Here is a 57671-nt window from a genome sequence, read left to right on the forward strand (position 1 = left end):
CAGCGCGGCCAGCAGCTTCTTGGTCTTGGATTGCATGGTTGTTACCACCTTAAAGTCTGTCTCGGAATATTGGTAATCCGGGCTGATGTAATCCTGCCGGATTGACGTCGGATGCCGCCTAAAGGCGCCATGTTTGCGCGTCAAGACCCGGGATATTACTCCTTTGTATCAGGCGGCTACTCGAACGCCATTCAACAAAAGCCTACAAACCGCCCATTTTTTTGTAAAAAACGTGTGGTTACTAGCAAAAACCCTAACGCTGGCCGAATGTTATTCGGCAGGCGTAAGTGTCCTACGTTCTGGCCGATAACGCTACGCCCAGGTATTGGTCGTAGGCGCTTTCGGTCAGGCGGAACCATGGCATTTCGCTGTCGCGAAAACCCATGTAACTATCATGCATCGCCTTGAATCTGGGGTCTTTGGCGCCCAAGTCCTTGTAGAGTTGCTGCGTGGCCTCGAACGCCAGGTCCATGATGGACCGCGGGAATGTACGGATTTGCGTGCCGTTTGCCGTCAATTGGGCCAGAGCGGCCGCGTTGCGGGCATCGTAGCGGGCGATGGCGGCGGCATGCGCGGCCTGTGCGGCGGCATCCACCACGGCCTGGTAGTTCTTGGGCAGCGCGTTCCAGGCCTCGTCGTTGATATACAGCGACAGCTGCTCGCCAGGCGCCCACCAGCCGGGTGCGTAGTAATACTTAGCAACCTTATTAAGACCGAGCTTGTCGTCATCGTAGGGACCCGCGCCCGCCACCGCCTGCAGGCCGTCTTTCTCGAAGGCTTCGGCCAGCTTGGCGGGATCGGCCTGCTGCGGCGCCACGCCCAGCTTGGCCAGCACGTCGCCGGCCAGGCCGCCGACGCGCATTTTCAGGTCTTTCAGGTCGCCGGCGCGCTTGATTTCCTTGGTGTACCACCCGCCCATCTGGGCGCCGGTGTTGCCCAGCGGAAAGTTGATGATTTTTTCAGGCTTGAAGAGTTCGCGGGTCAGCCTCAGGCCGCCGCCTTCGCTCATCCAGGCGTTCATCTGCCTGGCGTTCAGGCCGAAGGGCACGCCAGCGTCGAAGCAGAAGACGGGGTTTTTGGCGTAGTAGGCGCGGGACGAGGCATGGCCGCATTCCACCTTCTTGGTGGAGACCGCTTCCATCAGGTCCGCGGCGGGCACGATCTCGCCCTCGGGGAAATGGCGGATGTTGAACTTTCCGCCCGTGGCTTCGGAGACGAACTTGCAGAAGCTTTCGCCGGCGCCGATGCGCAGATCCAGGGCGCTGGGGAAGCCGGAAGACAGGCGCCAGCTCAATGAGGGCATGTCCTGCGCGAACGCGGGCGCGCTGACGGCGGCTCCGGTGGCGACAGCGCCGAGACCGGCGTGCTTCAAGAACGAACGTCGTTGCATCTCTTTGCTCCTTTACCGCAACACCTGGGACATCACGCAATACCCGCTGGATATTACACGCCGATATGGGCCGACATTAACAGGACAGCGGGTAAAGGTTTGCAAATAGAGGGTGACGCGGGTCCGCGAATGGGCAGCGCGCAGGGGCTGCAAAGCAGTGCAAGGACCGGGGGCCGTGCAAGTCCGCGGCGGCCATGATGTGGCCGCCGCTCTAGCGACGTCAGATTCCGGCGATCGCCATCTGCTCGATCAGGATCGAGCCAGTGGTCTTGGTGCCGCGCGAAATCGTGTCGGCGCCGACCGCCACGATCTGCTTGAACATGTCGGCGAGATTGCCGGCGATGGTGATTTCCTGCACCGCGTGCTGGATCTGGCCGTTTTCCACCCAGTAGCCGAACGCGCCGCGCGAGTAGTCGCCGGTGACGTAGTTCACGCCCTGGCCGATCAGTTCGGTGACGAGAAAGCCCGTGCCCATCTTCTTGAGCATGGCTTCGAAGTCGTCGCCGCGGCGGGTCTGGGTGGAACTGAACACCAGGTTATGCGAACCGCCGGCGTTGCCGGTGGTCGTCATGCCCAGTTTGCGGGCGGTGTAGGACGACAGGAAATAGCCTTCCAGCACCCCGGCCGACACCACGCTGCGGCGGCGGGTGCGCACGCCTTCGTCGTCGAAGGGCGAGCTGCCCATGGCGCCGCGGATGTGCGGGTCTTCGGTCAGGTTGATGTGCTCGGGGAAGACGGGCTTGCCCAGCGCGTCCAGCAGGAAGCTGGCCTTGCGGTACAGCGCGCCGCCATTGGCAGCCTGGGTCAAGGCGCCCACCAGCCCCAGCGCCAGGGGCGCTTCGAACAGGACGGGGAACTTGCCGGTGCGGATGCGGCGGGCCGACAGCCGCGACAACGTGCGCTCGGCGGCGTAGCGGCCGATGGCCTCCGGCGAGGCCAGCTTGGCAGGATCGCGTTCGGAGCTGTACCAGTAGTCGCGCTGCATGCCATTGCCGCGTCCGGCGATGGGCGCGACCGACAGGCTGTGGCGCGAGTACGGATAGCCGCCCAGGAAGCCGCGCGTGTTGCCCATCACGAACTGACCTTCGTAGGTGCCCACGGTGGCGCCATCGGTATTGGTGATGCGCGGATCGACCTCGCGGGCGGCGCGCTCGGCGCGCAGCGCCAGCTCGGCGGCCTCTTCGGTGGACACGCCCCAGGCGCGGTGCAGGTCCAGGTCGGGGAATTCGGTGGCCAGCTGATCGGAGTCGGGCAGGCCGGCGGCCGGATCGGCGGCGGTGTGGCGCGCAATGTGCCAGGCGGCTTCGACTGTCTGGCGCAGCGCCGCTTCGGAAAAGTCGGACGTGGAGGCCGAACCGCGGCTCTGGCCGGCGTAGACCGTCAGGTCCAGCGAACGGTCGCGGGTCTGTTCGACGGTTTCGATGTCGTTCTTGCGTACGGAGACCGACAGGCCCAGGCTTTCCGAGACTTCCGCCGCTGCGTCGGAGGCGCCGATCTGGCGCGCATAGGCGAGGGTTTGTTCGACGAGTTCAGAAAAACGCGCGTGATTCGCCGCCAGCGGCAAGGATGAGGAGGTTTTAACCATTGCTGTCCAATTTGCAGAGACGGTTATCATAGCCAAGTCTGTCATTGCGCAGTTTTCCATGAATTCCCATATTGAAGAAGAATCCGTCGACGACGGTTACGACGAGAACGGCTACGACCGTCCCAGCAAGTCGCAGGTCAAGCGCGAAATGCACGCCTTGCTGGACCTGGGCAAGCAGCTGATCGAACTGTCCCCCGAACGCCTCAAGCAATTGCCACTGGCGGAGCGCCTCTATGAAGCGATCCGCACCGCGCAGCGCACCACCGGGCGCGAGGGCAAGCGGCGCCAGGTTCACTTCGTGGGCAAGCTGATGCGCGACGCGCCCGCCGACGAGATCCGCGCCCAGCTCGACGTCTGGGAAAACGGCTCGCGCGAGGAAACCGCCGCCATGCACCGGCTGGAGACCTTGCGCGACCGCCTGCTGGACGACGACGAGGCCCTGACCCGGCTGCTCAATAACAATCCGCAGGCCGACGTGCAACAGCTGCGCGCGCTGATCCGCGCCGCCCGCAAGGAAAAGCTGGCCAACGCCGCCCTGCTGCAAGGCCAGGAGCCGCAGAAGAAGCACTACCGCGCGCTGTTCCAGGCCCTGAAGACCCTTACCCTCTGATTTTCACCGTCCGCCGTCCATGAACGCTCCGACCGACCTGCTCGATTGCATCGAGATCGAAACCGCCCCCAATCCCACGCACGCCGTGATCTGGCTGCACGGCCTGGGCGCCGACGGCAACGACTTCGCGCCCATCGTGCCGGAGCTGGACCTGCCGGCCGGCGCGTCGGTGCGCTTCGTATTCCCCAACGCGCCGGTGCAACGCGTGACGATCAATAACGGCATGGCGATGCGCTCCTGGTACGACATCCTGGTCATGGACCTGGTGCGCGTCGAGGACGCCAGCGGCATCCGCGCCTCCGAGGCTGCGATCCACAAGCTGATCGCGCGCGAAAACGCGCGCGGCATCCCGACCTCGAAGATCGTGCTGGCGGGCTTTTCGCAGGGCTGCGCCATGACCCTGCACACCGGCATCCGCCTGCCGGAAAAGCTGGCGGGCATGATGGGCCTGTCGGGCTATCTGCCGCTGCTGGACACGGCCGAGGCCGAACGCCACAGCGCCAATCACGACACGCCCATCTTCCTGGCCCACGGCCAGTACGACCCGGTGGTGTCGCTGCCGCGCGCCCAGGCCTCGCTGGCCGAACTGCAGCGCCTGGGTTACGACGTGCAATGGCACACCTACCCCATGCCGCACTCGGTCTGCGCCGAGGAAGTGGCGGATATCTCCAAGTTCCTGAATCAAGTCCTGGTCTGAGGACCATGCAGGGCCGCGCCCGGCGGCCCTGATCGCGGCAGATAGGCGCCCGGCGCCCCTGCCCGCCCACTTGCAGGCCCTGGCGGCCTGCGATTTCATTTTGTATACCAAGTGGTATCCCAGCCTGGAATTTTCATAGGCTGGCTTTCTTGCGTCCATAGAGAAAAACGCCAACTGCAAAAAGCTTGTCGCCTATTTGTATTGAATATAGTATTCGATCCAAGCCTTACCGGCCCGAGCAAGCAGTTCGGGCTTCCCTGTTGTTGTTGTCGATCCATCCCATTGGCCGTGTCGCGCCGGGTTTCGGCGTGGCATTCAAGACGCAGGAGAAAGTCCCGTGAAATCCTTGCCATCGCCCCGTCTGGCGGTTGCGGCGCTGCTCGCGCTGTTCGCCCCCCTGGCCGTCCAGGCCGAAGCCCTCAATCCCCCCGTGAAGGTCCGCTACGAAGAAGTGGTGCGGTCCATTCTTTACGTGCCCAAGTACGTGGCCCTGTCGCAGGGCTACTTCAAGGACGCCGGCCTGGACGTATCCATGAAGACCTCGCAAGGCACCGACAAGGGCATGACCGCCCTGCTGTCCGGCAGCGCCGACATCGTGCTGATCGGGCCCGAAGCGTCCATCTACGTCCACAACAGCGAATCCCCGGTCAAGCCCAAGATCTTCGCCGGGCTGACCGCCACCGACGGCTTCTTCCTCTTGGCACGCAAGCCGGTAGAGAAGTTCGACTGGTCCATGCTCAAGGGCAAGGAAGTGATCGGCTTTCGCCCCGGCTCCAATCCCATCGTGTTCCTGGAAACGGCGCTGCGCAAGCATGGCGTGGATCCGCAAAAGGACGTGAAGCTGCTGAACAATATCGGCATTCCCGCGCGCGCGGGCGCCTGGATGGCCGGCCAGGGCGAATACGGCATCTTTCTTGAACCCGAGGCCGGCGAACTGGTGCGCAACGGCAAGGGCTACATCGTCGCCTCGGTGGGCCACGAAGTCGGCCAGGTGGACTACACCGTTTTCACCGCCACCGACAAGTACATCCGCGACAACCCCAAGGTCATCCAGGCCTGGACCGACGTGGTGGCGCGCGCCGAAAAATACGTGAAGGACACGCCCGCGGCCACGCTGACGCCGCAGATCATGACTTACTTCCCCGGCATGGACCAGGCCGCGGTGACCGAGGCCATCGAGCGCTACAAGAAGTACCAGATATGGAAGACCACGCCGCTGGTGACGGCCGAAGCCATGAACCAGTTGCAGGACATGCTGATCGCCAGCGCGGTCATGAAGGACAACGCCCGCGTGAAGTACGAGGATGTGGTGGTGACCGACTTCGCGAAGAAGGCCCAATGATGGGCGCCGTTATCCACAACCTGAAGCCGGACACCGCCACGGCGAAGATCGAACTGCGCGAGGTCTGTCTTTCCTATTTCACCCAGGAAGGCGAGACGGAGGCGCTGTCGAATGTGTCGTTCACGCTGGCGGCGGGCGAATTCGTCAGCCTGATCGGGCAAAGCGGCTGCGGCAAGAGCACCCTGCTGTCGCTGATCGCCGGCCTGATTCCGCCGACCTCGGGCGCCGTGATGATAGACGGCCAGGCCGTGACCAAGCCCAATCCGCGCATCGGCTACATGCTGCAGCAGGACTACCTGTTCGAGTGGCGCACCATCCTGGACAACGTCATGCTGGGCGCGGAGATCCAGGGCCGGCGCGATGCGCGCAGCGAGGCGCGCGCCGTGCATCTGCTGGAGAAATGCGGACTGGGCGCGTTCCTGTCGCACACGCCGCGCCAATTGTCGGGCGGCATGCGGCAGCGCGCCGCGCTGGCCCGCACCCTGGTCACCGAGCCGGACGTGATCCTGCTGGACGAGCCTTTCTCGGCGCTGGATTCGCAGACCCGGCTGGCAATCTCCGACGAAGTGGTGGACATCCTGAGGCGCGAAGGCAAGACCGTGGTGCTGGTCACCCACGACATCGGCGAAGCCATCGCCATGACCGACCGTGTGATCGTGCTGTCGCGCCGTCCCGGCCGCCTGAAGAGCCAGTACCGCATCCATTACGGCGACGGCCAGGCGCGGCCGACGCCATTCCAGGCGCGCTCGCGGCCGGAATTCAATACCTACTTCAAACAGCTGTGGGACGAGCTCGATGTCCACGTGGAGGGTTGACCCATGAACGCGCCCGTCGCCAACACCGTTCCGCTGCGCGCCGTGCGCGCGCCCAGCGAGAAGTACCTGAACTACCTCCGGCGCGACCGCGCCCGCCGCCGGCATATCCGCGTCGCGCAGGCGCTGCTCTTGGCCGTGTTCCTGTGCGCCTGGGAAATCCTGCCGCGCATGCACATTCTCAACCCGCTCCTGACCAGCTACCCCAGCGCGCTGTGGCCGACGTTCATCGAACTCTGGAACAACGGCAACCTGGGCAAGCACATCATGACCACGCTGAGCGCCACGCTGGTGGGCTTCGGCCTGAGCATGGCGATCGGCATCGTGGTGGCGGCGGCGCTGTGGTGGTCGGACTTCCTGTACAAGGTGCTGGACCCCTTCCTGGTGGTGGCCAATGCCATGCCCAAGATCGCCTTCGTGCCGATCTTCTACCTGTGGCTGGGGTCGGACTACGCGGTATACGGCATGGCCGTGGCGATCGCGGTGTTCGTGACCATCATGGTGGTGTATGCGGGCTTTCGCGGCATCGACCTGAACAAGGTGAAGCTGGCCCACACCTTCGGCGCCAGCCGCTGGCAGGTACTGACCAAGGTGGTGCTGCCGGGCAGCGTGCCCACGTTGATCGCGGCGGTGAAGATGAACATCGGCCTGGCGCTGGTTGGGGTGATCGTGGGCGAGTTCCAGTCGGCGGATTCCGGCCTGGGCTTTCTCATCATGAACGGCAGCCAGGTGTTCAAGCTGAACATCGTCATGACCGCCATCGCCATCCTGGCCGTGATCTCCAGCGTGATGTACCTGATCGTCTACCGCATCGAAGCCGCCATCGCGCGGCGCTACGGATAAGGAGCCGCCATGGAATTCCCGCAATGGGTGCAGGACCGCGTGATCGCCCGCCAGGGCCGCCTGCATCCCTATGACGAACTGCCCGCCGCGCGCCTCGCGGTGGTGGTGGTGGACATGCAGCAGTACTTCACGCTGCCCGGCTATCAGGGCGAATGCGCGCCGGCGCGCGAGATCATCGCCCCCATCAACCGCCTGTGCGACGCGGTGCGCGCCGCCGGCGGCACCATCGTGTGGGTGCAGACCGCTTCTGACAGCGCCGACTCGTTCTGGTCGCACCATCACGGCGTGATGTTGACGCCGGAGCGCAGCGCCAGGCGCCTGGAAACACTGCGCCGCGATGCTCCCGGATATGCCTTGCATCAGGACCTGCATGCGCACGACGCCGACCTGCGCGTGACCAAGCGCTTCTACAGCGCGATGGCGCCGGGCTCTTCCGAACTGGAGCCGCTGTTGCGCGGGCGCGGCGTGGACACGCTGCTGATCGCTGGCACGGTCACCAACGTGTGCTGCGAATCCACCGCCCGCGACGCGATGATGCGGGACTTCCGCACCATCATGGTGGACGACGCGCTGGCCGCCGTCACGCCCGCCGAGCACGAGCATGCGCTGCACGGCTGGATGCTGTTCTTCGGCGACGTGCTGTCGGTGGACGAATCGATCGCGCGGCTCAAGCCCGCCCAGGCGGCCAGAAAGACCGCCTGAACGGGCCTGGGATCAGGACAGGTTCAACCAGACCCGGCGCATCGTCGGGTCTTCCGGATCCGCGTCGTTGGTGAAGCCCAGGCTGGTCATCAGCGACAACATGGGCCGGTTGGTCGACAACACCAGGCCGTCGATGTATTCCAGCCCCTGTTCGCGCGCCGCGTCGATCAGCGCCGACATCAGCTGGCGGCCCAGACCGCGGCGTTGCCAGTCGTCGCCGATCACCAGCGCGTACTCCGCCCCCCTGCCGTCAGGATTGCGCAGGTAGTGCGCGAAGCCCACGAGGACCTCGCGCGGATGCCCGCGGTTGGCCGGGTTGGGCACCTGCGTGGCGGCCACGAGCGCCAGCTCGCGGTGGTAGTCCACCTGCGTGTAGCGCGACACCATGCGCGGGGTCAGCTCGCGCATCATGGACACGAAGCGCATGTAGCGCGAACGCTCCGACAGGCCGCGGATGAATTCCTGCAGCGGCTCGCCGTCCTCGGGACGGATGGGACGCAGCACCCAGGGGATGCCGTCGGCGAAGCGGCGCACCTGGACCAGCCGGGCCGGATACGGGTGGATCGCCATATGCGGGTAACCCGCGGTCTGCGGCGTTGCGCAACCGGGCTTCTCGGTCAGCGTCATGCGCAGCCCGCCGGCGCGCAGATGGGTTTCGCCGGCGTATAGCGGATCGATGTCCAGGGATTCGATATCCGGCAATTCCGACACCAGTTCGGACACCAGCACCACCGCCTGTTGCAGCGCCTCGGCGGCCATGTGGCCGATGCGCGGCGCCAGCACCCGGCGCCACAAGCGGCTGCGTTCGATCAGCTGGCGGGCCAGGAAGCCGTTGAGCGGCGGCAGGTCGACGCCGCGGTCGGATTGAGACAGCACCGCGTCCGGGCCGCCCGCGCCGAAGCGGATGACGGGGCCGAACTGCGGGTCGCGCCGCACCCGGATCGCCATCGGGCGGGACTCCGGCTCGGCCGCCGCCACGTCCATCGGCGTGTCGCGCAGCGGCACGTAGAACAGGGCCAGCAAGCTGCGGATTTCAGAGGTATTCAGTTCGCGCCGGCATTCGGCGCGCACGCGCGCCAGGATCTCGCGCGCGGCGCCCAGGTCCGGCACATGGCTGGCCGGCTCCGGCGGCTGTGTCTGCAACAGCAGTTGCTGGTTGTAGTGATGCGTCGCCAGCACGCCGAAGGCATCGGCGGCCGATTCCGGCGTGCGGAAAGCCGAGGTGCCCGCGTCGTCAAGCATGCGCCGCAGCGGCCGCATGCCGGCATCGCCCATGAAACAGGTGACGACCGGCTTTTTCGCCTTGGGTGCGATCTGCGCCAGCTCGCGCGCCACCGCCGGCATGTCGGCCAGCGCGTCGGGTGCCAGCAGCACCAGCACGCCGTCCACGCCGGCATCGTCGAGCACCGCGTCCAGCATGGCGCGGATGCGTTCGGGCGTCAGCGGCGTGAAGGTGATGACGGGATTGGCGGTGGCCGCGTCCGGCTCCAGCATGGCCGCCAGCGTCCGCTGGGTCGCGGGCGCGAGTTCGGCGCGCAGCACGGCGGCGTCGGGGCCGATCAGGTCCATGGCCAGCTGGGGCGGCCCGCTGCCGTTGGAGATCAGCGCCACGCGCCGGCCCTTGGGACGGCGCGTGTAGCCCAGCACCTTGACGGCCGAGAACAGCTGCACGAAATAGCGTACCCGCACCGCGCCCGCGCGGCGCAGCGCGGCGTCGAAGATGGCATCGGCGCTGTCGGTGTCCGCGCGGCCAGCCTTCAGCACGATCACGGGCTTGATCGAAGCCGCGGCGCGCAAGGTGCTCATGAATTCGCGGGCAGGGCCCACGTCTTCCAGATAGAGCACGATGCTGTCCGTGCGCGGATCGCTGGCCAGGTAGTCCAGCACCTTGGACAGGCCCACCACCGCCTCGTCGCCCAGCGACACGGCGGTGGAAAAGCCGATGTGCACATCTTCGGCCCAGTCCATGACCGCGGCCATGATGGAGCGCGACTGCGCCAACAGCGCCACGCGGCCGGCGCGCGCCAGCACCGGGTGCTGGCTCAGGTTCAGGCCGGCGTGCGGCCGCTGGGCGCCGAAAGAGCGCGGACCCAGCAATTCGCAGCGGTTTTCCTCGGCCCAGGCGCGGCACAGCGCCAGCGTGCCGCGCGGATACGGGTCGGGCAGTTCATGCGGCAACAGGATCACCGAGCGCGGCGCCAGCGGCGACAGCCTGCGCAGCGTTTCCGGCAGGACGGCGGGAGAAACGCAAACCAGGGCCAGATCAGGCCGTTCGCCCTGAGCCAGGCCCTGCAACGTGTCCGGCAGGTCCGGCGCGGCGCCGACTTCGCAAGCCACCACTGTGGTCTTGCCCTTGAGCGCGGGCGGCAACGAGGCCGCCGCCGGCAGCGGCCGGTCGGCGACGATCACCAGCGAGGCGGGCTCGAACATCGGAGCGAGAGCATGTCGCAACATGGTGTTAGCAGGCCCTAATCTAAAATACCCCTCATCGTAACAAGACAACCCCGCCCTACGTTTGACATGGGCCCAGCCTGACGCCGATTTGTGGCGCCGCAGCCGCTATCATTGCCACCTATGACTTCCAACGCCTCTACCCCCATTCGTACCCGTTTCGCGCCCTCGCCCACGGGTTTCCTGCATCTGGGCGGCGCCCGCACGGCGCTGTTCTCCTGGGCCTTCGCGCGCCACCACCAAGGCACCTTCGTGCTGCGCATCGAAGACACGGACGTCGAACGCTCCACGCCGGAAGCGGTGCAGGCCATCCTGGACAGCATGGACTGGCTGGGCATGCAGCCCGATGAAGGCCCCTTCTACCAGATGCAGCGCATGGACCGCTACCGCGAGGTGGTCGCGCAGATGCTGGCCGCCGGCACCGCATACCACTGCTACAGCTCGCCCGAGGAAGTGGAAGCCATGCGCGAAGCCGCCCGCGCCCGCGGCGACAAGCCGCGCTACGACGGCACCTGGCGTCCCGAACCCGGCAAGACCCTGCCGGCCATCCCGGAAGGCCGCAAGCCCGTGGTGCGCTTCAAGAACCCGCAGGAAGGCGCGACCTCCTGGAACGACATGGTCAAGGGCACGATCAGCTTCGACAACACCGAACTCGACGACCTGATCATCGCGCGCCCGGACGGCACGCCCACCTACAACTTCTGCGTCGTGGTCGACGACTGGGACATGGGCATCACCCACGTGCTGCGCGGCGACGACCACGTCAATAACACCCCGCGCCAGATCAACATCCTGCGCGCGCTGGGTGCCACGCTGCCCGAATACGGCCACGTGCCCATGATCCTGGGTCCGGACGGCGAAAAGCTGTCCAAGCGCCACGGCGCCGTCAACGTCATGGAGTACGACAACGAAGGCTATCTGCCGGAAGCCATGGTCAACTACCTGGCGCGCCTGGGCTGGAGCCACGGCGACGACGAACTCTTCTCGCGCGACCAGCTGGTGTCGTGGTTCGACACCAAGCACCTGTCCAAGTCGGCCTCGCAGTGGGATCCGAAGAAGCTGAACTGGGTCAACGCCCACTACATCAAGCAGATGGACAACGCCGAACTGGCCGAGCGCGTGGCGCCGCGCGTGGCGAACCGCGGCGGCCATCCGGAAAAGATCGACCTGCCGGGCGTCATGGGCCTCTTGAAGGACCGCGCTGAAACGCTGGAGCAACTGGCCGACGGCGCCATGCTGTTCTGCGCCGAGTTCAAGGGCGCGCCCGCCGAGCTGGCCGAGCAACACCTGACCGCCCCCGCGCGCGAAGCGCTGGCCGACTTCGCCCAGCGCGCCCAGGACGCGGACTGGACCCGCGAAGCCCTGTCCGCCCTGATCAAGGCCGTGCTGGCCGATCGCGGCATGAAGATGCCGCAACTGGCCATTCCCCTGCGCGTCGCCGTCACCGGCCAGACCCAGACCCCGGCCGTGGACGCCGTGCTGGCCCTGCTGGGCAAGCAGACGGTGCTCAAGCGCCTGGCTGCGATCTAAGCGCCTGTCCCAAAAACACCGCGGGCCTTGCTCATCCTGGAATGAGCAAGGCCCGCGGTGTTTCAGCCGTTCCTTCAGGCTTGCTGGATGGCCGCGCGCGCCTTCAATGCGCGCGCGAAGAACGCGCCCAGCAAGGGCAACAGCGCCGCCGAGCCGCCAAACAACGCGGCAGGCCCGATCTCATCGACCACCGCGCCCGCCAAGGCCACGCCCGCCGCCTGGCCCATGAACAGGCAGGACGCGAACCACGCGACGGCCGTGCCGCGCGCCGACGGCACCATCTGCGTCGCATTCGTCTGCAACGTGGCATGCAGCAGGTAGTAGCCGAAACCCGCCAGCACGCTGGCCAGCAAGCTCCACATCCAAACCGGACCTAGCAAATACGACAGGAACGCCACGCCCAGCACCAGTCCGCCGGCGATCGCCAGCCCGCGTTCGCCCAGGCGTTTCAGGATGCGGCCCGCCACCACCGTATAAAGCAAGCCGCCCACGGCATACACGGCCACCAGCGCGCCCGCGGCGGTCAGAGAGATACCGAAGCGTTCATGCAGGTAGGAAGGCGCAAAGGCCAGGGCGCCGAACACCAGCAGGCCTTCGACGAATACCGTCGCCAGCACGATGCGCGCCCAGGGCGTACTCAACACCAGCCGCGCCTGCGCCACGAAGCCCTGGCGCACCGCGCCGGGATCCACCTGGCCCAGGCCCGAGACCTGCTGGCGCCGCACTTCCAGCAACAGCAGCACGCCCACTATCAGATAGCCGCAGACCAGCGCGGCGAACGCCCAGCGCCAGCCCACGGTGTCGGCAAACAGGCCGCCAGCCAGTTGGCCGGCCGACATGCCGAGGATGGTGCCGGTCAGGAAACGCGCCAGGGTGGCCTGGCGGCGTTCGTAGGGCACGTTGTCGCCGATCCAGGCCATCGACAACGGCACGATGCCCGCCCCCGCGGCGCCGGAGAGGACGCGGCAGAACACCAGCACGTCCAGCGACCCGGCAACCACGGCGCCGGCGCTGCCCAGCGCGCAGGCAAAGGTCGCGATGCTGACGACGCGGTACTTGCCGTAGCGGTCGCCCAGGGGCCCGAAGAACATCTGCAACACGCCGTAGGCCACGGCGAACGCGGTCACGGCGCGCGCGGCCTGGCCTGTAGTGGTGCCGAATTCCGCCGCCAGCTGCGGCAACATGGGATCACAAATGCGGAAGGCGCTGGCGCTGACGAAAGCGGCCAGGGCAAGCAGCGCGATGGCGCGCGCTTCGGAGGACAAGGCAGGCATGGATGACCGGCTGCGGGCGATGGGTGAAGACCGCACCTTACCGCAGCCCGGCCATCTTGGCTTTGCCGCGGGGCGGAATGTCCGTCCCGCGCAACGCTCAATAAGGCAGGCGGTAGCCCGTGGGCATGCGGCGCGCGGTCATGACCTGGCCGCCGTTTTTCAGCTCGCGCATCGTCAGGCGGGTCTTCTCGACCTTTTCGACGCGGTAGCGGTTCAGGTAGATCGGATCGTTGGCGTCCACCAGTTCGCCAGCGGACTTGGTGGTCTGCATCGTGTAGATGCCGTCCGCCACGCTCCAGCAGCCGGTCTCGCGCAACGCGGGACGCGTCTTGCGGCCGATCTTCAGCAGGGATTCATAGGCCATGGTGCCATCGGCGGACAGCACGATCAGCGATTGCAGATCGCCGCTGACATCGCGCGGGCGGCTGTTCGACAGCCAGGTGCCTATCATGGGATCGCCGGCCTTGGCGGGCACGCAGGCCACCGGCTTGGGCGGTTCCGCGGGCTGGGCCTCGGTGATGGTGGCGGGCTTTCTGGCGGCGCAGCCGGCCAGGATCAGAACGGCGCAGGCGACGCCCGCCGTACGCAAATACACACTGCTCATGACTTCCTCAACACGTCTGTCGACGCGCCGCACCGAGCACCCCGGCGCGTCCCTCGCGCAGCAAACATCACGCACTCTAAAGAGCCGTTTGCGAAGAATCAACGGCGATCCGCGACCAGTGCAATTGCGCAACAGTAGGCCCCGGAATTGGCCTGTTTTATGGCCGCAAATCGCAAAAATGCGTTGGTTTCAAGCGACAGTGCGGCCGCGTTTCGCGGCCTTCGCGCGCAGCATTTCCTCCATGCGCGCGGCAGCCGGAGACAGGCTGCGGCCGGCCAGCCGGGTGATGCCCAGTTCACGCTCGATGCGCGGGGCGGATAGCGGCACGAAGGCCAGTCCGCGCGAGTCCGGCGGCACGCCCAGCCGCGCCAGCACCGTGACGCCGACGCCGCGTTCCAGCATGGCCAGAAGCGACATCATGTTGGACACGAAGACCTGCCGGTCCAGCATGAAGGCCGCCTGCGGATAGCCGGCAAGCTGGCGATGGGCGATGGTGCCGACCAGAGGCAGGTCCTCGATCTCGCGCCAGGTCACCGATTTGCGCCTGGCCAGCGGATGGCCGCGATGGCAGACCAGGCCGAAGGCGTCACGCAGCAAAGGCTCGAACGACAGTCGCCGGTCCTGCGACACCGGACTGCACACGCCCAGCTCCGCCTCCCCTGCCAGCACCATGCGCTCCACGCCTTCCGAGTTGTCGTCGAACAGGCGCAACGCCACCGCCGGATAGCGTTCGCGGTACGTCGCCACCAGTTCCGGCAACCAGTGCGTGGCCACGGTGGCGACGGACGCCATGGTCAAGGTGCCGGCCTCGTTGCTTGCCAGCCCCGACAGCGCGCCCGCCACGCGGTCGTGGTGCTGCACCAGTTCACGCGCCAGCGGCAGGCAATCCTGCCCGAATCGCGTAAGCGTGCCACGGTTGCCCGGCTCGAACAGCGGCTGCCCCAGGCGCTGCTCCATCTCGCGGATGGACAGCGACAACGCCGGCTGTGAGCGGAAGGCCCGCGCCGCGGCCGCGCGGAAGCTGCGCAGCTCAGCCACCAGCAGGAAGTGGCGGTAGTGCGTGATGGAAATCTCGGGCAAGGGGCGCATGGCTGGCCTCGATTAGTGAAACTTATCCAATCATATGAAAAATAAAGTTTTCTGATAGTTCGGCCGCACCTAAGATGGCCGCACCATGAATGCCGACTCGCTGCTCCCGCCTCTTTCCACCCGCGCCGACCCGCTGGATTTCAACCGCGTCGACCAATTGCCCGCGCATCCCGCCGGCCAGGGCCGCCTGATAGTCGGCGCCGATCCTCGGGACGACAGGCCAGGCCTGCTGTTCGTGCCCGGCGCTTACCACGGCGCCTGGTGCTATGCGCACTATCTGGATTTCTTCGCCCGCGCCGGCCTCGCCTGCGCGGCGCTGGATCTGCGCGGCCACGGCGCCCTGCCCCAGGACGCGGCGTTTGCGTCGGTTGGCATCGCCGACCTGGGCCAGGATGTCGTCAGCGCGCTGGACGCGCTGGCTCGTCCCACGGTCGTCATCGGCCACAGCATGGGCGCGCTGCCCGCGCTGCTGGGCGCCAGCCAGCGGACGGTGGCGGGCGTGGTCCTGCTGGCGCCGTCGCCGCCCGGCGACCTGCCCGGCGCGCAAGCGCTGCCCCCTGTCCCCGAAGGCCTGCCGCGCAGCGCGCCGAACGACGCCGAAATCCGCGCGCGCTTTCTGGCGACCTCGCCAGACCGCAACGTCGCCTCGGTATCGCGGCGCCTGTGCCCCGAAAGTCCGGAAGTGCTCAACGACCGTTATCTGCTGCGCGTGCCCGTCGACGCCGCCGCCATCCACGCTCCCGGCCTGTGCCTGGAAGCCGGCCTGGACACGCATGACCGCCATCCGCCAGGCCAGGATCTGGCGATCGCGCGCCGCTTCGGTTTTTCCCACGCCGAGCTTGCCGGCCAACCGCATTGCATGATGTACGCGGACCAATGGCAAGTCAGCGCCGCCGCCATCCTGGATTGGCACCACAGCCAATTCGGTTGATCGCCCCCCCAATACCAACGACAACAACGACAACGACGCGCAATCGCGCCATCAGGAGACAAGCATGTCCATTCCCCGTTCCCTCCGTCCGGCCCTGATCGGCGCCAGCCTGCTGCTGGCCGCGGCCTCGCACGCCGCCGGCTGGCCCGAGAAACCCGTGACCCTCATCGTGCCGTCCGCCGCCGGCGGCGCGGCCGACCTCACCGCGCGCACCCTGGCGCAATACCTGGGCGAAAAGACCGGCCAGACCGTGGTGGTCGAGGACCGTCCCGGCGCCGGCGGCATCGTCGGCACCAACGCCGCAAAGAACGCCGCGGCGGACGGCTACACCTTCCTGCTGTCCACCAACTCCACCCACTCGGCCAACCAGTTCCTCTACAAGAGTCTGCCCTACGACGCGCAGAAGGACTTCCGCCAGGTCGGCATGCTGGGCACCTTCGGCACGGTCGGCGTGGTGTCGCCCGACAGCCCGTACCGCACGGTGCCCGACCTGGTCGCCTATGCCAAGCAGCATCCCGGACAGGTCTTCTTCGGCTACTACAGCTCGTCCTCGCAAGTGCCGTCCGAACTGTTGAAGCAGCGCGCCGGCATCGAGATCACCGGCGCGGCCTACAAGAACATCACGCAGATCATCACCGACCTGCGCGGCAAGCAGATCAACTTCGCCTTCGTCGACTACCTGACCGCGATGGGCCAGATCGACGGCAAGGGGCTCATCCCCATCGCCGTCACCGGCGCCCAGCCGCATGCGGCCTGGCCCAGCGTGCCGACCATGGCCACCTACTATCCGGATTTCGTCGTTGCCGGCTGGCTCGGCCTGTCGGCCCCGGCAGGCACGCCGCAGGACATCGTGGAAAAGATGAACGCCCACATGCAGGCGGCGGTGAAGGACGAAGCGACTGCGAAGAAGCTGCGCGCCCTGGGCCTGACGCCGGAATCGATGGACGTGGCGCGCTTCGATGCCTTTGTGAAGGAAGACACCGCGCGCTGGAAGGAATGGATCCGGATCTCGGGCATCCAACCCCAATAAATTCGCGGCCCTCCCTATATCTATATATAGAGGGCCCGTTTTATCTACAGCGGCAGGCGCTGCTCGTGCTTGATTTCGCGCAGCGCGACGATGGTGCGCGTCTGCCGTATGCCCGGCATGTTGAACAGGAACCGGTGCAGGAAACGGTCATAGGCCTCCGGGCTTTCGACCAGGATCTTCAGCAGGAAGTCCGAATCCCCCGTCACCGCGTAGCACTCCAGGATTTCGGGCGCGTCGCGCACCGAGCGCTCGAAGTTTTCGACCGTATTGGCGGAGTGCCGTTCCAGGCTGATCTGCGCGAACATGCAGCCCAGCCCCACCTTGCTGCGGTCCACCTGGGCGCTATAGCCCTGGATCACCCCGCTGGCCTCCATCGCCTTCACCCGCCGCCACACCGGCGCGGCCGACAGCCCCACCTTCTCTGAAAGCTGCTGCGCCGAGGCCCGGCCGTCCTCCTGCAAGGCCTTGAGGATGCCGATATCGGTCTTGTCCATCGCTTAGTCTCCTGGTTTTTATCGAACACGAAACGTTCATTGCGAATTATAGGGATAGCACGATCCAAAAACGCAATAAACCTGATGGCTCGCGAACCTATCATGGTGCCGAAACCAGGAGTATTCACCATGGACGGTACCCCCGCCGCCGAACCCCAGCTGGACCTCGAGTACCAGCTCGCCGACAACCTCACCCGCAGCTCCGGCCGCATCTTCATGACCGGCACCCAGGCGCTGGTGCGCATCATGCTCACCCAAGCCCGGATGGACCGCGAACGCGGCCTGAACACGGCCGGCTTCGTCTCGGGCTACCGCGGCTCGCCGCTGGGCGGCGTGGACATGGCCATGTGGAAGGCGCAAAAGGCGCTGGACGCCAACCAGATCACCTTCCTGCCCGCCATCAACGAAGACATGGCGGCCACCGCGGTCATGGGCACCCAGCAGGCCGGCGTGCGCGCCGACCGCAACGTCGATGGCGTCTATGCCATGTGGTACGGCAAGGGCCCCGGCGTGGATCGCGCCGGCGACGCGCTGCATCATGGCAACGCCGCGGGCGCATCGCGCAACGGCGGCGTGCTGGTGGTGGTGGGCGACGACCACACCGCCGTCTCGTCCTCCATCCCGCACTCCAGCGAGGCCTCGCTGATCGGCTGGCAGATGCCCATCGTGCATCCCGCCTCCATCGACGAATACGAAACCTTCGCGCTGTGGGGCTGGGCCCTGTCGCGCTACTCGGGCACCTGGGTCGCCTTCAAGGCCGTGTCCGAAACCATCGAATGCGGGCATTCCTTCGTTCCCGCCCCTGCCCAGCGCTACGACATGCCGGCGGATCCGGACATGCCGCCCGAATCGCTGGAATATTCCGCGCGCGACTTCCTGTCGCTGGCGATCGAAACGCGCATGAACCTGCGCATGAAGGCCGTGGCCGCATTCGCGCGCCGCCACAGCATCGATCGCCTGACCTGTCCGGCGCCCAAGGCCACTGTCGGCATCGTCACGGTGGGCAAGGCGCACCTGGACACCATGGAAGCGCTGTCGCGCCTGGGCGTGGACACCGTCACCGCCAACGCGCCGGTGCGCATCTACAAGCCCGGCCTGACCTGGCCGCTGGATAGCGAACGTCTGCTGGAATTCGCGCGCGGCCTCTCGCACATCCTGGTGATCGAGGAAAAGGGCGCCGTGGTCGAAAGCCAGATCAAGGACCTGCTGTTCAACCTGCCGGACCGCCCCACCGTCATCGGCAAGAAAGGCTTCGACGGCGAAGCGCTGGTGCCCTCGGCCGGCCAGTTGCGCCCTTCCCTGCTGGCGCAGCCGCTGGCCAGCTGGCTCAGCCGCGCCGCCGGCCTGCCGCTGGCGGCGGACCTGTCCGCATTCGCGTGCCAGGCGCCGTTGTCCAACGATGCCGACGGCATGCGCCGCCGCCCCTATTTCTGTTCGGGCTGCCCGCACAGCACCTCGACCAAGGTGCCCGAAGGCAGCCAGGCGCTGTCGGGCGTGGGCTGCCACTACATGGCCGCCTGGATGGACCGCGACACCGGCGGCCTGACGCAGATGGGCGGCGAAGGCGTGGACTGGATCGGCCTGTCGCGCTACACCAAGATGCCGCACATCTTCCAGAACATGGGAGAAGGCACCTATTACCACTCCGGCTATCTCGCCATCCGCCAGGCCGTGGCCGCCAAGGCCAACATCACCTACAAGATCCTGTTCAACGACGCCACGGCCATGACGGGCGGCCAACCCATCGACGGCCCGATCTCGGTGCCCAGCATCTGCCAGCAACTGCGCGGCGAGAACGTGGCCCGCATCGTCGTCACCACCGACGAACCCGAAAAGTACCAAGGCGTGGACCTGGGCGCCGGCATCAAGGTGCACCACCGCCGCGAACTGGACGCGCTGCAGCGCGAGCTGCGCGAGATCCCCGGCGTGACCGTGCTGATCCATGACCAGACCTGCGCCGCTGAAAAGCGCCGCCGCCGCAAGAAGAACCAATTTCCCGACCCGGCGCGCCGCATGCTGATCAACAGCGCCGTCTGCGAAGGCTGCGGCGACTGCGGCGTGCAATCGAACTGCCTGTCGGTGGTGCCGCTGGAAACGCCCTATGGCCGCAAGCGCGCCATCGACCAGTCCAGCTGCAACAAGGACTATTCCTGCGCCGAAGGCTTCTGCCCCAGCTTCGTCTCCGTGATGGGCGGCAAGCCCAAGAAGAGCGCGGCGCCCAAGGCCGACCAGGAACGCCTGCAAAAATTGATCGCGCAATTGCCCCTGCCGGCCATGCCCGCGCTGGACCATCCCTATCGCCTGCTGGTCGCCGGCATGGGCGGCACCGGCGTCATCACCATCGGCGCCATCGTGTCGATGGCGGCGCATCTGGAAGGCCTGTCCGCCGCGGTGCTGGACCTGACCGGCCTGGCGCAGAAAGGCGGCACGGTCGTCAGCCACATCCGCCTGGCGCCTGCCGGCGCGCCTGCCGGCCCGGTACGCCTGGACTGGCAGCAGGCCGACGCCGCGATCCTGTGCGACCCGGTCGCATCCGTGGCGCCGGACTCGCTGGGCGCGCTGCGCCGCGGCCACACCCAGGTCACGGTCAACAGCTACGTGGCCCCGGTCTCCGACTTCACCCGCAACCCGGACGCGGCCATGCGGCCCGAAGCGCTGCTGGCCAAGATCCGCCACGCCGCGGGCGAATCCAACACCGTCGCGATCGACGCGCACGAGGCCGCGCTGGCGCTGTTCGGCGACAGCATCCTGTCCAATATGTTCATGCTGGGCTATGCCTGGCAGCGCGGCGGCGTGCCGCTGTCGCAGGCCGCCATCAACCGCGCCATCGAACTCAACGGCGTGGCCGTGGCCGCCAACCGGGCTGCCTTCGACAGCGGCCGTCTGGCAGCGCACCAGCCCGACGCGCTGGAAGGCGCGTTGCGCCCGCGCGCCCAGGTCGTGCAACTGCACGTGCCCGAATCGTTCGAACGCGCCGTCGCCCGCCGCATCGAAGACCTGACCGCCTATCAAAACGCCGACTACGCCCGCCAGTTCCAGGACGTGGTCGAGGCCGTCGCGGCGCGCGAACGCGAATTGGCGCCCGACGCCAAGACGCCGCGCCTGGCGCTCGCTGTCGCGCGCGGCCTCTTCAAGCTCATGGCCTACAAGGACGAGTACGAAGTCGCGCGGCTCTACACGGGCGCCTCCTTCCAGGCGCAGTTGCAGGGCCAGTTCGAAGGCGACTACAGCCTGCGCTTTCACATGGCCCCGCCCATCTTCGCCCGCAAGGACCCGCGCACCGGCGTGCCGCGCAAGATGACGCTGGGCCCGCGCACCATGACCGCGCTGAAAATGCTGACGCGCCTGAAGGGCCTGCGCGGCACCTGGTTCGATCCCTTCGGCCACACCGCCGAACGCAAGATGGAACGGGCGCTGGTGCGCGAGTACCGCCAGACCATAGACCAGTTGCTCGCAGGGTTGACCCGCGACAAGCTGGCTCAAGCGGCTACAATCGCCGGCCTTGCAGAAACCATCCGCGGCTTCGGTCACGTGAAGGCTGCAAACGTCGAGAAGTATCGGACGGAGTTGGGCCGCTTGATGCAAACCTATACGGCGCCTGCCCCGCGCGATATGCCCCTGCGGAAGACCGCATAAACATTCGCTCCGAGCGGCACCTTCCTGGGCGCGCCTTGCTGGGCGCGCCTAGTGCATTTGGTAACAACCTTTTGTGAACTTCGTCTTATTTTTTTCTTGTCCCTGTCGTACTCGATCACTAGAATTAGTGTCCAACGAGGGGTGCTACACTATATGTTGTGGTCGCTTAAGAGCTGATTCCCGTCGGCCACGCCTTTTGGACTAAGCCGTCCTAGCGTTACGACCCCCTCAAAAGATCCGATTTTGTACCTGACATGACGCCGTCATGTCGCTATCTACGCGCTTTTCGCACAGGAGCTTCCATGCAGACTACGATCGCCTCTGTGACCCGGCCCTCGGCCGTGCCGCCCTCCCAAACCGATTCCCCTGCCGACCCCAATGGCGGGCAATGGGCCAGCTACAACATCATTCGCCGCAATGGCTCGGTGGTCGGGTTCGAACCCAACAAGATCGCCATCGCCATGACCAAGGCCTTCCTGGCCGTCAACGGCGGCCAGGGCGCGGCCTCCGCGCGCGTGCGTGAGCTGGTCGAGAACCTGACCGGCCAGGCCGTCAACGCGCTGGTGCGCAACCGCCCCAACGGCGGCACCTTCCATATTGAAGACATCCAGGACCAGGTCGAACTGGCCCTGATGCGCTCGGGCGAACACGACGTCGCCCGCGCCTACGTGCTATACCGCGAAAAGCGCACGCAGGAACGCGCTGCCGCCGCTGCCGCCGCCGCCGACAACCAGGAAAAGGCCGCCGCCCCGCAGGAACACGTGTTGAACGTGACCGACGCCGGCGTGCGCCGCCCGCTGGATCTGGCTGAGCTGCGCGCCACCATCGAAGCCGCCGGCGAAGGCCTGGCCGAATTCATCGACACGGAAGCGATCCTGAAGGAAACGGTCAAGAACCTCTACGACGGCATCCCCGTCGACGAAGTGTTCAAGTCCGCCATCCTGTCCGCGCGCGCGCTGGTCGAAAAGGACCCGGCCTACAGCCAGGTCACCGCCCGTCTGCTGCTGCACACGATCCGCAAGGAAGTGCTGGGCGAAGAAGTCTCGCAGGACGGCATGGCCGCCCGCTACGCCGAATACTTCCCCACCTTCATCGCCCGCGGCATCGAAGGCGGCCTGCTGTCGCCCGATCTGGCCAGCTATGACCTGACCAAGCTGGGCCACGCCCTGAACGCCAAGCGCGACCTGCAATTCGGCTACCTCGGCCTGCAGACCTTGTACGACCGCTACTTCCTGCACATCCGCGGCACGCGCATCGAACTGCCGCAGGTGTTCTTCATGCGCGTGGCCATGGGTCTGGCGCTGCGCGAGACCGACCGCGAAGCCCGCGCCATCGAGTTCTACGAGATCCTGTCCTCGTTCGACTTCATGAGCTCGACGCCGACGCTGTTCAACTCGGGCACGCTGCACTCGCAGCTGTCGTCGTGCTACCTGACCACCGTCTCCGACGACCTGGAAGGCATCTACGACGCCATCAAGGAAAACGCACTGCTGGCCAAGTACGCCGGCGGCCTGGGCAACGACTGGACCCCGGTGCGCGCGCTGCGCAGCCACATCAAGGGCACCAACGGCGAAAGCCAGGGCGTCGTGCCGTTCCTGAAGGTCGTCAACGACACCGCCGTCGCGGTCAACCAGGGCGGCAAGCGCAAGGGCGCTGTCTGCACGTACCTGGAATCGTGGCACCTGGACATCGAAGAATTCCTGGAACTGCGCAAGAACACCGGCGACGAGCGCCGCCGCACGCACGACATGAACACGGCGAACTGGATTCCCGACCTGTTCATGAAGCGCGTCATGGAAGGCGGCGAGTGGACGCTGTTCTCGCCGTCCGACTGCCCCGACCTGCACGACAAGTACGGCCGCGCCTTTGAAGAAGCCTACGTGGGCTACGAAGCGCGCGTTGCCAGCGGCGAGCTCAAGCTCTTCAAGAAGATGCCGGCGCTGAACCTGTGGCGCAAGATGCTGTCGATGCTGTTCGAAACCGGCCACCCCTGGATCACGTTCAAGGATCCTTGCAACATCCGTTCGCCGCAGCAGCACGTCGGCGTCGTGCACAGCTCGAACCTGTGCACCGAGATCACGCTGAACACCAACGAATCCGAAATCGCGGTGTGCAACCTGGGTTCCGTGAACCTGGTCGCGCACATGAAGCCGGCTGCCGGCGGCGGTTTCGAACTCGACCACGACAAGATCAAGCGCACGGTCAGCATCGCCATGCGCATGCTCGACAACGTGATCGACATCAACTACTACGCCGTCGACAAGGCCCGCAATTCCAACGCGCGCCATCGTCCGGTGGGCATGGGCATCATGGGCTTCCAGGACTGCCTGCAGATGATGCGCGTGCCTTACGCATCGCAGTCGGCCGTCGAGTTCGCCGACCGTTCGATGGAAGCCGTGTGCTATCACGCGTACTGGGCCTCGAGCCTGCTCGCTGAAGAGCGCGGCCGTTATCAATCGTATGAAGGCTCGCTGTGGTCGCGCGGCATCTTGCCGCAAGACACGTTGAAGATGCTGCGCGATGAACGCGGTGGTCACGTTGAAGTTGATGAGTCGAGCACGCTCGATTGGGATACGTTGCGCGCGCGCATCAAACAACATGGCATGCGCAACTCCAATTGCATCGCAATCGCCCCAACCGCGACTATTTCCAATATCATTGGTGTATCTGCGTGCATCGAACCCACTTTCCAGAACTTGTACGTCAAATCGAATCTCTCCGGCGAGTTCACGGTCGTTAACGATTACCTCGTGCGTGACCTGAAGAAACTCGGTCTCTGGGACGAAGTCATGGTCGCCGACCTCAAGTACTTCGACGGCAGCCTGTCCCGCATCGATCGCGTACCTTCCGAACTCCGCGACCTCTACGCCACCGCGTTCGAAGTCGAACCGAGCTGGCTGGTTGAATGCGCGTCGCGCCGCCAGAAGTGGATCGATCAAGCACAGTCGCTGAACATCTACATGTCGGGCGCGTCGGGCAAGAAGCTGGACGACACCTACAAGCTGGCCTGGAAGCGCGGCCTGAAGACGACCTACTACCTGCGTACGCTTGGCGCCACCAGCGCCGAGAAGTCCACGGGACGCGGCGGCGAATTGAACGCCGTCTCGGCGGGCGCACCGTCCGCTGGTCCTGCTGTCGCTGCTGCACCTGTTTTGCCGGAACCCGAAGTTCTCGGGGCGGTTTGCACCATGCGGCCGGGCGACCCCGGCTTCGAAGAGTGCGAAGCCTGCCAATAACCGCCTCCGGAGAATGAATCATGATTAATTGGGAAGACGACACCATCGCCACGCAACCTGCACAATCGCCCGCACCCGCGGCGGGCGGGCAGGCTGCGCCCGCAGTCCGGGCGGCGACCGGTGTTTTCGGCGACACCGCCATGCCGACGCCTGCCGCGCCTGAACACGCGGCTGGCCTGGCCGCCAGCGGCTCCGCCACCTCGCAACGCGTGAAGGTTGCCGACAAGCGCATCATCAACGGCCAGACCGACGTCAATCAGCTCGTGCCCTTCAAGTACAAGTGGGCATGGGAGAAGTACCTGGCGACTTGCGCCAACCACTGGATGCCGCAAGAGATCAACATGTCGCGCGACATCGCCCTCTGGAAGAACCCGAACGGGCTCACCGAGGACGAGCGCCGCATCGTCAAGCGCAACCTGGGTTTCTTCGTCACCGCCGACTCGCTGGCCGCGAACAACATCGTGCTGGGCACCTACCGCCACATCACGGCGCCCGAGTGCCGCCAGTTCCTGCTGCGCCAGGCGTTTGAAGAAGCGATCCACACGCACGCCTATCAATACATCGTCGAAAGCCTGGACCTGGACGAAGCGGAGATCTTCAACGCTTACAACGAAGTGCCGTCCATCCGCGCCAAGGACGAGTTCCTGATCCCGTTCATCGACGCGATCGCGGACCCCAACTTCAAGACGGGCACCCCCGAAGCCGACCAGACGCTGCTGAAGTCGCTGATCGTCTTCGCTTGCCTGATGGAAGGCCTGTTCTTCTACGTTGGCTTCACGCAGATCCTGGCGCTGGGCCGCCAGAACAAGATGACCGGCGCCGCCGAGCAGTACATGTACATCCTGCGCGATGAATCCATGCACTGCAATTTCGGCATCGACCTGATCAACACCGTCAAACTGGAAAATCCGCATCTGTGGACGCCGGAATTCCGCGAAGAAATTCGAGAACTCTTCCGCAAAGCGGTCGAACTCGAATACGCTTACGCCGAAGACACGATGCCGCGCGGCGTGTTGGGCTTGAACGCACCTATGTTCAAATCCTACCTGCGCTTCATCGCCAACCGTCGTTGCCAGCAAATCGGTATCGAACCGCTGTACCCGCAGGAAGAAAATCCCTTCCCGTGGATGGCGGAAATGATCGATCTTAAAAAGGAACGCAACTTTTTTGAAACTCGCGTGATCGAATACCAAACCGGTGGCACGCTGAGCTGGGAGTAAAAGCAGTACGTCATCAGGCCCGGCGCGGGCACGCTCCAGACGCAAGGAGCGTTGCGTTCGCGACAGGCTTGATGATGTTCTCCCTGGTCAGGGTGTTTTGCCGCCGGGCCGCCCCAAGGCAAAACGCGCCCCCTCGGGGGGCAGCAAGCCGAAGGCGCGGCGTGGGGGCAATCGAACACACGTAGAACAAGCGGTCGGCGGCCTGTGATCAGGTCGTCTACCGGCGCCATTTGAAATGGCTCGCGCCAAAGGAGCGGGGGCCATATCAAATGGCTGTGCCGAATTCATTAGCGCAAACCGTAGTAGCTGTTGCTCGCACAGAACAGCGGCTTGCGCCGATGAATAGCCCGGGCACGATGCGCCTTGTTGGCGGATCGGGGCACGGGTTTAAGTTCTGGGACCCCTGAACCTAAGGAGCATGACCATGGCAACAGCCAAGAAAGCCGTAAAGAAAGCGGTGAAGAAGCCCGCCGCCAAGAAGGCAGTAGCGAAGAAGGCCGCACCGGCCAAGAAAGCTGCCGTCAAGAAGGTAGCCGTCAAGAAAGTCGCTGCCAAGAAGCCGGCAGTGAAGAAGGTTGCCGCCAAGAAGCCGGCAGTCAAGAAGGTCGCCGCCAAGAAAGCGGTAGCCAAGAAGGCCGTCGCCAAGAAGGCAGTCGCCAAGAAAGCGGTAGCCAAGAAGGTTGTCGCCAAGAAGGCCGTGGCCAAGAAAGCTGTCGCCAAGAAGGCGGTTGCCAAGAAAGCCGTAGCCAAGAAGGTCGTCGCCAAGAAGGCCGTCGCCAAGAAAGCGGTAGCCAAGAAGGCCGTCGCCAAAAAGGCTCCTGCTGCCAAGAAGGCGGTTGCCAAGAAGGCCGTAGCCAAGAAGGCGCCTGCCGCCAAGAAGGCTGTTGCCAAGAAGGCCCCCGCTGCCAAGAAGGCTCCTGCTGCAGCCAAGCCTGCTGCTGCCAAGAAGCCTGCTGCCGCCAAGAAGCCCGCTGCGAAGAAAGCCGCTCCGAAGAAGCCCGCAACGCCGCCGTCCACGGCTGCTGCTCCGGGCGCGAAGACCGCGCTGAACCCCGCCGCGTCGTGGCCGTTCCCGACGGGTGGCCGTCCTTAATCCGGACGGTTCGAAGCACTAGCTTCGCAGAGCCGCCTGGCTTAAGCCGGGCGGCTTTTTCGTGCCCGCGCGGCCCGGCATCGGCCAGCATCCTCCAGAACGGCGAGCGCGCGCGGCCTGCAGGCGATTTTTCGCCTGGGCATGCGACAATTGACTCCTCTTTTTCAGGGTGACCGTGTCCATGCTCGATGAAATCTTGCGTTTCCTTCTCGAAATCGTGTTCACGCTGTTTGGCGCGGCGCTGATTGCGCGCGCCTGGATGCACGCGATACGGCTGCACCCCTTCAACCCGTTGTCGCGCTTCATCTACCAAGTCACCAACTGGCTGGTGATGCCGCTGCGCAAGATCATTCCCGCCGGCAACAAGATCGACTGGACCAGCCTCGTCGCCGTGTGGTTGTCCGCGTTGGTCTATCTGGTGCTGATCTGGCTGGTGGTGATCGGTGCGCTGATTCCGCTGGATTACCTGCCCAGGGTCATGGGCTCGGCGCTGATCATGGCCGTCAAATGGGCGCTGAACCTGGTGGTATGGCTGACGCTGATCCAGGCCGTGCTGTCGTGGGTGAATCCGATGGCGCCCATGATGCCGCTGCTGCAGGCGCTGACCGCGCCCATGCTGGACCCCATCCGCCGCCTGCTGCCGCGCACCGCGATCGACTTTTCGCCGCTGGTGCTGCTGATCGTCGCGCAGGTGCTGTTGATGGTGCTGTCCAACATCAGCCAGCGCATGGTGGGTCTGTAAAGCGGCGGGGCCACGCCCCGCCGGCCCTTACGCCGGAATACCGGCGTAGATCTCGACCAGCTTCTTGCGGTCGATCTTGTGATTGTTCGACATCGGTAGCGCCGCGCAGGCCACCAGCTCGGACGGCACCATGTAAGGCGGCAGGCGCTGCGCCAGCCGCTCTTTCCAGCCCGCCAGCGCCTCAGGCGCCAAAATGCGCGGCGCCTGCTCCTCCACCCCCGCCACGAATCCGATCAAGCGCACCGCCGTGCCGTCGGGCCTGCGCAGCACTGCGCAGGCGCCGCCCTCCACGCCCGGCAGGCCATGCAGCGCCTCGTCGATCTCGGCAAGCTCGATGCGATAGCCGTTCAACTTGATCTGGTCGTCCATGCGGCCGCGGCAGAACAGCAGGCCGTCGCTCTCCATCTGGCCCAGGTCGCCCGTGCGGAAGGCGCGGCGGCCGTCGGCGTAGGTGTAGAGCTTGGCTTCGTTCAGGTCCGGGCGATTCAGATAACCGCGCATGACGTGGTCGCCCACGATGCAGATCTCGCCTTCGTCCACGATCAGCACGCTATCCGGCTTGGCATGCCCCACGGGCAGCGGGTCGTGCGCGGCCAGGACGGCGTCCGTGACTTCGATCCAGGTGGTCGCCACGGTGGCTTCCGTGGGGCCGTAGGTATTGAGGATGACGGCGTCCGGGAAACGCTGGCGCAGCTTCTTGGCCAGCGCCGCGGGCAGCGGCTCGCCGCAAAACAGGAAGGTGCGCAACCCAGGCAATGCAGCCGGCGAGAAATCGCGGTTGGCCAGTTGCTGATGCGCGAACGACGGCGTGGACACCCAGACCGTCACACCGTGCTCCGCCAGGCGGGCCATCCAGGCAGCAGGCGCGGCAATCTGTTCGCGTGCATTCAGCACGCAGCAACCGCCCGCGGCCAAGGTGGCGAACACTTCGTACATGGACAGGTCAAAGCTGAATGGCGCCTGGTTCATGAACACGGGCGCTTCGCCCAGACCGAAGCTGCCCAGCATCCAGTCGCCCAGCAGGCCCACGCTTTCGCGGCCGATCTGCACGCCCTTCGGGTCACCCGTGCTGCCGGACGTGAACATGACGTAGGCCAGGCCGCGCTCGGCCAGCATGGCGCCCTCGCCCGACGTGAAGCTGCCGCTGGCGGCATCGAACACGGCGGCGGCGCGCACGATCTCGACGATGCGGCGCAAACGCTCTTGCGGATAGATGGTATCCACCGGCACGAACGGCGCCCCGATCAGCAAGGCGCCGACCATGGCGACGAAGAATGCAGCTTCCTTGTGACCATAGATGGCCACCGGCACGTCCGGCGCCACGCCCTGCCTGCGCGCCTCGTCGGCCCAGGCACCTGCCTCGGCGCGCAATTGCGACCAGCTCAGGCTGCGGTCGGCGGCGACGACCGCAGGCGCATCGGGCGCATATCCGGTATCTGTGAACTGGAAAGACTTCAGATCGAAACGCATGCCGAAACTCCCGGCGTCAGATGGGACTGCGGCCGCTGAACACGTACAGCGCCAGCGCAGCAAGAATCAGGGTGAGCACGCGCCCGAGAAAGCGCATGACGGGCTGCGCCAGCGCAGCCTGCAAGGCCGGGCGGGTGCGCGCCGCGTTGATCAGCAGGTTGTGGCCCACCGAGTACGCGCCGAACATCAGGCCGCTGACGATGTAGTGCAGCGACAGGCCATTCCAGACGCCCATGGCCAGCAAGGTCGCGAAGATGCCGATGTTCTGCGCCGCCATGCGGTGGCGTCCAAAGAACTTGGTCTTGCTCAGCGCCTTGTAGATGGGCATGAACACCACGTCGCGCAACCACTCCGACAGGCTGATGTGCCAGCGGCGCCAGAAATCCTGCGGGTTCAGTGTGGCCAGCGGATTGCGGAAGTTGATCGGCAACGTGAAGCCGAACAGCATGCCGATACCGATCGCCATGGTGGAATAGCCGGCGAAGTCGAAGAACAGATAGGCGCTGTAGAGCGTAGCGTTGAGCGCCACGCCAGTGAACGAATAGTCATGCGCGTCCAGCGTCGCAAGGCCGTAGCGCCAGATCAGTTCGGCCACGCCGAACTTCTGGATTACGCCCAGCATGATGAGCTCCAGGCCGCTGAGCCAGGTGTTCAGGTTCACGCCTTCGTAGCCGCGCTTCAGGTCCGCCTGGAAATTACGCCAGCGGTACATGGGACCGGCCAGCAACGTCAGCGGGAAAAACAGGTAGATGAAGTAGTCCAGCGGCGACACGCGTTCGTTGCGCTGCGCGAACAGCAGCACGTCGATGGCGCGGAACGTGGCGAAGGACAGCCCCAGCATGGCACCCAGGTGCGACACGCCCGTCTTCACCAGCAGCAGCGGCGTCATGGTGATGATCACGGCCAGCCAGGTGGGGATGTAGTTGCGCCGCACCGCCCACAGCGCGGTGCCGGAAATGGCCAGCAAGGCGATGGGTTGATACGGGCGCGCCCAGAACACCGCCATCCACACGCCCAGGCAGATCACGCCGATGATGTGGCGGTAGCCGATACGGAACGGCATGCCGAAGGAACGGTAGGCCAACAGGCCCAGGCCGCCGCACAAGGCGCCGCCGAAAAAGCTCAAGCTTGCGAACAATTCCATGGCGGGCTCAGAACTGTTGGTATTGGAATTCGACCTTGATCGGCCCGCCGCTGCCCGTGGTGGGCTGCGCCTGCAGCACGAACACCAGGATCACGCCGATATACAGGCATAGGTGCCAGAGAAATCGGCGGCCCCAGGCGACGGCCGCCTTGCGGGTTTCCTGCCCTTCAACAGCGCGGCCGGCCTCGGGCGCGGCCGCGGGAAGAATCTTGCTCATCGGGAAAAGTACTCCGCAATGCCTTGATCGGCCATGGCCCAGCCAAGTTCGGCGAGGTGCATGTCGTCGCGCAGCATGCCCGGTTCAAAGGGGATGCTGTAGAGATCCAGGCAGCCCATCTGGTAGCGCTCGCACATACCCGTGATGGCGGCCACCACCGGGTCGAAGCGTTCCACGTCCAGGATGAGCTTGGGATTGAAGGGCTGGATGACGAAGTAGGCGTGGACCTTGCGCTTCTGCAGCAAGGCCATCACGCGCGACAGGTCGCCGAGTTCCGTGCGGGTGATCGGATCGATGTCGGCGAACTCGTTGCGGGCTGGCGAATACAGCGCCGCCAGGTACTGCTTGTAGTAATCGTCGCGCACGTCGTAGGGGTTATGGCCGCCCAGGTCCTGTTCGACCACGCGCGCCTGATGCGTCAGCCGGCCCCACTGGCCCTGGTCCAGGCGTGCGGCCGACGGCCACGACACGTAGCGGTGCGCCGGCACGGATAGCTTGGTGCGCGGACGATCGGGTGCAGGTTCCTTGCGCGCATGCCACCACAGCGCCAGCTTGTCCTTCAGCTCGGCAACCTGGCCATTGGCGATGAGCCACAGCAGGCCCCAGTTGGCGTTGTCGCTGATCCAGTTCTGCATCTGTTCGCGCGTGTTGGGCTGGTCCCAGAGCCGGTCCCAGACCGGTCCCGTGACGTGCTCCGCGAACGCGCTGCGCGGCAACTGCCCGCCCGAGGCAAACCAGGCCGGCGACAGCATGATCACCAACCGTGTATTGGGCGTGAGCGAATCCGCCACCGACTCCAGCACGCTGACGATGCCATAGGACTGGAACATGGCGTGGCCATAGGCCAGCGTCGGCACTTTCAGCTCTTCGGGGAAGAAGCGGTAAGGCACGAAGCGCAGGTCGTGGCTGGACAGTTCGGACGAGCCGAGCACGACCAGCGTGCCATCGCTCAGGGCGTTGCCCAGGCGGTTCAGGTTGACGTGCTGCGTACCCCAGTCCGGCCCCAGGTTGGGCAGGTAGTTGCTCTTGGCGGAGCCCGCGGCCGAGGGCGCCGACATGGGATTCACGACGCGGCTGAGCAGATCGTCCGCGCCGCAATACGTACCCACCGCCAGAGCCACCGCCGTCGCGGCTGCCGCGACGTGAGACAACAGCCGGGTATTACGAAGTATGGGCAGCGACATAGCCGGCAAGCGTGCGGACCGACTGTAGGTGCTCCGCGATCTCGGGAGCCGGAATGCTGCAGCCGTACTCCGACTCGACCGCCAGCGTGATGTCCACGGCGGCGAGCGAATCGACCAGGCCTGTGGCAATCAACTGCGTATCGGGGGTGACTTTCTTCATGACGATCGACTCGACGATCTCGCCGATCTTGGTGTGGAGTTCTTGCTCGGTATGCATAGATAGTGCGGCGTTACAGGCCTGATCGGCCAACAATCCCCCGCCCCGGGATTCAGGACGACGAGATTACAGAGAAACTGCTGAAACCAGGCTGAATATCCAGCCCCCCCGGCAATCGACGTTCCGATGCACTCAGTTACATGATTTTCGCAATGCGACGTCGATCGCAGGCGCAATCATGGCACCACGTTCGTCAAATCGCCATGACGCTTTTGGAGGAAATCGCGAGAAAACGCTGGCAAACGTAACGTTCGCGGGTAAGTCCCTGGGCGCCGCGTTGCGGCCGAGCGACAGATTTTTACGCTTATCCAGCTTTTGCCGCCTTGCCCCCCTTTTCGCCCCATGCACCGGCAATAAAAAAGCCCCCTGACGGGGGCTTTTGCGTGGCCGCGCCGCAAGCGGCGCTGGACTGGTCATTACATCGGCGTAACGCGGGTCGGGCCGGAGCCGCTGATCACCTGCACGCGCTGTCCCACGCTGATGGGCACATCGGCTTCCTGCGCGACCACGCGGGTTTCGCCGTTGTCCAGGCGCACGGTGATTTCGTAGCCGGAATTCTTGCCGGTCTGGTTCTCGATGGCGTTACCCGCCAGCGCGCCCAGGATGACACCGCCCACAGTGGCGATGGTGCGGCCGGTGCCGCCGCCGATGGCGTTACCCGCCACGCCGCCCAGCGCGCCGCCGGCCACCATGCCGACGCCGCTGGACTTGTCGTTCTGGATCACGATAGGACGCACGCCGGTGACCGTGCCAGTACGGACGATCTGCTCGCGCTGCGCCTGGTCATAGCTGTAGACGCCGCTGGACGCGCTGCGGTTGGCGCAGCCGCCCAGGACCGCCATCGAGGTCACGACGGCGGCGATCGCCAGCCAGCGCCCCGCGCGCGGCGTCACCAGGGAAAAAGTTTTGCTTTGATTCATTTGGACTCCTCGATCGGCCGTTGCCGACGATGTACTCATCATACCCTGGCCCCGAATTGGGGCCAGCGATGCTGCAACACACTGAAACGCACCGCCAGAAGCTGAAAAACACAGCCGCAAAAGACGCCGGAACCCGGCGTCTTCAGCCCTCGCCAACGCTTCGACCGCAGCGCAACTGCAGGGTTCCCGAGGGGTTTAGAGCGGCAGATGAATACCGTAGGTCGCGTGCAGCACGGCGTCGATCTCGGCGCGCGATGGCGCATGGTTTTGCGGGCCGCGCGAAGCGATCTTGATGGCGCCCATGACGTTGCCCAGACGGCAGCTGTCTTCCCAGTTCCAGCCGCTGGTCAGGCCGTAAAGCAGGCCGCCGCGCTGCGCGTCGCCGCAGCCGGTCGGGTCGACCACCTGGGCCGCGCGCACCGGCGGAATCTGGATGGTCTTGCCTTCGGTCAGCAACGTGGCGCCTTCCGCGCCGCGCGTCACCACCACGGCCTGCAAGCTACGGGCGATGTCGTCCATGCTGCGGCCCGTGCGCTGTTCCACCACGCCGGCTTCATAGTCGTTCACCGTCAGCGCCTGCGCCAGCTTGAGCATGCGCTCCAGGTCCGCCCCATCGAACAGCGGCATGGCCTGGCCCAGGTCGAAAATGAACGGAATGCCGCGCTTATGCAGGCGCTCGGCATGGGCGAACATGCCTTCCTTGGCGTCGGGCGCAACGATGGCCCAGGCCGCGTCGGCGTCGCTCAGATCATTTTCCGCCGCGTGCGACATGGCGCCCGGGTGGAAGGCAGTGATCTGGTTGTCGTCCAGATCGGTGGTGATGAAGCACTGCGCGGTGAACGTCTCCGGAATCACCTTCACTCGGCTGACGTCGATGCCCAGGCCAGCCATGCGCTCCATGTACTCGCCCGCGTCTTCACCCACGGTCGCGACAGGCACTGGCTTGCCGCCCAGCAGGTTCATGTTGTAGGCGATGTTGCCCGAGCAGCCGCCGTATTCCTTGCGCATGCTGGGCACCAGGAACGACACGCTCAGCGACTGGATGCGGTCGGCCAGAATGTGTTCCTTGAAACGTCCTTCAAACACCGCGATGGTGTCGAACGCCATCGAACCGCAAACCAGAACTGGGGTAGCCATGCGAGTCATCCCTTAAGGAAAGAATTTATTGATTTGAAAGCCATTGACCTGGACGCCAGTCACTTCAATCGGCACGGAAATCTTCAATTCGCCCTGAGGCGCGAAAGGACCGCGCAGTTGCTCGGGCGTCAGATAATCTTCGGGCTTGAGCGCGCGGCGCACCACCACCGTGTCCGACAGGTCGTTCAGGTCCAGCATCAGGGCGGGCCAGTGCTGCGGCTTGTCGTGACGGTTGCGCATCACCACCGTCAGCACCAGGCGGCTGCGGCCGTCATCGATCGCTGCCGCGCCGGTCGGCGGCTGCAGCGACGAGGAAGTGATGTGTATGAGTTCCAGGCGACGCGCGTACCCCACGGTGCAGCCCAGCGGCTGGCACGCCATCTCCAGCGCCGGCCGCAGAATGGGCACGGAATTGGCGATATCGGTGCGGTACACGTATGCCAGTTGCAGGCCCAGCGCGATCAGGCCGATCAGGCAGGCGTAGCCCCATAGCTTGCGCAGCAGGCCTTGCCGCTCCTCGCGGTCCTGGTCGAGGAATTCGGGCGGCGCGCGGCCCACGTCGGTGGCGCTGGAATAACGCGTGCGGGTGTCGCCCAGCACGGGCTCGCCAGCGTCTTCGCGATCGGGGCCGTGATCGTCGCGGTAGTGTTCCCGGTAATCGTCGGGGTCGTCGTCGCGATGCTCGTCGGCGTACTCGTTGTCGTACTCGTCGTCGCGCGCTTCGTCACGCACGTCGGCGCGAGCGCGCCCTATGGTGAAGGACGGCTCCGCATGCTGGCCGCGCACGGCCGTGTCGGCATGATGCCCCGCCCTCGAAGCCGCGGGCGCAGTCCAGCGCAGCGGATCCTCGTCATCGCCTACGTCGTCGTCGGCCAGGTCGTCCGATTCATGACGGCTTGCATCTTCCTCGCCTGGGATCGATTCGGCGCGCCGGCGGATATCGTCGCGGCCGCGCAGCACGGCAGGCGGCACCGCGGGCGGACTGTAGGGCGCCGCCACGGGTGCGCGCGGCGGTTCGGGCTCGTCGTCCCAGGGCGCGATCTGTGAAAAATCCACCGCGGGCGCGGGACGCTCCGGCGGCGGTGCGGCGGGAGGCAGAGGCGCAATGGGGGCAACCGGCACCTGCGGCGCAACGGGCGTCGCCGGCGTCGCCAGGACTGGTGCGGCCTGGCTGGCGGCGGGCGTCACCGGCATCGGCATCGGCGGTGCGGCCGGCGGCACGGATTGCGGCGCCGCGCCCGCGGCCGGCAGCAGGCAGGCGCGCCCGTCAAACACGGTCGAGCAGGCGCCGCAGCGCACCAGGCCATTACGGACCCGCAGCTGGTCAGGCACCACCTTGAAGGTGGTGCCGCACTGCGGGCAACGGGTGGTCAGGGCCATGGCGCGATCCAGCGGTGGCAGCGCTCAGGCCTTCTGGCCGTGCAAGCACACCCAGCCGTCGCGCGCGCGCCAGACCGACATGGCGATCCAGGGCGCGTAGGCGGCGGCCACTTCCTCGGCCTGCCGTTCCAGCACGCCGGACAAGACCAGATGGCCGCCCGCGGCAACGCGTCCGGCCAGCATGGGCGCCAGCACCTTCAGGGGGTTGGACAGGATGTTGGCGACCACCACTTCGAACGTGCCATCCGCCAGCCCGTCAGGCAGCATGGCCCGCAGCTCGACGTGGTTGACCTCGGCATTGAAGATGGTGCTCTGCACTGCCTGGGCGTCGATATCCACCGCCTGAGTCGGACCCGCGCCCAGCTTGCGCGCGGCGATCGCCAGGATGCCCGAGCCGCAGCCGTAGTCCAGCAGCGTGGCGCCGGCCGGCAACTCGGCTTCCAGCCAGGCCAGGCACAGATGCGTCGTGGGATGGCTGCCGGTGCCGAAGGCCAGGCCCGGATCCAGCTCGATGTGGATTGCGCCTTCCTGGGTGGCGGCGTCCGGCTCGAAGGCCGGCACATCGGGATTGTCGCGGTGCCAGCTGGGCACGATCCACAGGCGTTCGGCGATATGGATGGGGCCGAACTGCGACTGTGTCAGGCGCACCCAGTCGGCGTCGGGCACGTCACGCAGGCTCCAGCCCTCGAACACGGCGGGATCGAGTTCGCCCGCGGCGGCGGCTTCTTCCATGATCTGCGCGGGATCGGCTCCGTCGGGCAGCAGGGCGACGACGCGGTTGCGGTCCCAGGCCTGCACGTCGGGCTCGGTGCCCGGTTCGCCGAACAAGGGACGCTCGTCGTCGGTGCCCAGGTCGGCATCTTCGACGGATACCGACAGCACGCCAGCTTCCAGCAGGGCATCCGAGAGGGCTTCGGCCTGCGCCTCCAGGCAATGGAGCACGAGTTCACGCATGATGATTCTTCCATCTGGTCAACGGGCCGCGGCTTGCGCCGCGGCCCGTTGACCGTAAAACAAAACAGGAGCGGCCCGGGAGCGGAAAGCCCCCGGATCGCGGTCAGGGACGCTGAGCCAACTTGTGTTCCAGGTAATGGATGCTGGTGCCGCCTTCGATGAAGCGGGCGTCCTGCAGCATTTCGCGATGCAGCGGGATGTTGGTGGAAATGCCTTCCACCACCATTTCCGACAGCGCGGTGCGCATGCGGGCCAGTGCCTGGTCGCGCGTGTCGCCGTAGGTGATGACCTTGGCGATCATCGAGTCGTAGTTCGGCGGCACGAAATAACCGTTGAACGCATGCGAATCGATACGCACGCCCGGGCCGCCCGGCGTGTGCCAGTTGGTGATGCGGCCGGGGCTGGGCACGAAGCGGAACGGATCTTCCGCGTTGATGCGGCATTCGATCGCGTGGCCCTTGAAGGTGATGTCGCGCTGGCGCAGCGTGAACTTTTCGCCGGCGGCGATCAGGATCTGCTGCTGGACCAGGTCCACGCCGGTGATCAGCTCGGTAACCGGGTGTTCGACCTGGATGCGGGTGTTCATTTCGATGAAATAGAACTCGCCGTTTTCATACAGGAACTCGAACGTGCCCGCGCCGCGGTAGCCCATCTTGCGGCAGGCATCGGCGCAACGGTCGCCGATGCGCTCGATCAGGCGGCGCGCGATGCCGGGCGCCGGCGCTTCCTCGATGACCTTCTGGTGACGGCGCTGCATGGAGCAGTCGCGCTCGCCCAGCCAGACCGCGTTGCGGCCGCCGTCGGCAAGCACCTGGATTTCCACGTGGCGCGGATTCTCCAGGAACTTCTCCATATAGACTTCGGGGTTGTTGAACGCGGCGCCCGCTTCGGAACGCGTCATGGTGACGGCGTTCAGCAGCGCAGCCTCGGTGTACACCACGCGCATGCCGCGGCCACCGCCGCCGCCTGCCGCCTTGATGATGACCGGATACCCGACTTCGCGCGCAATGCGGACGATTTCCTGCGGATCGTCGGGCAAAGCGCCTTCCGAACCCGGCACCACCGGCACGCCGGCTTCGATCATGGCGCGCTTGGCGCTGACCTTGTCGCCCATCAGGCGGATGGTGTCGGGACGCGGACCGATGAAGACGAAGCCACTCTTTTCGACGCGATCAGCGAAGTCGGCATTTTCGGACAAGAACCCGTAACCCGGGTGGATTGCCTCGGAATCCGTGACTTCGGCCGCCGAAATGATGGCCGGCATGTTCAGGTAGCTTTCACGCGACGGCGCGGGCCCGATGCACACCGATTCATCGGCCAGGCGCACGTACTTGGCTTCGCGGTCGGCTTCGGAGTGCACCACCACGGTCTTGATGCCCAGCTCGCGGCAAGCGCGCTGAATGCGCAGGGCGATTTCGCCCCGATTGGCGATCAGGATTTTTTCGAACATTTTCAGCTATCAGCCAATGACGAACAGGGGTTGACCGTACTCGACGGGCTCGCCGTTTTCGACCAGGATTTCTTTGATGACGCCGGACTTGTCGGCTTCGATTTCATTGAGCAGCTTCATGGCTTCAATGATGCACAGCGGATCGCCTTCCTTGACGGTGGCGCCGACGTCGATGAACGGCGCGGCGCCCGGGTTCGGCGCGCGATAGAACGTGCCGACCATCGGAGCCTTCACGACATGGCCCTGGATCACCGGCGCAGCTTCGGCGGCGGCGGGCGCGGCCGGAGCGACGGCCTGGGCCACCGGCGCCGCCGGCACGCCGGCTTCGGGGTGGTGGTAGGCGACCGGTTGCAAGGTCTGCGAGAACTTGACGATCCTCACCTTGCCTTCGCCTTCGGTGATTTCCAGCTCGGCGATGCCCGATTCAGCCACCAGGTCGATCAGGGTTTTGAGTTTTCGGAGGTCCATAGAAGCTGCTTCCCGAGATAGTGTCGGCGACGTCCCAGCGTCGGGTCCGCGCCATATAAGATGTAAATGCTGTGGTTTGGTGCGAGATCAGTGCCGCACTGCGTAACGCAGAGCCGCCTCGTAGCCATCCGCGCCCAGGCCGCTGATGAGGCCTACCGCCAAGTCGGACAGATAAGAGTGATGCCTGAAGGGCTCTCGCTTATACAGATTGGACAAATGTACTTCAATAAATGGGATCGCGACCCCAGCCAGCGCATCGCGAATTGCGACGCTGGTGTGCGTATATGCCGCCGCGTTGATGATGATGAAGTCGGTGCCGTCTTGCCGGGCCGCCTGGATGCGGTCAACCAGCGCGCCTTCGTGATTGCCTTGCCACGCTGTCAGCGTGGCGCCCAGTTCGCCTGCGAGCAGCTCAAGTCCCTCGTTGATCTGTTGCAGCGTAAGGCTGCCGTAGATGTGAGGTTCTCGGGTGCCGAGCAGGTTCAGGTTCGGGCCATGCAATACCAGTATGTTTTGCGCCATGCGCTTGCCAATGAGTGGTTTGCCAATTGTTGGCAAAACAGCCGATAAACCAGCTTTTTACGCCAATTCCTACTATTTGTCCAACAGACTTACGCCTTTAAACCAGATAGGGTGCGATCCAGGTCGTCGGGCTGGATTTCACCCAATATCTTCCGGTTAATTCCGCCATCTGCATTGAAAACAATAGTAAAAGGCAGGCCACCGCTGGGGTTCCCCAGCTTACGCAATGTATCGATGGCGCCGGCCCCTATCACCCACAAGGGGTAGGAAACCTGTACTTTCTCGACAAATTTTTGCATATTCGCAGCCGAATCGACACCAATGCCGACAAATCGTACATGCGGGTACTTTTTCTGCAAAACGTCGAGTTCGGGCATTTCTCGGACGCACGGCGCGCACCAGGTTGCCCAGAAATTGACCACGATGGGCTGGCCTTTCCAGCCCGCCAGCGTATGGGACGCCCCGTTCAGGTCGGGCAGCGGCATCTGCATCAGGGCGGCGACGGGATCGCCGGCATCGGCTGCGGCCGAGGGCGTCGAGGTCTTGCGGCCCATCAGGGTGTAGCCGCCCGCAACCGTGGCGGCTATGGCCACGCCGGCGGAAAGAAGTAGGCGTCGATTCATGGCGCGATCATAACCGCTGCCGCAGGTTTGCGCCGCGCGGGCCGCGGCTGGCCGCCACTCTATATATATACAATGCAGGACAGGAGAGTTTTCAATGCACCTGCATATTCTTGGCATCTGCGGTACGTTCATGGGCGGTCTGGCGCTGATCGCGCGCGCCGCCGGCCACAAGGTCACTGGTTGCGATGCGGGCGTGTACCCGCCCATGAGCACGCAACTGTCCGAACAAGGCATCGAGCTGATCGAAGGCTTCGGCGCCGAACAGCTGGCGCTCAAGCCCGATCTCTTCGTGATCGGCAACGTGGTCAGCCGCGGCAATCCTTTGATGGAGGCCATCCTGGATTCGGGCGCGCGCTACGTGTCCGGCCCGCAATGGCTGGGCGACAACATCCTGCCCGGCCAGCACGTGCTGGCGGTGGCGGGCACCCACGGCAAGACCACCACCAGCTCGATGCTGGCCTGGGTGCTGGAAGCCGCGGGGCTCGCGCCCAATTTCCTGATCGGCGGCGTAGCACAGGACCTGCACGTGTCCGCGCGCTTCGATCCGTCGCGCCGCCCCTTCGTGATCGAGGCGGACGAGTACGACACCGCCTTCTTCGACAAGCGCTCGAAGTTCGTGCACTACCGTCCGCGCACGGCCATCCTGAACAATCTTGAATACGATCACGCCGACATCTTCCCCGATCTGGCAGCGATCGAGACTCAGTTCCATCATCTGGTGCGCACCATCCCTGGATCGGGCCGCATCGTGCGCCCGGCCCACTGCGCCGCGCTGGACCGCGTGATTGCGCGCGGATGCTGGTCCGAAACCGTCACGTTCGGCGCCGATGGCGCCTGGCAGGCGACGGCTCCGGATGCCGAGGGCGCATTCAGCGTGCTGCGCGGCGGCGTGACTGCCGGCACCGTGCGCTGGAACCTGACGGGCGAGCACAACCGCATGAACGCGCTGGCGGCTCTGGCCGCCGCCGAACACGTGGGCGTGCCGGCAGCCCAGGGCATCGAGGCCCTGAGTCGCTTCGCGGGGGTGAAGCGCCGCATGGAACTGCGCGGCACGGTCAACGGCATCAAGGTCTACGACGATTTCGCGCATCATCCCACCGCCATCGCCACCACCCTGGAAGGCCTGCGCCGCCAGGTCGGGCCGGCCCGTATCCTGGCCGTGCTGGAACCGCGCTCCAACACCATGAAACTGGGCACCATGGCCGCCCGCCTGCCCGAGGCCCTGACCGACGCCGATCTGGTGTTCTGCTTCGGCGCCCATTCCGGCAAGCACGCCCTGGGCTGGAATCCGGCCGAAGTGCTGGCGCCCCTGGGCGACCGCGCTTCCAGCTACGATGACATCGGCGCGCTGGTCGCCGCCGTGGCGGGCGCGGCGCGTCCGGGCGACCAGGTGCTGGTCATGAGCAACGGCGGCTTCGGCGGCGTGCACGGCAAGCTGCTGGACGCCTTGCAGGCGCGCGGCTGATTCCGGCAAAGACACCGCAAAGGCGAGCCATGATTCTTTATCTGCACGGTTTCCGTTCCTCGCCGACCTCCTTCAAGGCCCGGATGATGGCCGACGCCATGGCCGAACGCGGCCTGTCGGCGGCCTGGGCCTGCCCGCAACTGCCCGCCAGCCCGCGCGAAGCCGTCGCGCAGGCGTTGGACATCGCCCGGCGCCAGCTGGCAGGCGCGGACTCGCCCCGTGCGCTGACCATCATCGGCTCGTCGCTGGGCGGCTTCTATGCCACCTGGCTGGCCGAACAGCTGGGCTGCAAGGCGGTGCTGCTGAATCCGGCGGTCGAGGCCGCCCGCGACCTCGCCACCCAGATCGGCGAGCACCGCATGTATCATTCCGACGCGCCGTTCGTCTTCCTGCCCGAATACGTGGACGAACTGGCCGCCATCCATGTCCCCCGCATCTCCCAGCCCGACCGCTACCTCCTGGTGGCGGCCACCGGCGACGAGGTGCTGGATTGGCGCGAGATGCGCGACCGCTACGCGGGCTGCCGCCAGCGCATCGTGCAAGGCAGCGACCACGGTTTGTCCGATTTTGCGGACTGGATGCCCGAAGTGCTTGAATTCGCCCTTGGCGACAAGCAGGTTCGCCCCCAATAATCAGTATCAGACTTCTACACTCTATAAGCAGCGCAAGGCGGCGCGTGCGCGCCGCCCAGGACGATCCCCACCATGTATGTGTTTTACGAAGACGACGGCAGCTTCAAGGCCGGCAATATCCTGTCCGAGACCGACGCCAGCCTGCAGGTGGAATCGGAATCCGGCAAGCGCAGCAAGATCAAGCGCGCCAACACCTTGTTCAACTTCGCCGCGCCCGAACCGGCCGCGCTGATGAGCCAGGCGGCCGCGACCGCCGAAACGCTGGACCTGCAATTCCTGTGGGAATGCGCGCCGCAGGATGAATTCGACTCCCCCGCGCTGGCCGCCGACTACTTCGGCCACGCGCCCACGCCGGTGGAACAGGCCGCGCTGCTGATGCGCCTGCACGGCGCGCCGGCGTACTTCCACCGTCGCGGCAAGGGCCGCTACCGCCCCGCCCCGCCGGACATTCTGGCCGCCGCCCTGGCCGCGCTGGAGAAAAAGCAGCGCCAGGCCGAGCAGCAGCAGGAATGGGTGGATGAAATGGCTGCCGGACGCCTGCCCGAGCCCATCGCCCAGGCCGCGGAGTCGCTGCTGATCCGCCCGGACAAGAATTCGCAGCAATGGAAGGCGCTGGACGCCGCCTGCGCCAAGCTGGGCAAGAGCCCCGACCGCCTGCTGCTGGAACTGGGCGCCTGGCCGCATGCGCTGGCGCTGCACAAGCGCCGCTTCCTGGCGGTGAATTTCCCGCGCGGACTGGCGTTCCCGGACCTGGAACTGCCTGCCATCGACCGCGAGCTGCCGTTGTCCGACGCCGAAATCTATTCGGTGGACGACGTCACGACCACGGAAATCGACGATGCGCTGTCCGTCTCCACCTTGCCCGACGGCCGCCTGCGCGTCGGCGTGCACGTGGCGGCCCCGGGCATTACCGTGACCCGCGACAGCGATTTCGACAAGCTGGCGCGCGCGCGCCTGTCCACCGTCTACATGCCGGGCGACAAGATCCCCATGCAGCCGGACAGCATCATCCAGGCGTTTTCGCTGGACGCCGGCCGCGAAGTGCCGGCGCTGTCCCTGTACGTGGTGGCCGATCCGGAAACCGGCGAAATCATCGAATCGGAAACCCGCCTGGAACGTATCGTGGTGCGCGAGAATCTGCGCCACAACATGCTGGACGCCCAGGTCACGGAAGCCAGCCTGTCCGATCCGTCGGCCGACCTGCCCTACGGCCACTGGCTGCGTCCGCTCTGGAAGCTGGCCCAGGCCCTGTCGGCGCAGCGCGAGAACGTGCGCGGCAAGCCTGAGAACAATTCGCGGGTGGAGTACAGCTTCTACCTGGACGGCAACCCCGACGATCCCGACACGCCGGTACGCCTGGTGCCGCGCCAGCGCAACGCGCCGCTGGACCGCATGGTGGCGGAATACATGATCCTGGCGAACAACCTCTGGGGCGGCCTGCTGCACCAGCATGGCGTGCCGGGCATCTACCGCTCGCAACAGGCGGGCCGCGTGCGCATGAGCACCCAGGCCCTGCCGCACGAGGCCATCGGCGTGCCGCAGTACGCCTGGAGCACTTCACCGCTGCGCCGCTATGTGGACCTGGTGAACCAGTGGCAGTTGATCGCTGCGGTCGAGCACGGCGTGTCCGCCCGCCTGGTCGCCCCTTTCAAGCCGCGCGACGCGGACCTGTTCGCCATCATCGGCGCCTTCGATGCGCAATACGCAGCCTGGGCGGAGTTCCAGAGCGCGATGGAACGCTACTGGTGCCTGCGCTGGCTGAAGCAGCACAACGTGACCCGCACGGTGGCGCACGTGCTGCGCGAGGATCTGGTGCGGTTCGCTAATGCGCCGCTGGTGACTCGGGTGGGGGGGATGCCTGAGTTGGAGCGGGGGACTGCGGTGGAGATTGATATTCTGGGGATGGATGAGTTGTCTCTGGAGCTGGATTGCCGGTATATCGGGGAGATCAGTCCTGCTGTGGGTGGGCAGGAGTAGGTTTCTTTTGCTCCGGCGTCTTTGGGCGATGCGCTGCGATTTCTTCGTAGGCCGCCCGTCGGCGCGGGCGCCTGAGGGGTGGGCGCCCACGATTGCGGTCCGGAGCCTTCGCTCCGGACTGCCCCTTCGTCATCTTCGTCCAGGCCTTCGGCCTTCCCTTCAGATTCCCTCGGGCGCATCGAGGTTGCCCGCCCCTCAGGCGCCCGCGCCGACGGGCTACGTGCGTCTTGGACTGATGCGCTGCTAGAGCCGTGGTCAGGGACGATGCTTGTGCTGCCCGCCATTCTCGGCCGCGCGGGCGGCCGTGAATGACATACGTGATTTTCTGAATTTCGATTGTGTTCGCTTGCGCGTATGCGACGAATGGTTTGCTATTGGTCTCCAGCTCTTGGGGGATGGCGGTGATGGGTGGCGCGCGACGGACAGCCGCTTGCGCATGCAGATCCGGACGCGCGCCACCCATCCGGCATTCGCGTTGAAGTAACGATTACTGGCCGACCGCGTGCTTGGCCATCTCCCCAACACAACACCATACCCAGACCTGATTCTCGCTTGCCATATGCGTCACAAAGAGAACGCCTCCACCACCAGCGCGCAGCGCCATCGCGCGACGCAAGACGCCGTGTAAGCCCCAAAAGGCCGCCCGCGCGGCCGGCCTGGGGCGGGCCCCGCAAGACACGCCCCAACCCACTAGCCGTGGCGAGAACGCCAAGCACACCGACCGCCCCAGCGCCCGTGAAGATTCATACATCGGAGCCTGTCGCGTCGGCGGCCTGCGGGGCGCGGGGCGTCGATAAGCCCGAGGGAATCTGAAGGGAAGGCCGAAGGCCTGGACGAAGATGACGAAGGGGTAGTCCGGAGCGAACGCTCCGGACCGCAATCGTTGCCCCGCGCCCCGCAGGCCGCCGACGCGACAGGCGTCTTAAGAACCAAGCCCGCGCCCGCATCAAGACCCACAGAACCCTCACACCCCTATAAACTCCCCCCGAAAGCCACAAAAGACACGGAGACAACACATGCGCATTTTGCTGGTCGAGGACAATCTCGATCTCGGCGATGCCGTGGAAAGCAAGCTGCGTTTCGCCGGCCATAGCGTGCAATGGGTACGCGACGGCGTGGCGGCGTTGCGTTGGGGCCTGGACGAGACCTGGGACGCCCTGGTGCTGGACATCAACCTGCCCGGCAAGGACGGCTTCACCGTCATCCGGGAACTGCGCGCCGCCGGTCTGGAAGCCCCTGTGCTGGTCATGACCGCGCGCGCCGAAATCGAAGACAAGATCGACATGCTGGACCTGGGCGCCGACGACTATCTGGTCAAGCCCTTCGACCTGCGCGAACTCGAAGCCCGGCTGCGCGCGCTGATGCGCCGCCCCGCCGGCCAGACCAGCAGCGTCACCGTCTATGGCAATCTCAGCCTGGACCTTGCCAACCGCAATGTCAGCGTGGCCGGCGCGCCGCTGGAGCTGGGCCGGCGCGAATTCCGTCTGCTGGAGATACTGCTCGGCAAGCTGGGCCAGACCGTCGCCAAGGAACGGCTGATGAACCAGCTCTTCGACCTGGACGACGGCACGCTCAATGCGCTGGAGCTGCTGATATCGCGGCTGCGCAAGAAGCTGACGGGCGCCTCGATCGATATCGTCACCGTGCGCGGCGTCGGCTATCAGGCCCGCAGCCATGAAGAACCCTGAAAACTTTTCCATCCGCCGCCGTGTCTTCGCGCTGGGCGTGCTGCTGCTGGCCTGCGCGCTGATCGGGCTGGTGTTCTTCCTGCGCGGCTACGCGCAGCGCGCGGCGGAACAGGCGTTTGACCGGCTGCTGGCGGCGTCGGCGCTGACCATCGCCGGCTCGGTGCAGATCGAAGACAACAACGTCACCGTCGAACCGCCGGTGTCCTCATTGGCCATGCTGTCCGGCGGCGAGCGCGTGTTCTACGAGGCCCGCACCTCGAACGGCCGCCTCATCACGGGCTACGACGACCTGGCGCCCGGCATGCCGCTGGCGCAGTCGGCCACGCCGGTGTTCGCCTATCTGCGCTATCACGACGAACCCGTGCGCGTCGCCACCGTAGGCCGGCTGGTGTCCGCCAGCCAGCATGCGGGTTGGGTGACGGTGCGAGTGGCCGAGACGCTAGGCTCGCGCGAGGCGTTGGCCGACGAGATCCTGGGGCGCACCGCACTGCCGCTGGTAGTGGTGTCCCTCGTGGCGCTGGGCCTGCTGTGGTTCGGGGTGCAACGGGCCTTCGCGCCGCTGGCCGTGGTGGAGCGCGAATTGCGCAGCCGCGCGCCCGACGACCTGGCGCCGCTGGTGACGCCCGTGCCGCAAGAAGTGCGACGGCTGGTCGAAGCGCTGAACGCCTTCATGCAGCGCCTGTCCGGCGTCATGGGCACGCTCAACACCCTGGTGGCGGATGCCGCCCACCAGGTCCGTACGCCGCTGGCCTCGCTGCGCGCCCAAGCCGAAGTCGCCCTGGAAGAAACCGATCAGCAAAGGCTGCACGCGCGCCTCGAACGCATCCATCTGAACGCCACCCATGCCAGCCAGTTGATCAATCAGCTGCTGATGGATGCCACCATCACGCACCGCCTGGGCAAGGGATCGCGCACGCTGGTGGGCGTAGCCGAGACCGTCAACGAAACGCGCCGCCGCATCGGCCCGCTGGAAGCGCAGCGCCTGCGCATCGAAATCGCGCCCGAGGTCCGCCGCGCCCGCATCGCCGGCGACCGGGTCGCCTTGCGCGAAATGCTGCGCAACCTGGTGGACAACGCCCTGCGCTATGCGCCCGACGGCCCCGTGGACATCCAGGCCACGCCCGTGGCGGGTTTTCGCGTGGCGCTCACCGTGTCGGACCGCGGGCCGGGCGTGGCCGACGACGAAAAGGACGCCGTGCAGCAGCGCTTCACCCGCGGCCGCGCCGGCGAAACGCAGCCCGGGTCGGGATTGGGGCTTTCCATCGTGCGCTCGGTGGCGGCCGCCCACGGCGGTTCGCTCTGGCTGCAGGACCGTCCGGGCGGCGGCCTGACGGCGCGCGTGATCCTGCCGCTGGCGCGTTCCGCGCCGGGGCGCGCAGCAGCCGCCTGCCTGGGCGCGCTGTGCATGGCGGGCCTGCTGCTGGGCTCGGCCCCCGCCGAGGTACGTGCCGCCGACATCGCGGAAGTCGTCACCCGCTACCCCGCGCCGCAGCCCACTTCCCGGGTCCTGACCATCGCCGGACCCACGGACACGCCGGTGGTCGCGCCGCTGATCCAGGGCTTCCAGTCGCAACGGCCGGACGTCACCGTGGTGTACCGCGAGATGGGCAGCCGCGAGCTCTACGAAGCGGCCGTCGCCGGACAGTTGAAGGACGTGGACGTGCTGATGAGTTCGGCCTCCGACCTGCAGATCCGGCTGGCCAACGACGGCTATGCGCTGAGCTATTCCTCGCCCTACGCCGCCAAGCTGCCCTCCTGGGCCATCTGGCGCCACGAGGTCTATGGCTTCACCTTCGAGCCGGCCGTCATCGTCTACAACCCCAAGCGCTATACCGAAGCCACCGTGCCGCGCTCGCGCCAGGACCTGTTGCGCCTGCTGGAACGCGACGCCGCGAAGCTGCGCGGCCGCATCGGCACCTATGACATCGCAGCCAGCAGCGTGGGCTATCTGCTGGCCGAGCAGGACGAGCTGGTGTCGTCGAACTTCTGGGGACTGGCCAACGCCATGGGCCAGGCCGGCGTGCGCCTGTCGGCCACCAGCGCCGAGATCCTGGACGCCATCGAGAACGACCAGATCGACATCGGCTACAACATCCTCGGCTCCTACGCGCTGTCGCGGCAGGCCGCGGGCGCGCCCATCGGCGTGGTCTTTCCGCAGGATTACGTGCTGGTGCTGGCGCGCTCGGTGCTGATCGCGCGCACCGCACCCAGCCCTGAGCTGGGCCGGGCGCTGGTGGACTGGCTGCTGTCGCCGGCCGGACAACAGGTGGCGTCCAGCCATGCGGCGCTGGGCTCCATCATGGAAGACACGCCTGGCCGCTGGACCTCCGAAGCGGTGCTGGCGCGTTCCCAGGGCATCGTGCAGCCGGTGGTGCTGAGCCCGGCCCTGCTGGTCGGCCTGGACCAGCGCCGCCATTCGCGCTTCGTGCAGAACTGGATCCGGCTGGTGACGGACACACCCGCGCGGCCGTAAGGATCGAACGCGCGCGCGCCCACGCCGCCCAGGGATTTCCCCTAGACGCATCCTGCCGCCATGACAGGACGACGACAGACGCCGGCTCCTAAGATGCCCGCAAGCTGGACACGGATCCCGCTCCAACCACAAGACTCATCGGAGACACACCCATGCTTGCCAAGTCCCAACTGGCGGCCGCCTGCGCCGCTGCATTCGCCCTTGCCGCCGGCAGCGCCTTTGCGCAGCAAGTGCCGGCCGGCTACCCGGCCGACTACCAGAAGATCCTGGACGGCGCCAAGAAGGAAGGCAAGGTCGTCATCTATTCGACCACCGATACCAAGGCCGCTGGCCCCGTCATCAAGGGCTTCGAAGCGCTGTATCCGGGCATCAAGGTCGAATACAACGACATGAACAGCACCGAGCTCTACAACCGCTACATCAGCGAGCAGGCGGCGGGCGGCACCAGCGGCGACGTCGTCTGGAGCTCGTCGATGGACTCGGCCCTGAAACTGGCCAGCGACTACGCGCTGCAGTACAAGTCGCCGGAAGTCAGCAAGCTGCCGGCCTGGGCGGTGTGGAAGGATTCCGCCTACGGCACGACCTACGAACCGGCCGTGTTCATCTACAACAAGCGCCTGATCCCCGCCGCCGAAGTGCCCACCACGCACGGCGCCCTGGCCAAGCTGATCGCCAGCCAGCCGGACAAGTTCAAGAACAAGGTCACCACCTACGACATCGAGAAGTCGGCCGTGGGCTTCATGCTGGCGGTGCAGGACAAGGTCAACGACCCCAAGTACTTTGAAACGCTCAAGGGCATCGCCGCGGGCGGCCTGATCGTGCAGTCGTCCACCGGCACCATGATGGAACGCGTGTCCTCCGGCGAAAACCTGATCGGCTACAACATCCTGGGCTCCTACGCCGAAACGCGCGCCAAGAGCGACCCGTCGCTGGGCGTGGCCTACCCGACCGACTACGCGCTGGTCCTGTCGCGCGTGGCCTTCATCAGCAAGAAGGCCAAGAACCGCAACGCCGCCAAGCTGTGGATGGACTACATGCTGTCGCAGAAAGGCCAGACCATCCTGGCGAACCAGGCCGACCTGGCCTCCGTGCGCGACGACATCGAAGGCGACAACGATGTGGACGGCATGACCAAGAAGCTGGGCGCCTCGCTCAAGCCGATTCCGGTCAACGAAACGCTGCTGGACTACCTGGAACAGAACAAGCGCCTGCAGTTCATCAAGGACTGGCGCGCCGCGGCTGGCAAGTAATGCCGCGCAGCCCGGAGCCACGGTTCCGGGCCGCCTCGCGCGTAGGGGACGGCGGCGCGCCGCAGTCCCCCTGACCGCCGCCGGGGCGGTCGCCCCCGACCCGGCCGCGCGACCTTCGCGCCATTCAAGAACACAGGATTCCCCATGCAGTCATTGCGCTCGAAATGGCAGTCCCTGCCCCGCGGCGTGGTGGTGCTGATCACGGCGTTGGCCATCTACGTGCCGCTGTCGTTCATCATCATCCAGAGCTTTCTGTCCGCGCCCTTTTTCACGCCGTCCAAGACCTTCAGCCTGGACGCGTTCCGCTTCATCTTCGCGGACCCCGATTTCTACAAGGCCCTGAAAAGCGGCTTCATCCTGGCCTTCGGCCTGGCCGTCATCGCCATCCCGCTGGGCGGCATGCTGGCCTTCCTGATGATACGCACGGACCTGCCCGGCCGCCGCTGGATCGAGCCGCTGATCCTGGTGCCGGTGTTCGTGTCTCCCATGGTGCTGGGCTTCGGCTATGTGGTGGCCGCGGGCCCGGTGGGCTTTTTCTCGACCTGGGCGCAAAACATCCTGGGCTTCGTGCCCTGGAACGTCTATTCGCTGACCAGCATCGTCATCATCGCCGGCCTGACTCACGTGCCGCACGCCTACCTGTATATCTCGTCGGCGCTGCGCAGCATGGGTTCCGACGTCGAGGAAGCCGCGCGCGTGTCCGGCGCCTCGCCGCTGCGCGTGATGGTGTCGGTCAGCCTGCCCATGGTGCGTCCGGCCATGCTGTACGCCACCGTGCTGCTGTTCTTCCTGGGGCTGGAGGTGTTCGGCCTGGTGCTGGTGCTGGGCGATCCCGAAGGCAACCTGGTGCTGGCGACCTATCTGTACAAGCTCACCAACAAGCTGGGCATCCCGTCCTATCACCTGATGGCCGCCGTGGCCGTGGTGCTGATCTGCATGACAATCCCCCTGGTGATGCTGCAGCGCCGCCTGATGCGCACCGCCAACCGCTTCGTCACGGTCAAGGGCAAGGCCTCGCGCGCCCGCGCGCTGCCGCTGGGCAAGTGGCGCTGGGTGGCCGGCGGCGTGGTGGCGTTCTGGCTGCTGGTGACCATCGTGGTGCCGCTGCTGGGCGTGCTGCTGCGCGCCTTCGTGTCCAACTGGGGCATGGGCGTGTCGTTGCTGGACGTGCTGTCGCTGGACGCGTTCCGCACCGTGTTCTCGCAGCCCAATCTGATGCGCGCCATCGTCAACTCGGTGGCCATCGGCGTGTTCGGCGGCGCGCTGGCCGTGTTCTGCTACATGTTCGTGGGCCTGGCCATGCACCGCAAGCCGGACAACGTCACGCGCTTCATGGACTACAGCGTGCTGGTGCCGCGCGCGGTGCCGGGCCTCCTGGCCGGCCTGGCGTTCCTGTGGGTGTTCCTGTTCGTGCCGATGTGGCTGGACAACGCCCTGGACGAAGGCGGCTGGCTGTCGGCCCTGCCCTTCGCGGAATGGCTGCGCGAGAACTTCATCGAATGGCTGCGCGCCATGCGCAGCACCATCTTCAGCGTGTGGCTGGCCTACACGGTGGTGTGGATGGCCTATGGCCTGCGGCTGATCTCCTCGACCCTGCTGCAAGTGGGCCCCGAGCTGGAAGAAGCCGCCCGCAGCGCCGGCGCGCGCCGCGGCCAGGTCACCCGCCACGTCACGGTGCCGCTGGCCAAGTACGGCCTGATCGGTTCCTGGCTGCTGATGTTCCTGATCTTCGAGCGCGAATATTCCACCGGTGTCTACCTGCTGTCGCCCGGCACCGAAACCATCGGCTCCATGCTGGTGTCGCTGTGGGCCTCGGGCGCCATCGACATCGTGGCCGCGCTTTCCTTCATCAATATCGTTCTGGTCGTGATCGGCCTGGGCGTCGCCCTGCGATTCGGAGTCAAACTTCATGATTGAGCTTTCTGTAGAAGACCTGCACCTGGATTACGGCGACAACCCGGTGCTCAAGGGCGTGTCGATGCAGCTGCGCCAAGGCGAAGTGGTGTCGCTGCTGGGCCCTTCGGGCAGCGGCAAGACCACGCTGCTGCGCGCCGTGGCCGGCCTGGAAGGCCCCAAGCGCGGCCGCATCACCATCGGCGAGCGCGTCGTCTATGACGGCGCGGCCAGGAAGGAGGTCCCGGCCGAAGAGCGCAACCTGGGCCTGGTGTTCCAGTCCTACGCGCTGTGGCCGCACAAGACCGTGTTCGAGAACGTGGCCTACCCGCTCAAGCTGCGCAAGGTGCCCGGCGCCGAGGTGCGCGAACGCGTGCAGGCCGTGCTGGACCAACTGGGCCTGGGCAAGCTGGGCCAGCGCCATCCGCACGCCCTGTCCGGCGGCCAGCAGCAGCGCGTGGCCATCGGCCGGGCGCTGGTGTACAGCCCGCCCGTCATCCTGCTGGACGAACCGCTGTCCAACCTGGACGCCAAGCTGCGCGAGGAGGCCCGCGCCTTCCTGCGCGAGCTGATCATCCGACTCGGCCTGTCGGCCTTGATGGTGACCCACGACCAGAGCGAAGCGATGGCGATTTCGGACCGCATCCTGCTGCTGAACAACGGCAAGATCGAACAGCAGGGTACGCCGCAGGAAATGTACGGCTCCCCGTCCACCCTGTTCACCGCCGAATTCATGGGCAGCAACAACCGGCTGGACGGCAAGGTCACCGAGGTGCGCGATGGCCAGGCCCGCATCGAAGGGCGCGGCTGGTCGCTGTGGGGCAAGGCCAGCCCGGGGGTGGCCCAAGGCCAGGACGGCACCGCCGTGATCCGGGTGGAGCAGGTACGGCTGGCGGACGACCCCGACGGCAACCACGTCGACATGCCGCTCCTGACCAGCATGTATCTGGGCGACCGCTGGGAGTACCTGTTCCGCACCCCCGACGCCGACCCGGCCCATACCCTGGCCCTGCGCGCCTACGGCCCCGAAGGGCGCGAGCCCGGCCCTTGCCGGCTGTCGCTGCCCGCCAGCAAAGTCTGGGTCTTCCCCCGCACGGTCGCCTGAGGCGCCTGCTGGCTTGCGCCCCGGTCTGTTACAGACCCGGGGCCCAGGGCTTACGCGCGCCAGGCCTAGGCTTTCCGTGTGAGCCGCTACCGGCGCCCGGCAGACCTGGACTCGCTCTACAATGCGCAGGTGCAACGCCTCGCTGATTCCCCCTCCTCGCTGAGCCGTTACCTGCGGTGGCTGGGCGCACCCGCCCAGCATTACCTGCGCATCGGCATCGCGATATCGCTGTTGGTGCACGCCGGCGCCCTGGCGTGGCGCTTCGGCGCGCCCGCGCTCTCGCGCCCGCCGGCCACCAGCCTGGAAGTCGTGCTGCTCAATGCCCGCAGCGAGACGCCCCCGGAAACCCCGCGCGCGCAGGCCCAGAACCAGATGACCGGCGGCGGCAACGCCGAACGCGGCATGTCCACCACCCCGCTGCCCCGCACCGGCGAATCGGCCGAAACCATCGTGCTGGAGGCCATGCGGCGTCGCCAGGTGCAGCTGGAAGCCGAACAGACCCGCCTGATGACCCAACTGCGCGCCGCTGACAAGGCTGGCGCCGAGCGCCAGGCCGTCAACCCCTGGCCCGACGGCGCCGACCTCGGCCGCGACGCCGAGGACCAGGCCAGCATCATCCAGAGCGCCCAGGTGGCCGCCCTGGCGGCGCGGGTCCAGCAATACAGCGCCGAACCGCGCAAGCAATTCGTCGCGCCTTCCGCCGAGGCCTCGCGCTACGCCGCCTACCTCGACGCCTGGCGCACCCGCATCGAAACGGTCGGCACCCAGCATTACCCGGACGAGGCCCGCGGCCGCATCTACGGATCCCTGCGCATCACGGTGTCGGTGCGCGCCGACGGCAGCATCGCCAACGTCGAGATCGACCAGCCTTCGCCGCATGCCGTGCTGAACCAGGCGGCCCGCCGCATCGTCCAGCTGGCCGCCCCCTTCCCGCCGTTCCCGCCCGATATCGCGCGCGACACGGACGTGCTGGTCATCACCCGCACCTGGCATTTCGTCAACGACACCCTGGAAACACAAGCCCCATGACCGAGGCGCCCCCTCTCGCCAGATACGCCGTCATCGGCAACCCCATCGCGCACAGCCGCTCGCCCCAGATCCACGCCATGTTTGCCGAACAGACCGGCAAGCCGCTGCGCTACGAGCGCCTGCTGGCTCCGGTGGACGGCTTCGCCCAGGCGGTCGCCGCCTTCGTCGCCGAAGGCGGGCTGGGCCTGAACGTAACCGTGCCCTTCAAGCTGGACGCCTATGCCCTGGCTGCCGGCCGCCTGTCCAGCCGCGCCCGCCTCGCCGGCGCGGTCAACACCCTGTCCTGGCGCGACGGCGCCTGGCATGGCTGCAATACCGATGGCGTGGGCCTGGTGTCCGACCTGCTGCGCCTGGGCGTGCGCCTGACCGGGGCGTCCGTGCTGCTGGTCGGCGCGGGCGGCGCCGCCCGCGGCGTGCTGCAGCCGCTGGCCGAAGCCGGCTGCGCCCGCATCCATATCGTCAACCGCACCGCATCCAAGGCGGAAGAACTGGCCGCTTCCTGGCGCGAGAGCGGCGTGTCGCCGCAGACCGCGGTCACGGGCGGCAGCCTGGCGGACGCCGCCCTTGCCGGCGGCTGGAACCTGGTCATCAACGCCACCGCCAGCGGCCTGCAGAACGCCGCCCCGGACCTGCCCCCGGGCCTCTATGCGCCCGGCGCGGCCGCCTACGACATGATGTACGGCGCCCAGCCCACCGCCTTCATGCAACAGGCCCAAGCCGACGGCGCCGCACTTGCGGCCGACGGCCTGGGCATGCTGGTGGGTCAGGCGGCCGAAAGCTTCTACATCTGGCATGGCGTGCGTCCTGACCCCGCCCCCGTGCTGGCCGCGCTGCGCGAGGCGCTCAAGGCCGGGCAATAGACGGCATGGCGACGCGCAAGGGCCGCTCCTGGTTCCGGATCATCAGCGGCGCGCTGATGGCGCTGGTGTGCCTGGTGCTGCTCTATCAGTTCTGGCTGTTCGCCCAGGTGGTCTGGTACAACTACCGCCCCCCGGGCAGCAGCGCCATCATGCGCGAGGAACGATCCCGCCTGAGCGACGGCAACCCCGATTTCGAGCTGAAGTACGAATGGGTGCCCTACGACAAGATCAACCGCAACCTCAAGCGCGCGGTCGTGGCGTCCGAGGACTCCAACTTCACTGAACATGACGGCGTCGAATGGGACGCCATCCGCAAGGCCTGGGAGTACAACCAGAAGCAACAGGAAGCCGGCCGCAGCAAGATGCGCGGCGGCTCCACCATCACCCAGCAGCTGGCCAAGAACCTGTTCCTGTCCAGCTCCCGCAGCTACATCCGCAAGGGCCAGGAACTCGTACTCACCTACATGATCGAACACGTCATGAGCAAGGAACGGATCCTGGAGCTGTATCTGAACGTGGCGGAATGGGGCGAAGGCGTGTTCGGCGCCCAGGCCGCCGCCAAGCACTATTTCAATACCTCCGCCGCCAACCTCGGGGCCAGCCAGTCGGCCCGGCTGGCGGCCATGCTGCCCAACCCGCGCTTCTATGACGCCCACCGCAATACCCGGTACCTGAACTCCCGGGTCGGCGTCCTGACGCGGCGGATGCAGATGGTCGACATCCCCTGACACGGATCCGACCCTCCGGCCCCACCCTGAGCGGCGGGATTTGTTAAGCTTTCGGGTTTAGGCGTTCCTCCTTTTCTTCATGCGTACCGCACGTCGCTACCTGGCCCGCGAGATCTATCGCTCTTGCGCAGTGGTCCTCATGGCCCTGCTGGGCCTTTTCACGTTCTTCGCGCTGGTGGACGATCTGGACAACGTCGGCGACAAGTTCTCCATGATGGCCCTGCTGTACATGCAGGCCCTGGCGATCCCGACCCGTCTCTACGACCTGTTGCCCATCGGCCTGCTGATCGGCGCCATCCTGGCGCTGGCGGGGCTGGCCCAGCGCAACGAACTGGTCATCCTGCGGGTATCCGGCGTCAGCGGCATGAAGCTGCTGCGCATGCTCTGGATCGTCACGATCCCGCTGATGATAGGAGCGGGCCTGCTGTCCGAGTACGTCACGCCCTGGGCCGAAATCAAATCCGGCGAGGCCAACCTGCTGTTCCGCGGCAAGGCCGGCGGCGACCGCCTCAAGAGCGGTTACTGGTTCAAGGAACCCACCGCCAACGGCGGCACCCGCATCATCAACATCGGCGAACTCAAGGGCGACGGGCAGGTCAACTCCGTGATCCTCTACGAATTCAAGAAGGATCAGACGCTGTCCGCCCTGTCAACCGCGCCGACCGGCCTGTTCACGCAGGGCGACCTGCTGCTCAAGGACGTCACCGAAACCCGGCTGGACGACGACGCCGCCGAGGCGCTGGCCAACGCGCGTCCGCCCAAGAACCCGCCCGCCACCGTGGTCAAGGTGCCCGAGCGCAATATCGACACCACGCTCAGCGCCGAGCGCCTGCTGGCCCGCGTGCTGACCCCTGAACGCATGTCCATCGCCACGCTGCTGGACTATGTGGACTATTTGCGCAACAACCAGCTGCAATATGGTCGACAGGTCGTCGCCTTGTGGCGCAAACTGGCATATCCGTTCACCCTGCTGGTCATGATCACCATTGCCGCTCCCATCGGCTTGATGCAGACACGCCGCGGCGGCGTAGGCGCCAAGGTTTTCATCGGCATCCTGTTGGGCGTAGGCTTCTTCATGCTGAACCAGTTGGCCCTGAACGTGGGCATGCTGGGCAAATGGCCGGCCTGGCTGACCGCCCTGGGTCCGAACATCGGCGCCATGATCGTGGCGTTGGGCGCCATGGGCTACATGGAGTACCGCCACACCATCACGCGGATCGCGCAACAACGTTGGCCTTGGAGCAAAAGTCCCGCATGAACGGCAGTATCTGGATGATCGGCGACGTGCAGGGCTGCTGCTCGCCGCTGGATCGCTTGCTGTCCCACCCCGAACTGGTCGGCGACCCCCAGTCGCGCTTCTGGTTCGCCGGAGACCTGGTCAACCGCGGTCCCGAATCGCTGGAAACCCTGCGCCGCATCATCGACCTGGGCGACCGCGCGACCTCGGTGCTGGGCAACCATGACCTGCACCTGCTGGCCACCGCCGCGGGGGTACGCAAGCCGTCCAAATCGGACACGCTCGAGGACGTCCTGCGCGCGCCGGACGCGGCCGACCTGATCAACTGGCTGCGCTTTCGCCCGCTGGCCCACTTCGAACAGAACCACCTGCTGGTCCATGCCGGCACGCTGGCCAAATGGGACGTGGCCAAGACGCTGGCGCTGGCCGGCGAAGTCCAGGACGCCCTGCGCGGGCCGAACTGGCAGAAGGCGCTGCAAAAGATGTACGGCAACGAGCCGGCCACGTGGAAGGAAGACCACAAGGGCGGCAAGCGCATGCGGGTCATCATCAACGCGCTGACACGCATCCGCCTGTGCACGCCCAATGGCCACATGGAATTCGCCACCAAGGTGACGCCGGGCGCCTGGCCGACCGGCCTGGTACCTTGGTTCGACGTATCCAACCGCGCCACGCGGAACGTCACGACGGTGTTCGGGCATTGGTCTACGCTGGGGTTGCTGCAGCGGCCGGACGTGATCTGCCTGGATACGGGGTGCGTTTGGGGTGGGTCGCTGACGGCTTTGCGGTTGCAGGATCGGAGGCTGGTGCAGGTGAAGTGTTCGCAGTTTCAGGATCCGTTGTCGGAGTAGGGTTGAGGCTTGCTCCGTCGCACCGGATGCTTCGTAGGCCGCCCGTCGGCGCGGGCGCCTGAGTGGCGGGCGCCCGCGCCGATGGGCTACTTGAATCTTGGACTGATGCGCTGCTAGAGCTGTGGTCAGGGACGATTCTTGGGCTGCCCGTCATTCTCGGCCGCGCGGGCGGCCGTGAATGACATACGTGATTTCTTGAATTTCGATTGTGTTCGCTTGCGCGAATGCGGCGAGTGGTTTGCTAATGGTCGCCAGCTCATGGGGAATGGGCGGTGATGGATGGCGCGCGGTGGCGAACTACTTGCGCATGCTGACCGTCACGCGCGCCACCCATCCGGCACTGACGTTGAAAGACGATTGTTGGCAAACCGACGCGCTTCAACTCCCCGCATACCCAAATTCACCAACCACCAGCGCGCAGCGCCAACACGCGACGCAAAACGCCGCGTAAGCCCCAAAAGGCCGCCCGCGCGGCCGGCCTGGGGCGGGCCCCGCAAGACACGCCCCAACCCACTAGCCGTGGCGAGAATGCCAAACACACCGACCGCCCCAGCGCCCGTGAAGATTCATACATCGGAGCCTGTCGCGTCGGCGGCCTGCGGGGCGCGGGGCGTCGATAAGCCCGAGGGAATCTGAAGGGAAGGCCGAAGGCCTGGACGAAGATGACGAAGGGGTAGTCCGGAGCGAATGCTCCGGACCGCAATCGTTGCCCCGCGCCCCGCAGGCCGCCGACGCGACGGGCGCCTTAAGAACCTACAGCCTCTTCAAGAACCCACAGCCTCCTCAAGAACCCACAGCCTCAAAAACCAAACCATCACCCCCGCCGCTCCATATACCTCCGCGCCATCTGATACCCCGCAAACACATAAAACCCATTGCTATTGAGCACCAGCCAAGCCCCCAACCCGCCAAGCAAAGCCACCACCGGCCCCACCGCCCGAACGTCTCCCTGCGTCCACGCGATCACGCCCAGGAAGCCGACAGCAATCAAGCCCAAGGCCAGCCGCTTCAGCACCACCAGGCCGAATGCATGCCCGCCCATGAAGGCCACCACGCCAATGGCCAACGCCAGGGCCGTCGCCGCACAGACCAGCACCAGGGCGAACGCCGCCAACGCCGGCCCCGCGCCGCGCAGCAGCAGGCTCAGCAGACCTATCCCCACGCCCAGCCCGCCTGTCATCACCAACACCGCCAACACCAGCGGCGACCACATCCCCGGCGGCGCGCGACGCGCATCCATCTCCGTCACAAAGCGATGCATCGCCGCCGACGCAGCCGGTTGGTCCTGATCCGGCAGCGCCGCCTCCAGCTTGCGGCACTGCGCGATCAACGCGTTCAGGCCCGCCCGCGGCGCCTCCATCATGCCCTCGCCGCGCCCGGCGCATGTTCCGCCACCGTGCTGCGCAAGGCCGCCATTGCCTCCTGCACCGCGATCGGACGGAACGCATCCTCGCGCCAGTACATCGCCACCGACCCGAAGCCCGAC

Annotated in this window: 50 protein-coding genes (2 of these 50 running past the window's edge); 27 read left to right on the forward strand and 23 right to left on the reverse strand. The window is 66.0% G+C overall.

All coding sequences use genetic code 11. From position 1 onward, the window contains the following. The 3 genes from HV766_RS20475 to pmbA all read right to left on the reverse strand — a co-directional run. On the reverse strand, positions 1-36 hold the start of the coding sequence (locus HV766_RS20475; protein WP_054458376.1) for an ABC transporter substrate-binding protein. 1119 nt of this gene lie to the left of the window's left edge; 36 of the gene's 1155 nt are visible here — the first part of the coding sequence; the start codon lies at positions 34-36; its stop codon lies beyond the left edge, outside the window. Positions 37-292: 256 nt separating this feature from the next. Beyond that, on the reverse strand, positions 293-1390 hold the full coding sequence (locus tag HV766_RS20480; RefSeq protein ID WP_175181750.1) for a TRAP transporter substrate-binding protein: 1098 nt from the start codon (positions 1388-1390) through the stop codon (positions 293-295). A gap of 220 nt (positions 1391-1610) precedes the next feature. Then, complete coding sequence (gene pmbA / locus HV766_RS20485; RefSeq protein ID WP_175181751.1) at positions 1611-2975, reverse strand: metalloprotease PmbA; 1365 nt, start codon at positions 2973-2975, stop codon at positions 1611-1613. A gap of 58 nt (positions 2976-3033) precedes the next feature. Here pmbA and yjgA point away from each other — a divergent pair, with 58 nt between their 5' ends. From yjgA to HV766_RS20515, 6 genes are all read left to right on the forward strand, one after another. After that, the gene (yjgA, locus tag HV766_RS20490) at positions 3034-3585 is read left to right on the forward strand and encodes a ribosome biogenesis factor YjgA (protein WP_054458370.1); all 552 of its coding nucleotides are present in this window, start codon (positions 3034-3036) and stop codon (positions 3583-3585) included. A gap of 19 nt (positions 3586-3604) precedes the next feature. After that, positions 3605-4282 (forward strand): alpha/beta hydrolase, encoded by a 678-nt coding sequence (locus tag HV766_RS20495; protein ID WP_054458369.1) that lies wholly within the window; start codon positions 3605-3607, stop codon positions 4280-4282. 337 nt (positions 4283-4619) lie between these two features. Further along, complete coding sequence (locus HV766_RS20500; RefSeq protein ID WP_166738364.1) at positions 4620-5624, forward strand: ABC transporter substrate-binding protein; 1005 nt, start codon at positions 4620-4622, stop codon at positions 5622-5624. Continuing rightward, positions 5624-6439 (forward strand): ABC transporter ATP-binding protein, encoded by an 816-nt coding sequence (locus tag HV766_RS20505; RefSeq protein ID WP_042797538.1) that lies wholly within the window; start codon positions 5624-5626, stop codon positions 6437-6439. Before HV766_RS20500 ends, HV766_RS20505 begins: the two co-directional genes overlap by 1 nt. Positions 6440-6442: 3 nt before the next feature. Further along, positions 6443-7279 (forward strand): ABC transporter permease, encoded by an 837-nt coding sequence (locus HV766_RS20510; RefSeq protein WP_054458365.1) that lies wholly within the window; start codon positions 6443-6445, stop codon positions 7277-7279. Positions 7280-7288: 9 nt separating this feature from the next. Further along, positions 7289-7981 (forward strand): cysteine hydrolase family protein, encoded by a 693-nt coding sequence (locus HV766_RS20515; RefSeq protein WP_175181752.1) that lies wholly within the window; start codon positions 7289-7291, stop codon positions 7979-7981. Between the two features lie 12 nt (positions 7982-7993). Here the strand turns inward: HV766_RS20515 and HV766_RS20520 are convergent, their stop codons facing one another. Beyond that, complete coding sequence (locus HV766_RS20520; protein WP_175181753.1) at positions 7994-10435, reverse strand: bifunctional acetate--CoA ligase family protein/GNAT family N-acetyltransferase; 2442 nt, start codon at positions 10433-10435, stop codon at positions 7994-7996. A 120-nt stretch (positions 10436-10555) separates the two neighbouring features. On the opposite strand from HV766_RS20520, the gene gltX reads away from it, so the two are divergent. Continuing rightward, positions 10556-11962, forward strand: coding sequence for a glutamate--tRNA ligase (gene gltX, locus HV766_RS20525; RefSeq protein ID WP_054458359.1), 1407 nt, complete (start codon positions 10556-10558; stop codon positions 11960-11962). 74 nt (positions 11963-12036) lie between these two features. On the opposite strand, the gene HV766_RS20530 is transcribed toward gltX, so the two are convergent. The 3 genes from HV766_RS20530 to HV766_RS20540 form a co-directional block, all read right to left on the reverse strand. Further along, positions 12037-13236 (reverse strand): MFS transporter, encoded by a 1200-nt coding sequence (locus HV766_RS20530; protein WP_054458357.1) that lies wholly within the window; start codon positions 13234-13236, stop codon positions 12037-12039. A gap of 97 nt (positions 13237-13333) precedes the next feature. Next, the gene (locus HV766_RS20535; RefSeq protein ID WP_054458355.1) at positions 13334-13840 is read right to left on the reverse strand and encodes a hypothetical protein; all 507 of its coding nucleotides are present in this window, start codon (positions 13838-13840) and stop codon (positions 13334-13336) included. Positions 13841-14029: 189 nt separating this feature from the next. Then, positions 14030-14929: a LysR family transcriptional regulator gene (locus HV766_RS20540; RefSeq protein WP_054458353.1), complete on the reverse strand. Its 900-nt coding sequence runs from the start codon at positions 14927-14929 to the stop codon at positions 14030-14032. Between the two features lie 85 nt (positions 14930-15014). Between HV766_RS20540 and HV766_RS20545 the strand changes: the two genes are divergently transcribed. Beyond that, on the forward strand, positions 15015-15860 hold the full coding sequence (locus HV766_RS20545; protein WP_175181754.1) for an alpha/beta hydrolase: 846 nt from the start codon (positions 15015-15017) through the stop codon (positions 15858-15860). A gap of 64 nt (positions 15861-15924) precedes the next feature. Then, positions 15925-16890, forward strand: coding sequence for a Bug family tripartite tricarboxylate transporter substrate binding protein (locus tag HV766_RS20550; RefSeq protein ID WP_175181755.1), 966 nt, complete (start codon positions 15925-15927; stop codon positions 16888-16890). 44 nt (positions 16891-16934) lie between these two features. Here HV766_RS20550 and HV766_RS20555 read toward each other — a convergent pair whose 3' ends face one another. Next, positions 16935-17384 (reverse strand): Lrp/AsnC family transcriptional regulator, encoded by a 450-nt coding sequence (locus tag HV766_RS20555; RefSeq protein WP_008159001.1) that lies wholly within the window; start codon positions 17382-17384, stop codon positions 16935-16937. Positions 17385-17513: 129 nt separating this feature from the next. On the opposite strand from HV766_RS20555, the gene HV766_RS20560 reads away from it, so the two are divergent. The 5 genes from HV766_RS20560 (at position 17514) to HV766_RS20580 (ending at position 27311) form a co-directional block, all read left to right on the forward strand. Continuing rightward, a complete protein-coding gene (locus tag HV766_RS20560) occupies positions 17514-21020 on the forward strand; it encodes an indolepyruvate ferredoxin oxidoreductase family protein (RefSeq protein ID WP_119450712.1) in 3507 nt (1168 codons plus the stop codon). A 302-nt stretch (positions 21021-21322) separates the two neighbouring features. Then, entirely contained in the window at positions 21323-24256 is a 2934-nt protein-coding gene (locus HV766_RS20565; RefSeq protein WP_054458348.1) for a ribonucleoside-diphosphate reductase subunit alpha, read from the forward strand. 20 nt (positions 24257-24276) lie between these two features. Beyond that, positions 24277-25476, forward strand: a complete 1200-nt coding sequence (locus HV766_RS20570; RefSeq protein WP_054458346.1) for a ribonucleotide-diphosphate reductase subunit beta — start codon at positions 24277-24279, stop codon at positions 25474-25476. Between the two features lie 424 nt (positions 25477-25900). After that, on the forward strand, positions 25901-26569 hold the full coding sequence (locus tag HV766_RS20575; RefSeq protein WP_054458344.1) for a histone H1-like DNA-binding protein: 669 nt from the start codon (positions 25901-25903) through the stop codon (positions 26567-26569). 181 nt (positions 26570-26750) lie between these two features. Next, complete coding sequence (locus HV766_RS20580) at positions 26751-27311, forward strand: YggT family protein (protein WP_054458342.1); 561 nt, start codon at positions 26751-26753, stop codon at positions 27309-27311. Positions 27312-27338: 27 nt separating this feature from the next. Here HV766_RS20580 and HV766_RS20585 read toward each other — a convergent pair whose 3' ends face one another. From HV766_RS20585 to HV766_RS20645, 13 genes are all read right to left on the reverse strand, one after another. Then, complete coding sequence (locus HV766_RS20585; RefSeq protein WP_175161244.1) at positions 27339-28781, reverse strand: D-alanine--poly(phosphoribitol) ligase; 1443 nt, start codon at positions 28779-28781, stop codon at positions 27339-27341. A gap of 16 nt (positions 28782-28797) precedes the next feature. After that, positions 28798-29925 carry an MBOAT family O-acyltransferase gene (locus HV766_RS20590; protein WP_054458338.1) on the reverse strand — a complete coding sequence of 376 codons (1128 nt, stop codon included), beginning with the start codon at positions 29923-29925 and terminating at the stop codon, positions 28798-28800. A gap of 7 nt (positions 29926-29932) precedes the next feature. Continuing rightward, positions 29933-30142: a hypothetical protein gene (locus HV766_RS20595; protein ID WP_054458336.1), complete on the reverse strand. Its 210-nt coding sequence runs from the start codon at positions 30140-30142 to the stop codon at positions 29933-29935. Next, the gene (locus HV766_RS20600; protein ID WP_054458333.1) at positions 30139-31326 is read right to left on the reverse strand and encodes a D-alanyl-lipoteichoic acid biosynthesis protein DltD; all 1188 of its coding nucleotides are present in this window, start codon (positions 31324-31326) and stop codon (positions 30139-30141) included. Before HV766_RS20600 ends, HV766_RS20595 begins: the two co-directional genes overlap by 4 nt. Next, positions 31304-31543, reverse strand: a complete 240-nt coding sequence (locus HV766_RS20605) for an acyl carrier protein (RefSeq protein ID WP_006226661.1) — start codon at positions 31541-31543, stop codon at positions 31304-31306. Before HV766_RS20605 ends, HV766_RS20600 begins: the two co-directional genes overlap by 23 nt. A gap of 416 nt (positions 31544-31959) precedes the next feature. Then, entirely contained in the window at positions 31960-32463 is a 504-nt protein-coding gene (locus HV766_RS20610; protein ID WP_013391382.1) for an outer membrane lipoprotein, read from the reverse strand. A gap of 195 nt (positions 32464-32658) precedes the next feature. Continuing rightward, positions 32659-33600, reverse strand: a complete 942-nt coding sequence (locus tag HV766_RS20615) for a carbohydrate kinase family protein (RefSeq protein WP_054458332.1) — start codon at positions 33598-33600, stop codon at positions 32659-32661. Positions 33601-33612: 12 nt separating this feature from the next. Next, positions 33613-34980, reverse strand: a complete 1368-nt coding sequence (locus HV766_RS20620; protein WP_175181756.1) for a DUF3426 domain-containing protein — start codon at positions 34978-34980, stop codon at positions 33613-33615. Between the two features lie 24 nt (positions 34981-35004). After that, positions 35005-35934, reverse strand: coding sequence for a 50S ribosomal protein L11 methyltransferase (gene prmA, locus HV766_RS20625; protein WP_054458328.1), 930 nt, complete (start codon positions 35932-35934; stop codon positions 35005-35007). Positions 35935-36037: 103 nt separating this feature from the next. Continuing rightward, positions 36038-37384: an acetyl-CoA carboxylase biotin carboxylase subunit gene (accC, locus tag HV766_RS20630; protein WP_054458326.1), complete on the reverse strand. Its 1347-nt coding sequence runs from the start codon at positions 37382-37384 to the stop codon at positions 36038-36040. A gap of 9 nt (positions 37385-37393) precedes the next feature. Beyond that, a complete protein-coding gene (accB, locus tag HV766_RS20635; RefSeq protein ID WP_054458324.1) occupies positions 37394-37852 on the reverse strand; it encodes an acetyl-CoA carboxylase biotin carboxyl carrier protein in 459 nt (152 codons plus the stop codon). Between the two features lie 87 nt (positions 37853-37939). Next, positions 37940-38374, reverse strand: coding sequence for a type II 3-dehydroquinate dehydratase (gene aroQ / locus HV766_RS20640; protein ID WP_013391376.1), 435 nt, complete (start codon positions 38372-38374; stop codon positions 37940-37942). An 89-nt stretch (positions 38375-38463) separates the two neighbouring features. Continuing rightward, positions 38464-38997 (reverse strand): TlpA family protein disulfide reductase, encoded by a 534-nt coding sequence (locus tag HV766_RS20645; protein WP_054458322.1) that lies wholly within the window; start codon positions 38995-38997, stop codon positions 38464-38466. Positions 38998-39091: 94 nt separating this feature from the next. Between HV766_RS20645 and mpl the strand changes: the two genes are divergently transcribed. The 13 genes from mpl to HV766_RS20710 all read left to right on the forward strand — a co-directional run bounded on the left by mpl (position 39092) and on the right by HV766_RS20710 (position 56185). Continuing rightward, the gene (gene mpl, locus HV766_RS20650) at positions 39092-40462 is read left to right on the forward strand and encodes a UDP-N-acetylmuramate:L-alanyl-gamma-D-glutamyl-meso-diaminopimelate ligase (RefSeq protein ID WP_054458321.1); all 1371 of its coding nucleotides are present in this window, start codon (positions 39092-39094) and stop codon (positions 40460-40462) included. 29 nt (positions 40463-40491) lie between these two features. Further along, entirely contained in the window at positions 40492-41094 is a 603-nt protein-coding gene (locus tag HV766_RS20655; RefSeq protein WP_054458319.1) for a YqiA/YcfP family alpha/beta fold hydrolase, read from the forward strand. Positions 41095-41166: 72 nt separating this feature from the next. Further along, positions 41167-43071, forward strand: coding sequence for a ribonuclease catalytic domain-containing protein (locus tag HV766_RS20660; RefSeq protein ID WP_054458317.1), 1905 nt, complete (start codon positions 41167-41169; stop codon positions 43069-43071). A gap of 1016 nt (positions 43072-44087) precedes the next feature. Beyond that, positions 44088-44759 carry a response regulator transcription factor gene (locus HV766_RS20665; protein WP_059374017.1) on the forward strand — a complete coding sequence of 224 codons (672 nt, stop codon included), beginning with the start codon at positions 44088-44090 and terminating at the stop codon, positions 44757-44759. Beyond that, a complete protein-coding gene (locus HV766_RS20670) occupies positions 44746-47232 on the forward strand; it encodes a sensor histidine kinase (protein ID WP_119450717.1) in 2487 nt (828 codons plus the stop codon). The genes HV766_RS20665 and HV766_RS20670 overlap by 14 nt, the downstream gene beginning before the upstream one ends. A gap of 152 nt (positions 47233-47384) precedes the next feature. Continuing rightward, the gene (locus HV766_RS20675) at positions 47385-48482 is read left to right on the forward strand and encodes an ABC transporter substrate-binding protein (protein ID WP_054459002.1); all 1098 of its coding nucleotides are present in this window, start codon (positions 47385-47387) and stop codon (positions 48480-48482) included. A 144-nt stretch (positions 48483-48626) separates the two neighbouring features. Continuing rightward, positions 48627-50399, forward strand: coding sequence for an ABC transporter permease (locus tag HV766_RS20680; protein ID WP_175181757.1), 1773 nt, complete (start codon positions 48627-48629; stop codon positions 50397-50399). Then, positions 50392-51480: an ABC transporter ATP-binding protein gene (locus HV766_RS20685; protein ID WP_054458998.1), complete on the forward strand. Its 1089-nt coding sequence runs from the start codon at positions 50392-50394 to the stop codon at positions 51478-51480. Before HV766_RS20680 ends, HV766_RS20685 begins: the two co-directional genes overlap by 8 nt. A gap of 129 nt (positions 51481-51609) precedes the next feature. Next, a complete protein-coding gene (locus HV766_RS20690; protein WP_119450721.1) occupies positions 51610-52509 on the forward strand; it encodes a TonB family protein in 900 nt (299 codons plus the stop codon). Continuing rightward, the gene (gene aroE, locus HV766_RS20695) at positions 52506-53369 is read left to right on the forward strand and encodes a shikimate dehydrogenase (RefSeq protein ID WP_054458996.1); all 864 of its coding nucleotides are present in this window, start codon (positions 52506-52508) and stop codon (positions 53367-53369) included. Before HV766_RS20690 ends, aroE begins: the two co-directional genes overlap by 4 nt. A 5-nt stretch (positions 53370-53374) precedes the next feature. Beyond that, a complete protein-coding gene (mtgA, locus tag HV766_RS20700; protein ID WP_054458994.1) occupies positions 53375-54097 on the forward strand; it encodes a monofunctional biosynthetic peptidoglycan transglycosylase in 723 nt (240 codons plus the stop codon). Between the two features lie 79 nt (positions 54098-54176). Then, positions 54177-55355, forward strand: a complete 1179-nt coding sequence (gene lptG / locus HV766_RS20705; protein WP_054458992.1) for an LPS export ABC transporter permease LptG — start codon at positions 54177-54179, stop codon at positions 55353-55355. Continuing rightward, positions 55352-56185, forward strand: coding sequence for a symmetrical bis(5'-nucleosyl)-tetraphosphatase (locus tag HV766_RS20710; protein ID WP_175181758.1), 834 nt, complete (start codon positions 55352-55354; stop codon positions 56183-56185). The genes lptG and HV766_RS20710 overlap by 4 nt, the downstream gene beginning before the upstream one ends. An 814-nt stretch (positions 56186-56999) precedes the next feature. On the opposite strand, the gene HV766_RS20715 is transcribed toward HV766_RS20710, so the two are convergent. Together HV766_RS20715 and HV766_RS20720 are read right to left on the reverse strand one after the other, a co-directional pair. Further along, positions 57000-57545 carry a hypothetical protein gene (locus HV766_RS20715; protein WP_175181770.1) on the reverse strand — a complete coding sequence of 182 codons (546 nt, stop codon included), beginning with the start codon at positions 57543-57545 and terminating at the stop codon, positions 57000-57002. Beyond that, positions 57545-57671: the 3' portion of a LysR substrate-binding domain-containing protein gene (locus HV766_RS20720; RefSeq protein ID WP_054458988.1), read on the reverse strand. Its footprint extends 809 nt past the window's final position; only the last 127 of its 936 coding nucleotides appear in the window; its start codon lies beyond the right edge, outside the window — the gene reads right to left on this strand; the stop codon is at positions 57545-57547. The genes HV766_RS20715 and HV766_RS20720 overlap by 1 nt, the downstream gene beginning before the upstream one ends.

Origin of the sequence: Achromobacter aegrifaciens, from assembly GCF_902859735.1 — a bacterium.
In the GTDB taxonomy this organism is placed as follows: domain Bacteria; phylum Pseudomonadota; class Gammaproteobacteria; order Burkholderiales; family Burkholderiaceae_B; genus Achromobacter; species Achromobacter aegrifaciens.

Coding starts and splice junctions, on each gene's coding strand:
- HV766_RS20605 (WP_006226661.1), bottom strand. CDS start 31,543: ATGCATACCGAGCAAGAACTCCACACCAAGATCGGCGAGATCGTCGAG.
- HV766_RS20610 (WP_013391382.1), bottom strand. CDS start 32,463: ATGAATCAAAGCAAAACTTTTTCCCTGGTGACGCCGCGCGCGGGGCGC.
- HV766_RS20580 (WP_054458342.1), top strand. CDS start 26,751: ATGCTCGATGAAATCTTGCGTTTCCTTCTCGAAATCGTGTTCACGCTG.
- HV766_RS20685 (WP_054458998.1), top strand. CDS start 50,392: ATGATTGAGCTTTCTGTAGAAGACCTGCACCTGGATTACGGCGACAAC.
- HV766_RS20480 (WP_175181750.1), bottom strand. CDS start 1,390: ATGCAACGACGTTCGTTCTTGAAGCACGCCGGTCTCGGCGCTGTCGCC.
- HV766_RS20505 (WP_042797538.1), top strand. CDS start 5,624: ATGGGCGCCGTTATCCACAACCTGAAGCCGGACACCGCCACGGCGAAG.
- HV766_RS20680 (WP_175181757.1), top strand. CDS start 48,627: ATGCAGTCATTGCGCTCGAAATGGCAGTCCCTGCCCCGCGGCGTGGTG.
- prmA (WP_054458328.1), bottom strand. CDS start 35,934: ATGCGTGAACTCGTGCTCCATTGCCTGGAGGCGCAGGCCGAAGCCCTC.
- HV766_RS20665 (WP_059374017.1), top strand. CDS start 44,088: ATGCGCATTTTGCTGGTCGAGGACAATCTCGATCTCGGCGATGCCGTG.
- HV766_RS20520 (WP_175181753.1), bottom strand. CDS start 10,435: ATGTTGCGACATGCTCTCGCTCCGATGTTCGAGCCCGCCTCGCTGGTG.
- HV766_RS20645 (WP_054458322.1), bottom strand. CDS start 38,997: ATGAATCGACGCCTACTTCTTTCCGCCGGCGTGGCCATAGCCGCCACG.
- HV766_RS20715 (WP_175181770.1), bottom strand. CDS start 57,545: ATGGAGGCGCCGCGGGCGGGCCTGAACGCGTTGATCGCGCAGTGCCGC.
- HV766_RS20615 (WP_054458332.1), bottom strand. CDS start 33,600: ATGGCTACCCCAGTTCTGGTTTGCGGTTCGATGGCGTTCGACACCATC.
- HV766_RS20535 (WP_054458355.1), bottom strand. CDS start 13,840: ATGAGCAGTGTGTATTTGCGTACGGCGGGCGTCGCCTGCGCCGTTCTG.
- HV766_RS20555 (WP_008159001.1), bottom strand. CDS start 17,384: ATGGACAAGACCGATATCGGCATCCTCAAGGCCTTGCAGGAGGACGGC.
- HV766_RS20510 (WP_054458365.1), top strand. CDS start 6,443: ATGAACGCGCCCGTCGCCAACACCGTTCCGCTGCGCGCCGTGCGCGCG.
- pmbA (WP_175181751.1), bottom strand. CDS start 2,975: ATGGTTAAAACCTCCTCATCCTTGCCGCTGGCGGCGAATCACGCGCGT.
- HV766_RS20565 (WP_054458348.1), top strand. CDS start 21,323: ATGCAGACTACGATCGCCTCTGTGACCCGGCCCTCGGCCGTGCCGCCC.
- HV766_RS20595 (WP_054458336.1), bottom strand. CDS start 30,142: ATGAGCAAGATTCTTCCCGCGGCCGCGCCCGAGGCCGGCCGCGCTGTT.
- HV766_RS20675 (WP_054459002.1), top strand. CDS start 47,385: ATGCTTGCCAAGTCCCAACTGGCGGCCGCCTGCGCCGCTGCATTCGCC.
- aroQ (WP_013391376.1), bottom strand. CDS start 38,374: ATGGCGCAAAACATACTGGTATTGCATGGCCCGAACCTGAACCTGCTC.
- gltX (WP_054458359.1), top strand. CDS start 10,556: ATGACTTCCAACGCCTCTACCCCCATTCGTACCCGTTTCGCGCCCTCG.
- HV766_RS20585 (WP_175161244.1), bottom strand. CDS start 28,781: ATGCGTTTCGATCTGAAGTCTTTCCAGTTCACAGATACCGGATATGCG.
- HV766_RS20545 (WP_175181754.1), top strand. CDS start 15,015: ATGAATGCCGACTCGCTGCTCCCGCCTCTTTCCACCCGCGCCGACCCG.
- HV766_RS20575 (WP_054458344.1), top strand. CDS start 25,901: ATGGCAACAGCCAAGAAAGCCGTAAAGAAAGCGGTGAAGAAGCCCGCC.
- lptG (WP_054458992.1), top strand. CDS start 54,177: ATGCGTACCGCACGTCGCTACCTGGCCCGCGAGATCTATCGCTCTTGC.
- HV766_RS20710 (WP_175181758.1), top strand. CDS start 55,352: ATGAACGGCAGTATCTGGATGATCGGCGACGTGCAGGGCTGCTGCTCG.
- yjgA (WP_054458370.1), top strand. CDS start 3,034: ATGAATTCCCATATTGAAGAAGAATCCGTCGACGACGGTTACGACGAG.
- accC (WP_054458326.1), bottom strand. CDS start 37,384: ATGTTCGAAAAAATCCTGATCGCCAATCGGGGCGAAATCGCCCTGCGC.
- HV766_RS20620 (WP_175181756.1), bottom strand. CDS start 34,980: ATGGCCCTGACCACCCGTTGCCCGCAGTGCGGCACCACCTTCAAGGTG.
- mpl (WP_054458321.1), top strand. CDS start 39,092: ATGCACCTGCATATTCTTGGCATCTGCGGTACGTTCATGGGCGGTCTG.
- HV766_RS20590 (WP_054458338.1), bottom strand. CDS start 29,925: ATGGAATTGTTCGCAAGCTTGAGCTTTTTCGGCGGCGCCTTGTGCGGC.
- HV766_RS20530 (WP_054458357.1), bottom strand. CDS start 13,236: ATGCCTGCCTTGTCCTCCGAAGCGCGCGCCATCGCGCTGCTTGCCCTG.
- HV766_RS20570 (WP_054458346.1), top strand. CDS start 24,277: ATGATTAATTGGGAAGACGACACCATCGCCACGCAACCTGCACAATCG.
- HV766_RS20540 (WP_054458353.1), bottom strand. CDS start 14,929: ATGCGCCCCTTGCCCGAGATTTCCATCACGCACTACCGCCACTTCCTG.
- mtgA (WP_054458994.1), top strand. CDS start 53,375: ATGGCGACGCGCAAGGGCCGCTCCTGGTTCCGGATCATCAGCGGCGCG.
- HV766_RS20600 (WP_054458333.1), bottom strand. CDS start 31,326: ATGTCGCTGCCCATACTTCGTAATACCCGGCTGTTGTCTCACGTCGCG.
- accB (WP_054458324.1), bottom strand. CDS start 37,852: ATGGACCTCCGAAAACTCAAAACCCTGATCGACCTGGTGGCTGAATCG.
- HV766_RS20660 (WP_054458317.1), top strand. CDS start 41,167: ATGTATGTGTTTTACGAAGACGACGGCAGCTTCAAGGCCGGCAATATC.
- HV766_RS20515 (WP_175181752.1), top strand. CDS start 7,289: ATGGAATTCCCGCAATGGGTGCAGGACCGCGTGATCGCCCGCCAGGGC.
- HV766_RS20655 (WP_054458319.1), top strand. CDS start 40,492: ATGATTCTTTATCTGCACGGTTTCCGTTCCTCGCCGACCTCCTTCAAG.
- HV766_RS20550 (WP_175181755.1), top strand. CDS start 15,925: ATGTCCATTCCCCGTTCCCTCCGTCCGGCCCTGATCGGCGCCAGCCTG.
- HV766_RS20560 (WP_119450712.1), top strand. CDS start 17,514: ATGGACGGTACCCCCGCCGCCGAACCCCAGCTGGACCTCGAGTACCAG.
- aroE (WP_054458996.1), top strand. CDS start 52,506: ATGACCGAGGCGCCCCCTCTCGCCAGATACGCCGTCATCGGCAACCCC.
- HV766_RS20495 (WP_054458369.1), top strand. CDS start 3,605: ATGAACGCTCCGACCGACCTGCTCGATTGCATCGAGATCGAAACCGCC.
- HV766_RS20670 (WP_119450717.1), top strand. CDS start 44,746: ATGAAGAACCCTGAAAACTTTTCCATCCGCCGCCGTGTCTTCGCGCTG.